This is a genomic window from Rhodanobacter geophilus, from assembly GCF_040812275.1.
Lineage (GTDB): Bacteria > Pseudomonadota > Gammaproteobacteria > Xanthomonadales > Rhodanobacteraceae > Rhodanobacter_A > Rhodanobacter_A geophilus.
In genome coordinates this window covers 1-57,671 of sequence record NZ_JBFOHL010000005.1, presented here as the reverse complement: position 1 = coordinate 57,671, position 57,671 = coordinate 1, and the positions used below count along the sequence as shown (strand labels likewise).

The window sequence follows — 57,671 nt, the reverse complement described above, 5'->3', positions numbered from 1 at the left end:
GGTCTCCTTCAGGCCGAAGTTCAGCGCGCCGGCCTTGAAGCCGGGCCAGGGCTCCAGGTGGAAGAAGCGGAAGCGCTTGCCCAGCTTCTCGCAGTATTCCTGCACCGGCTTCCACACCGCCGTATCCCTGGTGTTGTTGTCGATCACCAGCACTTCGTAGTTCTGGTAGTCGAGCTCGGCCAGCGAGTCCAGCGTGACGATCACCATCTCCGGCGGCTCGTTGTAGCAGGCCAGGTGGATGGAGACGAACGGCTGCCGCTCGGGGATGTCCGGCCGCAGCATGCCGGCGTGGCGCACCCAGCTGCGCCGCCACAGCACCTCGGTGAACTCGAAGCCGTTGATCAGCAGGATGGCGAGGATCGCGAGCTGGGCCGGGAACAGCAGCACCAGCATCGTCCAGTCCACCCAGCTCAGGTAGAACTGGAACGGCAGCGTGGCCGACCACACGATCAGGCCGCAGGCCAGCTGGATCAGCATGCAGAAGAACAGCCGCCCGGTGAGCTTGAAGCGCGCATAGCGGCGCGCGAACCAGACCATCGGCAGCAGCGCCAGCAGGCTCGCCGCCAGCGCCTTCCACGGCCAGATGGTGTCCTCGGTCACCGGGCCGGTGAACGGGAACTTCGGCTGGCGATCCGCGTTGAACATGCCCCAGTACGCCTCGGTGCGGCCCGAGAGCTGCTCCTTCCACGGCTGGTCGAACGCCTCCATCACGTAGTAGTCCAGGTGCAGCTGCTTGGCCACGTTGAACCACTGGCGCAGGAAGATCGCCTCGTCGGACACCGAGGGGTAGGCGTACTCGTGGCGGTCGCCGTTGGACGGCCAGCCGATCTCGCCGATCACGATGTGCTTGTTCGGGAACAGCCGCTGCAGGTTCTCGTAGCTGCCCAGCGCGGCGCCGATCGCGTCCTTGCGCGGGATGCCGTTCCAGTACGGGAACAGGTGCACGGTGATGAAGTCCACGTGCTCGGCGAGCTCGGGGTACTTCTCCCAGATGTAGTCCGGCTCGGCGGTGGACACCGGCTGGTGCAGCGCGGCGCGCACCCGGTCCAGGTAGGCCATCAGCCGCTCGGGCGGGATGTCGTTGCGGAACAGCACCTCGTTGCCCACCAGCACGCGGGTGATCGTGCCGGGGTAGCGCCGCGCCTGCGCGATCAGCGCGGCGATCTCCTTGTCGTTGTTGTCCAGCCGCGTGTCGATCCACGCGCCGGCCAGCACCTTCAGCCCGTCGCGCTCGGCCAGCCGCGGGATCTGCGGGTTCTGCAGCATCGAGTAGGTGCGGATGTTCGGGCTGTAGCCGCGCAGCAGGCGGAGGTCGCCGTCGAGCTGCTCGTCGGTCGGGAAATCGTTCTTCAGCGGGCTCTGGTAGCGCTGGAACGCCGACAGCGCGAAGCCGCCGATCGGGCCATGCCAGTCCTCGGGACCGTGCGGGCGGTTGCTCCACCACCACAGGCCGATGTTCAGCGCGGCCACCACCAGGGCCAGAAAGAGGGCGGCAAGCAGTGAAGGGCGGCGGCGGAGGTTGGAAGGATCGGCGCTCAAGAAGGTTCCCGTGGGCGCCGCTCCGGGCGCGGGCCAAGCCGCGTGAGCTTAACCAATGCGCGGTGGCAGTCTCAATAAAAGCCTGCCGGGGCGGTCAGCACAAGCTCAGGCCGGGCGCCGGACAGCCGGGTTGCGCAGGGAACGCCCCGCCAGGCGTCATGCCCGCACCGCCGAAATCCGCAGCGTCCACGCCGGCGCCCCTGCCAGTTGCCGGCGCACGGCCGGCGGCAGGGCCACATGGACGCCATCGCCTCCCTGCTGCCAGACCAGCTCGCCGCCCGCGCCCAGCACCTGCAGCTTCGCGCCCGGCGCCGGCTTCAACGAGCGCAGCACGATGCTGGCCGGCGGCTCCGGCTCGCCCTCGTCGGCCAGCCAGATCGCGTTGACGCTGCCGTCCTTGCCCTGCGTGAAACGGAACTTGCCCTCGCCATAGGGCGCGATGGCCCGGCTGCCGTGGATCGCCGAACCGTTGACCTGCATCCATGCACCGATGGCGCGCAGGTGCTCCAGCGCCGCCGCCGGCAGCTCGCCGTCGGGCTGCGGGCCGACGCCCAGCAGCAGGTTGCCGCCCTTGGCCACGATGCCGACCAGGGTGTGCACCAGTTCGCGCGGCGACTTGTACGTGTCGTGCGGGTTCCACGACCAGGAGCGGCCCATCGTCATGCAGGTTTCCCACGGGTACGGCAGCGGCCGGTCGGGCACGGTCTGCTCGGGCGTGCGGTAATTCTCGTAGGGGCCGCCGACGTCGCGGTCGACCAGCACGATGCCCGGCTGGTTGCGGCGCGCGAGCGCGGCCAGCCCCGGCATGTCGATGTCCTGCGCCCACGGCACTTCCATGCCGTGGGCCTTGGCGTCGGGATGCGGCCTGTCGTTCACCCAGCCGGCATCCAGCCACATCAGGTCGACGCGGCCGTACTGCGTGGTGAGCTCGTTGATCTGCGCATGGGTGAAATCGACGAAGCGTTTCCACATCTCCGGGTACTTGCCCACGTCGTAGTTGTTGTTGCGGTCCGGCGTGGCCCACAGCGGGGACCAGTAGTCCGGATGGTGCCAGTCGGCCTTGGAGAAATACGCGCCAATGCCGAAGTCGCGCCGGCGGAACGCGTCGAACACTTCCCTGGCGACGTTCGCGCGCGGGTTCGCGTGGTACGGCACGTCGGGCGCGGTGACGCGGTAGCCGGTCTGCGCCGTGTCGAACATGCAGAAGCCGTCGTGGTGCTTGGTGGTGAACACCAGGTAGCGCATGCCGGCGGCGTGCGCGGCCTCCGCCCATCGCGCGGGATCGAACTTCACCGGGTTGAACTGCGTGCGCAGCTGCTCGTAGCGCTGCTTCCACTCGACGTAGCCGACGCCGCCGGGACGCTTGATCCAGTCCTCCGAGCACAGCGTCCACGACTCGACGATGCCGAGCACGCTGTAGATGCCCCAGTGCAGGATGAGGCCGAACTTCCAGTCCGACCACTGCGCCAGCTTCCGCTGCACCAGCGGATCGGTGACCGGGACGTAATCATCGCCCGCGGGCTTGGCGTGTTCCTGCTGCGCGACCTGCGCCGCGCCCTTCTCCTGGTCATGGCCGAAGCCCTTGCCGAGGGGCGACAACAAGGCCAGTGCTCCAGCACCTTGCAGCATGCGGCGGCGGGTGACCATGGCAATTCCTCATACGGGCGGCGGGCAAGGTTTCAAGTCTTGCACAAGCGTTGTCCGGGCGACGTCACTCCGCCACAGGCCATGCTTGACATCGACACATGTGTATTGTTGTGTCGATGCACATGGATGCCTCCCTGCCCACCATCCAGCCGGACACGCCCGAACCGATCTACCGGCAGATCGTGGAACAATTGCGCCGCCTGATCGCCTGCGGCCAGCCCGCCGCAGGCGAACTGCTGCCCTCGGTGTGCGAGGCGGCCGGCTTCCATGGATGACTGGCGCAAGCCCACCTTCGCCGCCGAACGCACCCACCGGCGAAACCGTTTCGCCGCAAACCCCGGGACGCGAGGCTCGCGTCCGCCTTCACAGACGCACAAGGATCCAACGATGAAGAAGCGAGCACTCCGGCTGGTCGCAGCGATCGGCCTGGCCCTGGCGGCGGGCAGCGCGATGGCCGCGACGAACGACGCCGACGTCACCCGCGCCACGCTGGACAACGGCCTGCGCGTGGTGATCGTGCGTGACACGCTGGCGCCGGTCGTCACCACGGAGATGAACTACCTCGCCGGTTCCGACGAGGTGCCGGCGGGCTTTCCCGGCACCGCGCACGCGGTGGAGCACATGATGTTCCGCGGCAGCCCGGGCCTGAGCAAGGACCAGCTCGCGGCGATCGCGGCGAACATGGGCGGCGCGTTCAACGCCGACACCACGCAAGGCGTGACGCAGTACTACTTCGTGGCGCCGGCGCAGGATCTCGACGTGGCGCTGCACGTGCAGGCGCTGCGCATGCGCGGCGTGGACATGGACCCGAAGGAATGGGACAAGGAGCGCGGCGCGATCTCGCAGGAAGTCTCGCGCGACCTCTCCAGCCCCGACTTCAAGTTCTACACGCAGCTGCTGGCGCAGATGTTCTCCGGCACGCCCTACGCGCACACCCCGCTGGGCACGCGGCCCTCGTTCGACAAGACCACGGCGGCGATGCTGAAGAATTTCCACGACACCTGGTACGCGCCGAACAACGCGATCCTGGTGATCGCGGGCGACGTCGATCCCGTCGCCACGCTGGCCAAGGTGAAGGCCGAGTTCGGCAGCATCGCGCGCAGGACGTTGCCGGCGCGGCCCGCGTTCGCGTTCAAGCCGGTGACGGCGAAGACCGTGCAGCTGCCCACCGACAATCCCTACGGCTCGGTCTACCTGGGCTACCGCATGCCGGGTCTCACCTCGAAGGACTACGCCACCGCGCTGGTGCTGGGCCAGGCGCTGGGTTCGCAGCGCGCGGCACTGGCCGGCATGCGCTTCGACGGCACCGCGCTGTTCGGCGGCTTCTTCGACCAGAGCATGCCGCAGGCCGGCGTGGGCATGGCGGTGGGCATCTTCCCCAAGGGCGGCAATCCGCGGCCCATCCTCGCCAGGATGCAGGCCATCCTCGCCGAGGCGGCGGACAAGGGCATCGATCCCGCGCTGGTCGACGCCGCCAAGCGCAACGCCGTCGCCGATCTGGAGTTCAAGAAGAACTCGGTGGACGGCCTCGCCAACGCGTGGTCGCACGCGCTGGCCTTCCAGGGCGCCGAATCGCCCGACGCGATCAAGGCGGCGATCGAGGCGGTGACGCCGGCGGCGGTGGACGCACTGGCGAAGCAGACCTTCAATCCCGCCCACGCGATCACCGCGATCCTCACCCCGGAAAGCTCGGGCAAGGCGGTGGCGGGCAAGGGCTTCGGCGGCGCCGAGAGCTTCGCTTCGACGCCTGACAAGCCGGTGCAGCTGCCGGCCTGGGCCGAGCAGGCGTTCGCCAAGCTCGACGTGCCGAAGTCCTCGTTGAAGCCGGTGAGCTACACCTTGCCGAACGGCCTCAGGCTGATCGTGCAGCCGGAAACGATCAGCGACACGGTGGACCTCTACGGTGCCGTCCAGACCAACCAGGACCTGCAGGCGCCCAAGGGCGAGGAAGGCGTGGCCGACGTGCTGGACGGCCTGTTCCCGTTCGGCACCGAACAGATGGATCGCCTCGCGTTCCAGCAGGCGCTGGATGCGATCAGCGCGCACGAGAGTGCCGGCACCAGCTTCTCGCTGGCGGTGCCGTCCGCGCATTTCGCCGAGGGCGTGAAGCTGCTCGCCGCCAACGAACTGCACCCCGCCCTGCCCGCGCAGGCTTTCGCGGTGGTGCAGCAGCAGGTCGCGGGCGCGGCGGCCGGCGTGCTGCAGTCGCCCGGCTTCCTGTTCGAGCAGGGGTTGGGCAAGGCGCTGCTGCCCGCCAACGATCCCTCGTTGCGCCATCCCACCCCGCAGAACGTGATGGCGCTGACGCTGGACAAGGTGAAGGCGTACTACGCGCAGACCTTCCGCCCCGACCTGGCCATCATCGTGGTGGTCGGCAAGGTCGACCCGGCGCAGGCGAAGAACGTGATCGAGCAGGCCTTCGGCGACTGGAAGGCACAAGGCCCGAAACCGGACACCAACTACGGCGCGGTACCCCCGAATCGGCCCGGCAAGCTGCACGTGCCCGACGCCAGCGCGGTGCAGGACAGCGTGGACATGGCACAGACCATCGCCGTCACCTACGACGACCCGGCCCGTTTCGCGATCAACCTCGGCAACCAGGTGCTGGGCGGCGGCTTCTACGCCTCGCGCCTTACCCGCGACCTGCGCGAGAAGCATGGCCTGGTCTATACCGTGGGCGTGGGCCTGGATGCGCGCAGGCACCGCGGCACCTACACGGTGTCCTTCGGCTGCGATCCCGACAAGGTGGCCGCCGCCAGCGCGCTGGTGGTGCAGGACCTGAAGCAGATGCAGCAGCAGCCGGTCACCGACGCCGAACTCAAGCAGGCCAAGGGCATCCTGCTGCGCCGCATCCCGCTGGGCGAATCCAGCTTCGGCGCGATCGGCGGCCAGTTGCTCACGCTCTCGCAGCAGGGCAAGCCGCTGGATGCGATGACGGTGGCCGGCCAGCACTACCTCGAACTCACCGCACCCGAAGTGCAGCAGGCATTCGCGAAATATGTGCGGCCGGATGGCCTGGTCACCGCGGTGAAGGGGCCGGCGCCGAAGGATTAAAACGACAGGCAAAGCCTGACTTTTCGCCCGTCATCCCAGCGCAAGCTGGGATCCAGCGCCTGCAACGCATTCAGTACGGCGGCACTGGATTCCTGCTTGCGCAGGAATGACGGGAAAAGCCCGAGGCTTTCGCACGCCGAGTGTGCTCATGCATGCCGGGTCGATGCGGCGACGCCGGTTACTTCAGCAGCGAACGCAGCATCCACGCCGTCTTCTCGTGCGCCTTCAGGCGACCGGTGAGCATGTCCGCACTGCCTTCATCGCCAGCCTTGTCGGCCACCTTGATGGCCGCGCGCGCGGTGTTCGCCACGATCTCGTGGCCCTGCACCAGCTGGTCCACCATCTCCTTCCACTCCGGCACGCCGGATTCTTCCCTGATCGAACTGAGCTTGCCGAACTGGCTGTAGGAGCCGGGGGCGAACACGTCCAGCGTGCGGATGCGCTCGGCGATCTCGTCGGCGGCCAGCCACAGCTCGTTGTACTGGACCTCGAACATCGCGTGCAGGCTGTTGAACTGCGGGCCGGTGACGTTCCAGTGGAAGCTGTGGGTCTTGAGGTAGAGCGAATAGGTGTCGGCCAGCAGCCTGGACAACTGCTTGGCGATGGCTTCGCGGTCCTTCTTCGCGATACCGATGTTCGAGGCCATGGTGTTCTCCCGTGCGGTGAGTGATGGAACCACGGTAGCGGCGCGCCGACCGCGGTGGAAATGAATCCTTGCAATGCGGCCGATAGCAGGAGTCTATCGGGCGTCGCGTATGGAGTCCGTCATCCCGGCGAAGGCCGGAATGACGGACAGGTACGAGCCGGTATCATGCTCGGCTGCATGAACGACGCGAACCGCCCACCAACCACCCATCCCACGCTGCGCGACCTGCGCCGCGCGCTCGACGGCGCGTGCAGCCGTGACTTCGGCCGCCTGCTGGGGCGCTGGCGCGGACTGTCCCGGCACGCCGACGAGAAGAAGCTGGCGGCCCTCGCCGCCGACATCGCAACCTCCGTCGGGAAGCGCCGCGCACGCGCCGAGGCCAAGCCCGCGATCCGGCTCGACGAATCGCTGCCGATCGCCGCGCGTGCCGACGAGATCGTCAAGCTGATCCGCGAACACCAGGTGGTGGTGATCGCCGGCGAGACCGGCTCGGGCAAGACCACGCAATTGCCCAAACTCTGCCTTGCCGCCGGCCGCGGCGAGGCGGGGCTGATCGGCTGCACCCAGCCGCGCCGGCTCGCGGCGCGCTCGGTGGCGCGCCGCGTGGCGGAGGAACTGGGCACGCAACTCGGCGACCAGGTGGGCTTCCAGGTGCGCTTCACCGACCAGGTGAGCGAACGCACCCTGGTGAAGTTCATGACCGACGGCATCCTGCTCGCCGAGACGCAGGGCGATCCCTGGCTGTCGGCCTACGACACCCTGATCATCGACGAGGCGCACGAGCGCAGCCTCAACATCGATTTCCTGCTCGGCTACCTCAGGCGGCTCGCCGCGAAACGGCCCGAGCTGAAGATCATCGTCACCTCCGCCACCATCGACACGGCGCGCTTCGCCGAACACTTCGGCGGCGCGCCGGTGGTCTCGGTGGAAGGCCGCGCCTACCCGGTGGAATTGCGCTGGCGGCCGGTGGACGGCACCGCAGGAGCGGCTCCAGCCGCGACCAGCGGAGAATCGCGGCTGAAGCCGCTCCTGCGTTCGAACATCCAACAGGGCAGCGCCGAACACATCGCCGCGGTGATGGACGAGATCATCGCCGACCGCAGCCTGGGCGGCGGCCCGGGCGACGTGCTGGTGTTCCTGCCAGGCGAGCGCGAGATCCGCGACGCCCACCTGCTGCTGTCGCGCCGCCAGTACCGCGAGACCGAGATCCTGCCGCTGTACGCGCGGCTCTCCGCCGCCGACCAGGACCGCGTGTTCAAGCCCGGCCCGAAGCGCCGCGTGGTGCTGGCCACGAACGTGGCCGAAACCTCGCTCACCGTGCCGCGCATCCGCTACGTGGTCGACACCGGCAGCGCGCGCGTGAAGCGCTACAGCCAGCGCAGCCAGCTCGAACGCCTGCACGTGGAACCCGTCTCGCGGGCCGCCGCCGACCAGCGCAAGGGCCGCTGCGGCCGCATCGGGCCGGGCATCTGCTACCGCCTGTACGACGAGGCGGATTTCGCCGCGCGCAGCGCCTTCACCGATCCCGAGCTGCTGCGCTCCTCGCTCGCCAACGTGATCCTGCGCATGCTGGCGCTGCAGCTGGGCGAGGTGGGCGACTTCCCCTTCCTCGACGCGCCCGACCCGCGCGTGGTGGCCGACGGCTACCGCCGGCTCGCCGAGATCGGTGCCATCGACGACGCGCGCACGCTCACCGCCATCGGCCGCACGCTGGCGAAGCTGCCGATCGACGTGCAGCTGGCGCGCATGCTGGTCGAGGGCGGCAGGCTAGGCGCATTGCGCGAACTGCTGACGGTGGTGTCCTTCCTCAGCATCCAGGACCCGCGCGAGCGCCCTGCGGACGCGCGCCAGCAGGCCGATGCCGCGCATGCCGCGTTCGCCGACCCGAAATCCGACTTCCTGGGCGTGCTGAACCTGTGGCGCGAGTACGGCCAGGCACACCAGGAACTCACCCAGTCGAAACTGCGCGACTGGTGCTCGCGGCACTTCCTCAGCTTCATGCGCATGCGCGAGTGGCGCGAGCTGCACCGGCAGTTGCTGCTGGTGGTGCAGGAGCTGGGGTGGAAGCTCGACGCTCAAGCCCCCGCTCTTGGCTCCCTCTCCCCCAAGCAAAGCTTGGGGGAGAGGGTTGGGGTGAGGGGGACAAGCTCGCGAAGCACCGGCAAGAACCAGCGCGCTTCGCATGAACGTTCCCGCGAGCACCCACCCCTCACCTCAATCCTCTCCCCAAAGGGGAGAGGAGGCGAACGCGAGGAGCGCGTCATTGATGAAGAGGCTGCGGCGCCCCATCTCTTCGAGACGGTCCACCGCAGCCTCTTGGCCGGCCTCCCCACCCAAGTCGGCCGCAAGGACGAACGCGGCATCTTCCAGGGCACGCGCGAACGCAAGTTCCAGGTCTTCCCCGGCTCGGCACTGGCAAAGGTTCCGCCGAACTGGGTGTTCGCCGCGCAGATCCTCGACGTGGGCGGCAAGGTGTGGGCGATGATGTGCGCGCGCATCGAGCCGGCATGGGTCGAGCAGCAGGCCGCGCACCTGCTGAAATCCAGTTGCCGCGACGCGCACTGGTCGAAGAAGCGCGGCTGCGTGGTGGCCTGGGAGCAGGTGAGCCTGTTCGGCCTCAACCTGGTCGAGCGCCGCGCGGTGACGTTCGAGAAACAGGATCCCGCGCTGGCCCACGAGATCTTCCTGCGCGAGGCGCTGGCCCGCGGCGATATCGAGGCGCGCGCCGATTTCCTGCGCGCGAACCAGCGCGTGCTGGAGGACGCCCGGGGCATCGAGGCGAAGCAGCGCCGCGAAGGCCTGATCCGCCACGAGGACGAACTGGTCGATTTCTTCCGCGGCAAGCTGCCGGAGGACATCTCGTCCAGCCGCGCGCTGGATGCGTGGTATCGCCATGCGCGTCCTGCCGAACAGGCGGCCTTGCGCTGGTCGCTCGACGACGTGATGGTGGGCGGCGCCGGGCTCGATCCTAAGGCCTTCCCTGCAACATTGGAGATCGCCCCGATGGCCGCCGGCGGGGCGCCGGCGGCGGGCGCCCAGCGCTACCGCCTCGAGTACCGCTTCGTGCCCGGGGACGAGGCCGACGGCGTCACCCTGCACCTGCCGCTGGCGATGCTCAATGCGCTGCCCGCCGCGCGCTGCGAATGGCTGGTGCCCGGCCTGCTCGCCGACAAGGCCGCCGAACTGATCCGCGGCCTGCCCAAGGCGCTGCGCCGCAACTTCGTGCCCGCACCGGATTTCGCGCGCGCCTTCGCCGAGGCCGAGGCGCCGCGCGACGAGCCGTTGGCAAAAGCGTTGGCCGCGTTCCTGAAGCGCGCCACCGGCGTGGCCATCGACGCCGGCGAGTTCGCCGCGGCGGAACTCGCGCCGCACTACCGGATGCGCTACCGCGTGCACGACGACAGCGGCCGCACGCTGGCCGCCGGCCGCGATCTCGCCGCGCTGCGCGCCGAATGGGAAGGCCGCGCGCGCGAGGCGTTCTCGCGCAAGACCGACGTGGAACTCACCCGCGAGGACATCACCGCGTGGGACTTCGAGGAGATCCCCCGCGAGGTGCGCTCCAGGGGCAACCTGCTCGCCTTCCCCGCCCTGGTGGATCTGGGCGATGCGGTGGCGCTGCGCGTGTTCGAGCGCCGCGACGAGGCCGCCGCCGCCCACCTCGACGGCGTGCGTCGCCTGCTGCGCAACGCGCTGGCCAGCGACCTGAAACAGGCGCGCCGCCGCCTGCCGATCGGCAACCCGCTCGCGCTGAAGTACGCCTCGCTGGGTGGCGTGGACGGCTTGCGCGAGGACCTGGTCGAAGGCGGCCTCGCCGATCTCGTGGCGCGGCTCGAACTCGACGTCCGCGGCGCGGGTGCGTTCGCCGCGCTGCACGCGCAGGCCGCACGCGAGCTGTTCGCTGCCGCCGTGGAACGGCTGAAGCTGGCCGAGCCGATCATCGAGGCGCAGGCGGAACTGCGGCCCTGGCTGCAACCGCCGCTGCTGGGCTTCGCCCGCGCCAGCTACGACGATCTGCGCGAACAGCTCGACGCCCTGCTCATGCCCGGCTTCCTGCGCGAACTGCCGCCGGACCGGCTGGCGCACTATCCGCGCTACCTCAGGGCCATGCGGCTGCGTGGCGAACGCCTGCGCCAGGATCCCGCGAAGGACCAGCAGCGCATGCTGCAGGTGCTGCCCTACTGGCGCGAATACCTGAAGCACCGCGCCGCCGGCAGCGAAGGGCTGGACGAACTGCGCTGGCTGATCGAGGAATGGCGCGTCTCGCTGTTCGCGCAGGAACTGAAGACGGCCGAGCCGGTGTCGGCGAAGCGTCTCGCGAAGGCGCTGGAAGCACTCTCAGCGTGACTTGCGGCGGCGCCGTTGCCACAGCGCCGACATCAGCACGACCAGGGTGGACAGCACGCCGAACACCGCGCCAAGCGCCGGATGCTGCCGCGCAAAGTCGGCCGGCGACGGTGCGCCGGCATCGCTCCACAGCATCACCAGCCACGCGCCGAACAGGGTGACGCCGGCGGCCAGCAACACCGCCAACAGGGAACGCAACCAGCGCATGGACGAGTCCTGCCGAAGCCGAAAGATGGATCGGCATGATTCTGTGGCCGATGGCCGGCAAAGCCAAGCGCCGGCAATCCACCTAAAATGGATGCACACGACACGGTCCCGGCCATGACCACGCACCCGCAACCTGCCCGCCTGCAAGCCTGGCGCGACCACGCCGGCACGCGGCCGCCCGTGCTGGCCGCCGCGCTGGAAGCCTGCCTGGCGCGGCCGGTCGACCAGGCCGAATGCGCCGACGTGCTCGACCTGCTGGCGATGCTCGGCTGCGATGCGCCCACCCAGGCCGCGGCGCTGTGGTTTGCCCTGTCGCGCGTGGATGCCGCGTCGTGGCAGGCCGAAGCGCCGCGGCTGCCGGCAGACGTGCGCCGCCTGGTGGAAGGCCAGCAGGCCGCCGAGCAGGTGTGGGCCCTGCACGCGCAGCGTACGCAGGGCGGTGGCTCCGAGGGCTTGCGCCGGCTGCTGCTGGCGATCATCCGCGACCTGCGCGTGGTGTTCGTGCTGCTGGCGCGCCAGCTCGCGCGCCTGCGCGCGGCGGGCGCGTTGCCGGAAGCCGAACGCACGGAACTCGCCCGGCTGACCCGCGACATCCACGCGCCGCTCGCCAACCGCCTCGGCATCTGGCAACTGAAGTGGGAACTGGAAGACCTCGCCTTCCGCCACCTGCAGCCGGACACCTACCGGCGCATCGCCAGGCTGCTCGACGAACGCCGCGCCGACCGCGAGGCCTTCATCCGCGAATCGCTGGACATGCTGGGCCGCGCGCTGGCCGACGCCGGCATCCGCGCCGAACTGGCCGGCCGGCCGAAGCACATCTATTCCATCTGGAAGAAGATGCAGAAAAAGGGCGTGGAGTTCGCCGAGCTGTACGACATCCGCGCCGTGCGCGTGCTGGTCGACACGGTGGCCGACTGCTACGCCGCGCTGGGCGTGGTGCACACGCTGTGGCCGCACCTGCCGCGCGAGTTCGACGACTACCTGGCGCGTCCCAAGGGCAACGGCTACCGCTCGCTGCACACCGCGGTGATCGGCCCGCGCGACAAGACGCTGGAAGTGCAGATCCGCACCCACGAGATGCACCGCGCCAACGAGCTGGGCGTGGCCGCGCACTGGCGCTACAAGGAGGGCGGCGGCGCCGACGCCGAGTTCGAGGCCAAGATCGCCTGGATGCGCAAGCTGCTGGACACGCGCAGCGAGGACGAGGGCGCACTGGCCGCCGACCTGCGCACCGAGCTGATGGAGGACCGCGTCTACCTGCTCACGCCGCGCGGCGAGGTGATGGACCTGCCGCACGGCGGCACCGTGCTGGATTTCGCCTACCACGTGCACACCGAGGTGGGGCATCGCTGCCGCGGTGCCAAGGTCAACGGCCGCATCGTGCCGCTCACCTTCCAGCCGCAGAGCGGCGACCGCGTGGAGATCCTCACCGCGAAGCAGGCCGAGCCCAGCCGCGACTGGCTGTCGCCGCACCACGGCTACTTGAACAGCTCGCGGGCGCGCGACAAGGTGCGCGCGTGGTTCCGCCGGCTGGCGCACGACGCCAACCTCGCGGTGGGCCGCGTGATGTTCGAGCGCGAACTGAAGCGCCTCGCCCTGCCCGAGGTCGACCTGGCGAAGCTGCCCGCGCACTTCCACCTGAAGACGCAGGACGAACTGCTGGTGGCGCTGGCGCTCAACGAGATCAGCACCGGCCAGGTCGCGCGTGCGCTGCAGGAGGCTGCACAGCCGCTGGAGGACGACGACACCGCACCGCTGGCACCCGCGCGGCCGGCACCGGCGCGCGACGCCGGCGCGCTCAGCATCGAGGGCATCGGCAACCTGCTCACCACGCTGGCGCGCTGCTGCCAGCCGCTGCCGGGCGACCCGGTGCGCGGCTTCATCACCCGCGGCCGCGGCGTGTCGGTGCACCGCACCGACTGCGCCAGCCTCGCGCGGCTCGCACGGCGCGATCCGGACCGGGTGATCGAGGTGGACTGGGGCAAGGCCGGCGCCCAGGCCTACGAGGTGGACATCGAGCTGCGCGGCTACGACCGCAAGGGCCTGCAGAAGGATGTCACCGGCGTGATCAGCAACGCCGGCACGCCGATCATCGCCTCCTCCAGCCGCGCCTATGCGAAGAGCGGCGAGGTGGAGATGCGCTTCGCCCTGCGCGTGCGCGACTTCGAGCAGTTGTCCACCCTGCTCGGCCGCCTGCTGGCGCTGCCGAACGTGGTGGAAGCGCGCCGCATCGGCGGCGCGCGCTAGCTGAATGCGCATTCCCCTGCCATGCGGCGGCACAACGGCGCGATGCTAAGCTGCAACGGGATTCTTGCGAGCACCCCTGATCGCGAGAATCAAACGGGCGGCCATCCATCGCCGCACTTTTCAATGACTTGCTTGTCAATGGCTTATTTGAACTGCCATCCATCATGAGCGGACGCCGCGACCAGCACGAATCCGAACCCCGCGGACGCACCGAGCCCAAGCTGGGCAATCTCGACCAGCTCGATGTGCCACCGCGCAGCGCGTCGCCACACGACGACGACCCGCCGTGGCCGGACACCAATCCCGATGCGCGCCGCTGGCGCCGTGCCTCGACGATGCCGGACCACCCTCGCCGTGGCTGGCTGGTCCCCGTATTGGTAGTGGCGCTGATCGGCGTGGTCGGCACGGCATGGATCGAGCAGAACCGCCTGCGCAACCTGCTGCCACGCACCGAACTCAACGACGTGCTGGGCCGCGCGCAGCAGGCGTTGGCGGCTGGCCATCTGGACGGCCATGACGGCACCAGCGCGCGCGAGCTGTTCCAGGCCGCGGTGGCGCTGGAGCCGGACAACGACATGGCGCGCACTGGCCTGCACCAGGTCGGCACGGCCGAACTGTCGCAGGCCGATGCTGCGCTGCAGGCCGGCCAGTTCGACGTGGCCGCGCAAAAGGCCGCGGTGGCGCGCGAGCTGCTCGGCGGTGGCAGCGACGTCGATCGCCTCGACCAGATGATCGCCACCAAGCGCGCATCGCAGGTACAGGCTTCGACTCTGGTGGACCAGGCACAACAAGCCTTCGCCGCCGGCCAGTACGGCGGCGAGCATGGCGCGGGCGCGCTGTACCGGCAGGTGCTGCAGGGCGATCCCGGCAATGCGGTGGCGCGCCACGGCCTGGACCAGGTCGGTGACGCGCTGGCCACCCAGGCACAGAAGGCGCTGGACGCGAATGACGGCACCGGCGCCGACGCCACCATCGAGCAGCTCGCCGCGCTGCAACCGAACAACGCCGCCCTGCCGGGCCTGCGCGCCGCCCGCGCGCAGGCGCACCAGCAGGACAGCGCCGCGCTGGACGCCGCCCTGCAGCAGGGCGACGCGGCGCTGCGCGCCGGCCGCATCGACGGTCCCGGCGACGACACCGCGCTGGCGCACTACAAGGCCGCGCTCGCGCTGAGCCCGGACAACCCGCAGGCCGAGGCCGGGCTGGGCAAGGTGGCGCAGGCGCTCACCGTGCAGGCCGATGCCGCGCTGGATGCGGGCGACACCGCGCAGGCCGGCAAGCTGCTCGACCATGCCGCGGCGCTGGCGCCGAAATCCGCCGACCTCGCCGCCGCCCGCGCGCGCCTGCAAGGCATGCAGGCGCACAAGGCCGCCCCTGTCCACGCCGCGCCCTCGAACGACGACCAGCAGCCAGCCGCCGCTGCGCCGCCCGCGCTGACGCCGCAGCAGAGCGAGCAGGTCGCCAGACTGCTGCAACAGGCCCAGGCCGCCACGCAACGCGGCGACATCATGCTGCCGCCCGGCAACAGCGCCTACGACCTCTACCGCAACGCGCTGGCGATCGACGGCGACAGCGCCGTCGCGCAGCATGGCCTGCAGGCCCTGCCGGGCGTGGTGCAGCAGTTGTTCAACCGCGCTCTGGCCGCCGGCGATCTCGCCCGTGCCGGCCAGATGCTGGACAACTTCGCCGATCTCTCCCCCGGCGACACCTCGCAGAACATCCTCAGCCAGCGCCTCGCCGGCGCGTGGCTGGACCAGGCCGACCGCCAGCTCTCCCAGGGCAACCGCGCCGGCGCTGCGCAGTCGCTGGAACAGGCGCGCAAGCTGGCACCGAACCATCCGCGCGTGCTCGACCTCAGTGCGCGCCTGCAATCCGGATCGTGATGACGGTATTGGTGTTCGGTGGCAGCAGCCAGATCGGCCATTTCCTCCTGCCGCGCCTGCTCGCCCGCGGTGCCCCGGTAACGGCGCTGAGCCGGCACGCACGTGCCTCGCAACCCGGCCTGCGCTGGCTGCAGGGCAGCCTGCCCGACGCCGTGCCCGGCGAATTGCCCCACCCTTCGGCCATCGTCAGCTTCGGTCCGATCGGCCCGTTCGCCGCGTGGTTGGCGCGTGCGGATTTCGGCAGCGAACCGCCGCGGGTGATCGCCACCAGCTCGATGAGCGCGGAGACCAAGCGCGCCTCCGCCATGCCCGCCGAACGTGCCATCGCGCAGCAGCTGCGCGACGGCGAACAGGCGCTGGCCGCCGCCTGCGCCCGCCACGGCGCGCCCTGGACGGTGCTGCGCCCCACCCTGATCTATGGCGCGGGACTCGACAAGAGTCTCAGCTCGATTGCCCGCCGCGCCTGGCGCACGCGCGTGTTCCCGCTGCCCGCCGCCCGCGGCCTGCGCCAGCCGGTGCACGCCGACGACATCGCGCTCGCCGTGCTCGCCGCGCTGGACTGCCCCGCCAGCGCGGGCCGCATCCTGCCCATCGGCGGCGGCGAACGCCTCGGCGCCCACGAGATGTTCGCCCGCGTGCGAAACACCCTGCCCCACGCCAACCTGCCGCTGCCGCTTCCCGCGTGGCTGCTGCATGCAGGCCAGCGCTTCGCGCCCGCGAAGCTGCGCGGGCCGCTGGCGCGGCTCGACGCGGATCTGGTGGCCGACAACGGCGAGCTGGAGCGACTGCTCGGCGTCACGCCGCGGCCGTTCCGGCCGCAGGCGGAGATGTGGTTCCCGGTGAAGGGGTGACGCCTGCGGCGCGGTGGCCACGGCGTGATGCCGCCAAAGCGGGCGTTCATGGCAAGCCTGGTTGCTTGCGCAAGAAGCAAGCCGTTTCGCTCGCCTGCCGCATCCGAACCGCCTCATTGCCGCCCGCGCCATGGCGAAGCGGCAGCGAGCGGCTGTTTCAGATCGCCGCGGTAACCACGATCTCCACCTTCCACTCCGGCATGGCCAGTTTCGCCTGCACCGTGGCTCGCGCGGGCCCTTGGCCAGCCACCACCCATTCGTCCCACACGCGATTCATGCCGGCGAAATCGGCCATGTCGGCAAGGAAAATTTCCGCGCGGAGGATGCGCGTCTTGTCGCTGCCCGCCTGCGCCAGCAACACGTCGATGGCGGCCAGCACCTGACGCGTCTGCCCTTCGATGTCCGCCCCGCCGTCATCGGCGACCTGGCCGGCCAGGTAAGCGATGCCGTTGTGGATGACGGCCTCGGACATGCGCGGGCCGGCGTCGATGCGATCGATCATGGGGAAAGCTCCTGGAAGCGAGAAGCGGAACGGAGGTCGCGGCTGAATGCTGGACAGTACACCGGCCGGGAGTTCGTCAGGCATGGTCCCTGACACCTTTTCCGCATGCCCATACCATAAAGGGGACGGAGGCAATTAACCTTCGCGTCTCCGCGGCCGCGCAGCGGCTGCGTCCGAGTGCGCGCCGGGAGCGCGCTGCGTTACCCGGGGCCCCTATGGCGCGGCGGGTGGGTGGAGGAAAGTCCGCAGGATGGCCGGCGGGAAGCCGGCCAGTTTTTCGCCGGTACATGGACGTGCCGTCGAAAAACCCCGTAACCCGCCCGCGCACCCGCAGCCCATGGATGGGCGGAGGGCGCGCCATCGGGGTGGCCTCTCTTTTGGTCATTTTTCTCTGGCCACACAGGGAAAATGACTCGGGCCGCGGCAGCGGCTCGAACCGCTTTGTTGCTTGCGGCAGCGCCGAAGCAAAAGCCCCTCTCCCCCGCCCCTCTCCCGCAAGCGGGCGAGGGGAGAAACGTGTGCGCTCATGCGCCCATCGCGAGCCATCACCACGTCACGGATTCATCCGCAACCCATCCTCGCTTCGGTAAGCTGTCCCCAGCCCCGCCAACGCCCCCACGAGGATGGATCCCTTGCGCATGCGCCGCCTCCGCCGACGCCTGGCACCGCTTTTCCTGCTGCCGCTGCTGCTGTTCGCGTCGCTGGCGCAGGCCGGCGTGCAGCTGGTGGTGCGCGGGGTGGACGAGCCGCTGCAGCAGGCGATCGCCGCATCGGTGGGCCTGTCGCAATACGCGCACCGCGACGTCAGCGAGGCGCAGATCCGCCGCCTGTACGCGCAGGCGCCGGCGCAGGCGAAGGCGGCGCTGGAGCCCTACGGCTATTACGAGGCCGACATCGCCGCGCAGCTGCAGCCGATTGGCAAGGACTGGAAGGTGACGCTGGACGTGCGCACCGGCGAGCCGGTGAAGATCACCTCGGTGGACGTGCAGCTCGATGCGGCCGCGCTCGCGCTGCCATCGATCCGCCGCGCGCGCAGCGTGCTGACGCGCATGCGCGGCAAGCAACTGGACGATGCCGCCTACGACGCCGCGCGCGACGCGCTGTCGGCTGCGCTCACCGCGAACGGCTTCCTCGACGCGAAACTGGTCACGCATCGCGTGGAAGTGAACACGGCGCAGCGCAGCGCGGCGATCCGGCTGGCCTGGCAGGTGGGCCAGCGCTACCGCTACGGCGCGGTGCATTTCGAGGGCTCGCAGTTCAACGACGGTTTCCTCGACCGCTACCTGCCGTTCAAGCCCGGCGACTGGTTCGACCAGGACCAGCTGCTGCAGCTGCAGCAGGCGTTGAACGGCGCGGACTACTTCGCCGTGGTCAACGTGCTGCCGCAGGTCGACGAGAAGGCCCACGGCCGCGTCGACATCAAGGTCGAGCTGGCGCCGGCGAAGCGGACGATCTACACCGGCGGGCCGTTCATCGGCACCGACACCGGGTTCGGCGTGCGCGGCGGCGTGGAGCGGCGCTGGGTGAACCGGCGCGGCCACAAGTGGAAGAACGAGCTGGTGCTGGCGCAACGGCTGAAGACGCTGTCCACGCTGTACTCGATCCCGATGCCCGGCGACGACCAGCGCAGCTTCAACTACGGCGCGAACTTCCGCGACGCGAACACCAGCACCTCGCAGTCGCGCACGCTGGAGCTGGTGGCCAACGAAACGAAGCTCTGGCACGGCTGGACGCGCACGGTGGGCCTGCACGCGCTGTCCGGCACCTTCACCGTGGGCAAGCGCAGCGACGAGCCGGACAGCACGCCCGGCATCGAGCACGGCAGCAGCACGCTGCTGTTCGCCGAGGCCTCGCTGTCGCGCAAGGATGCGGACAACTACGACTTCGTGCACGACGGCTGGTCGCTGGGCTTCGCGGCGCGCAGCACGGCGGCTGGCCTGCTCTCCTCAGCCAGCTTCAGCCAGCTCACCGCCGACGCGAAATGGATCCACGCGTTCGGCACGCGCAAGCGCAACCGGCTGATCCTGCGCGGCAGCGCCGGCAAGACCTGGACCGACGACTTCGCCGCGTTGCCGCCGCAGCTGCGCTTCTTCGCCGGCGGCGACCGCTCGGTGCGCGGCTACGGCTACCAGTCGATCGGCCCCGAGAACAGCTATGGCCGCGTGCTCGGCGGCACCAGCCTGCTGGTGGCCAGCGCCGAGGTGGAACACTACTTCACCCGCAACTGGGGCATCGCCACCTTCCTCGACGCGGGCAACGCCTTCGACGGCACCGACTACCGGCCGAAGCTCGGTACCGGCATCGGCGTGCGCTGGCGCTCGCCGGTGGGCATGATCCGGGTGGACCTGGGCACGCCGATCCGCGACTCGCAGCGGCATGGCGTGGTGCTGCACCTGGTGATAGGACCCGACCTGTGAGCGGGTGCCCGCGCAAGCCCGCAAGCCCGCGGTCCATGGATGGATCGCCCGCGCCACGACCATGCAGTGGCCGTGGTGGCGGAGCCGGAACCGCGTTGCGCTTCCGGCGGGTGGGGCAACGGGCAGGAGCCCGTTTCCCGGCCAGAGAGCAAGGCCTTGCCCTGATATCGAGTGCCCGGCGCACGCACAAGCAACGGAGAATCCTCACTTCATGAAGTGGCTCAAGCGCCTCGCCATCGCCTTCGCCACCCTGCTGCTGGTCGTGGCGGCCACGCTGTGGTGGCTGCTGGCCACCGGCGCGGGCCTGCGCTTCGCGCTGGCGCGCGTGCAGTCGGCCACGCACGGCGCGTTGCAGTGGAAGCAGGCGCAGGGTTCGCTGATCGGGCCGCTGCAGCTGGCCGGGCTGCGCTACGACGACGGCCAGGGCACCGTGGTCGAGGTGGCCCGCGTGCGCCTGGCCCTGCGCTTCTGGCCGCTGCTGGCCCGCCGCGTGCACGTGCGCGACCTCGACGTCGAAGGCGTGGCGGTGGCGCTGCCGAAGAGCACGGAGAGCAGCCCCCGCTCCGGCGGTTTCTCGCTGCAGCCACCGCTGGACCTGCTGCTGGATCGCGCCCACGTGGGCACCGTGCAGGTGAGCCAGGCCGGCCAGCCGCTGTTCGCCTCCGACAGCCTCGACCTCGCCGGGCGCTGGACGCACGCGGGCATCGCCATCGACACGCTGAATCTGCGCGCACCGGAGGGCCATGTCGACCTCGACGGACGGCTTGCCTTCGCGCGCCGCCAGCGCGGCAATGGCAAGGCCGACTTTGCGTGGCAGCTGGGCGACGCCCATTGCGCGGGCCGGCTCGTCGCCAGCAGCAACGGCACTCAGGCGCAGCTGGACCTGAGCCTGCAGCAGCCGGCGACGGCGCGCCTGCACCTCGAACTGGACCTGGACAACTACGACTGGAAAGCCACGCTGGGCGCGCCGCGCTTCGACCCCAAGCCATGGCTGGGCGATACCTCGCTGCAATCGCTGGCGCTGGACGTGCAGGGCCACGGCGACCGCCACGGCGGCGAGCTCGACGGCACGCTGGACCTCAACCAGTACCGCGTGCTGCTGCAGCCGCTGCGCGCGCGCCTGAGCGACGACGGCAAGACGCTGACGCTGCAGCAACTCGCCGTGAGCTCGCCGCAGGTCAAGGGCCGGCTCGCTGCCAGCGGCACGCTGCAGCTGGACGCGAAGCCGCTGGGCGGCCAGTTGGCGATCCAGTGGAACGGCGTGCAGCTGCCCGCCGACCTGGTCGGCCAGCCGCTGGCCAGCGCGGGCAAGCTGGAAGCGCGGGGCAATGCCGACCGCTTCCACGCCGCCGGCGACATCACCCTCGGGCCGCCCGGCAAGCCGGCGCACCTGGTGCTGAACCTCGACGGCACGCCGCAGGCGATCGCCCTGCAGCCACTCACCCTGCAGCAGCCGCAGGGCCAGCTGCAGGCGCAGGGCACGCTGCAGCTGCAGCCGACGCCGGGCTGGCAGCTCGACGTCAAGGCCAGCCGTTTCGATCCGGGCCAGTTGTTCGCGGGATGGAACGGCGCGCTGGACTTCACGCTCGCCAGCCAGGGCAAGCTGACGCCGGCCGGTCCCGACGCCACGCTGGATCTCGCGCAACTCGCCGGCCGGCTGCGCGAACGCAAGATCGGCGGCGAGGCGAAGCTGCACCTGTCGCCCGACAAACTGATCGACGGCCGGCTGCGGCTGGGCTCCGGCGGCAGCACGGTGCAGCTCGACGCCAGGCCGGGCCGCGCCAACGACGCGAACCTGCAGCTCGCCATCGCCTCGCTGGGCGACTGGCTGCCCGGTGCCGGCGGCCGTCTGGACGGCCAATTCAACGTACGCGGCCTGCTGCCCAGGCTGGCCGTCAACGGCCACCTGCAGGGCGGCGCGCTGTCGTGGCAGCAGCAGCGCGTGGACACGCTGCTGCTGGTCGCCGGCGTCCCCGACATCAGCCATCCCGCGGGCAAGCTGGAACTCACCGCCAACGGCGCGCACCTGGGCGGCCTGGTGTTCCAGCGCATCCACCTGCTCGCCGAGGGCAGCCAGGGCGACCACCGGCTGCAACTGGACACGCGCGGCAGCCAGCTCTCCGGCACGCTGGCCCTGCACGGCGCGCTGAAGAACGGTGCATGGAACGGCACGCTGTCCACGCTGGACCTCGAACCGCAGGGCCTGCCGGGCTGGCGCCTGCAGCACCCCGGCCAGCTGGCCTGGCGCGACGGCGCCTTCAGCCTGGGCGAACTTTGCCTGACCGCCGGCGACCCGCTGCTGTGCGCGAGCGCGAAGCGGGACAAGGCCGGCAACCTCGACGCCAGCTACCGGCTGCGCGCGCTGCCGCTGGCGCTGCTGCTCAACGCCGCCGGCGAATCCGGCCTGCCGCTGCGCGTGGACGGCAGCCTGCAGGGCGACGGCCGGCTGCGCCGCAGCGCCGCCGGCGTGCTCAACGGCACGGCCAGCATCGGCTCCAGCCACGGCAGCATCACCTACACCGAGCATGCCGACGCGCCGCTGCTGAGCTACGACGACTTCGCGCTGAACGCCGAGCTTGGCGCGAACAGCCAGCGCCTCGACCTGCGCGCCAGGCTGGACCACGACGGCCACCTGGGCGGCCAGGTGAGCCTGAGCGGCAAGCAGCAGGCGCTGGCCGGCCAGCTCGACCTGCGCCTGAACAACCTCGCCTTCCTCGAACTGCCCGGCAACGCGCTGGCCAACGTGCACGGCCACGCCAGCGGCAGCTTCCGCCTCGGCGGCACGCTGGCGCAGCCGGCCGTCAGCGGCAGCGCCACGCTCGGCGATTTCGCCGCCGAGGTGCCCGCCGCCGGACTCAAGCTCGGCAAGGGGCGACTGGTCGTGAGTGCGCTCGACACCCGCAGCCTGCGTGTCGACGGCAGCGTGCAGTCCGGCGCGGGCACGCTGGCGGTGGCCGGCGTCGCCGGCCTGGGCGGCGGTGTCGCCACCGACATCACGATCAAGGGCAGCCGGTTCACCGCCGCCGACATCCCCGCCGCCAAGGTCGCGATCAGCCCCGACCTGCGCCTGCAGCGCGACGCGCAAGGACTGGACCTCGGCGGCTCGGTGCTGCTGGACAGCGCCGACGTGAACCTCGACAAGCTGCCCGGCGCCGGCGCCAGCCAGGCCTCGTCCGACGTCGTGGTGGTCGACCGCCAGCAGCCCGAGCCCGGCAGCTCGCTGCCGTTCACCGCCACGGTGAAGGTGGATCTGGGCCACAGGACGCACCTCGCCGGCATGGGCCTGGATGGCCGCCTCGCTGGCGTGCTCACGGTGAACGAGCGCCCGGGGCGCGCCACCACCGGCCAGGGCCAGATCACGGTGAGCGGCACCTACAAGGCCTACGGCCAGAACCTGGCGATCCAGCGCGGCAAGCTGCTGTTCGCCAGCACGCCGATCGACAACCCCGGCCTGGACATCCGCGCGATCCGCAAGCTCAACCCCAACGCCACCATCGCCGATGGCCAGGAAGTGGGCCTGCAGGTCTCCGGCACCGCGCAACGCCCGGTGCTCACGGTGTTCTCCAATCCGCTGATGGAGCAGTCCGACGCGCTGTCCTACCTGATCACCGGCAAGCCGCTGTCGCAGGTGAAGGGCGGCGAGGGCGACATGCTCGGCGCCGCCGCGCAGGCGCTGGGTTCGGCGGCGGGCAACCTGCTGGCCAAGAGCATCGGCTCGAAGATCGGCGTGGACGACATCGGCGTCTCCAGCAACGAGGCGCTGGGCGGCAATTCCGCGTTCACCGTGGGCAAGTACCTCTCGCCGCGGCTCTATCTCAGCTACGGCGTAGGTCTTTTCGAACCCGGCGAGGTGATCACCCTGCGCTACCGGCTGAGCCATCGCTGGAACTTCGAGGCGCAGAGCGCCACCGAATTCAACCGCGCCAGCTTCAACTACCGCTACGAGCGCTGAACACGCGCGGCGGGGACGGCGCCGACGGGCACGCCGCCCGCAAGAACGGGCCACCTGCAATATCGCCCGCCAGGCGCTATCGTGCACGCCTCCCAGACGACGAGGTGGCACCCATGCAACGCACTCGATGGATCCTGGCCGCGGCGATTGCCGCCGGACTCTGCGGCTCTCCCGCCTGGGCGGCCAAGCCCGCCGCCACGCACGGCCCCGACATCGGCCTCGACCTCGCCGGCATCGACCATGCGGTGCAGCCGGGCGACAACTTCTTCGACTACGCCAACGGCGGCTGGCTGAAGACCGCGCAGATCCCCTCCGACCGTTCCAGCACCGGCACCTTCCTGAAGATCTTCGAGCTCACCGAAAAGCACACCGCGGACCTGATCCAGAACGCCGGCAAGAGCCATCCCGCCACTGGCAGCAACGCGCGCAAGATCGCCGACTACTACGCCGCCTTCATGGACGAGGCCGCGATCGCGAAGAACGGCCTGGCGCCGCTGAAGCCCGAGCTCTCCGCGATCGATGCGATCGCCTCGAAGGACGACCTCGCCCGCGTGCTGGGCAGCCGCCTGCGCGCCGACGTGGACCCGATCAACGCCACCAACTTCCACACCAAGAACCTGTTCGGCCTGTTCGTGACACAGGGGCTGGAAGATCCATCGCACACCATCGCCTACCTGCTGCAGGGCGGCCTGGCCATGCCCAGCCGCGACTACTACCTGTCCACCGATCCGCACATGGCGGCGTTCCGCGACAAGTACCACGCCTACGTGGTGGCCCTGCTGAAGCAGGCCGGCATCGCCGACGCCGAGGCAAAGGCGGACACCGTGATCGCGCTGGAGACCAGGATCGCCAAGGCGCAGGAAAGCCTGGTCGACAGCCAGGACGTGCACAAGGCGAACAACCTGTGGACGATGGCCGACTTCGCGCGGAAGGCGCCGGGCCTGGCCTGGTCCGCCTACTTCAAGGCCGCCGGCCTGGACGGCCAGAAGGCGATCGATGTGTGGCAGCCGGCCGCCACCAGCGGCCTCGCCGCGCTGGTCGCCAGCGAACCGCTGGCCGCATGGAAGGACCTGCTCACCTTCCACACGCTCGACGCCGCCGCGCCGCTGCTGCCCAAGGCCTACGCCGACCTCAGCTTCGACTTCTACGGCCACACCCTGCAGGGCACGCCCCAGCAGCAGCCGCGCTGGAAGCGCGCGGTGGGCGCCACCAACACCGACCTCGGCGACGCGGTGGGCCAGCTCTACGTCAAGAAGTACTTCCCCGCCTCGTCCAAGGCCGAGGTGCAGCAGCTGGTGAAGAACCTGATCGCCGCCTTCGACGCGCGCATCGACACCTTGAGCTGGATGACCCCGGCCACCCGCGCCAAGGCCAAGCAGAAGCTGGTCACGCTGAAGGTCGGCGTGGGTTATCCCGAGAAGTGGCGCGACTATTCGACGCTCAGGATCAGCGCCGACGATCCGCTGGGCAACCACCTGCGTGCGGTGAAGCACGAGTACGAGCACCAGCTCGCCAAGCTCGGCCAGCCGGTGGACCGCGGCGAGTGGTGGATGACCCCGCAGCTGGTGAACGCGGTGAACCTGCCGCTGCAGAACGCGCTGAACTTCCCCGCCGCGATCCTGCAGGCGCCGTTCTTCGACCCGAAGGCCGACGCCGCCGCGAACTACGGCGCGATCGGCGCCATCATCGGCCACGAGATCAGCCACAGCTTCGACAACACCGGCGCCGACTTCGACGCGCAGGGCAAGATGGAGAACTGGTGGACGCCGGCCGACGAGGCGCACTTCAAGAGCGCCACCGCGCAGCTCGCGAAGCAGTTCAGCCAGTACGAGGCGCTGCCCGGCCTGCACGTCAACGGCGAGCAGACCCTGGGCGAGGACATCGCCGACGTCTCCGGCCTCACCATCGCCTACCTCGCCTACCACAAGTCGCTGGGCGGCAAGCCCGCGCCGGTGATCGACGGCCTCAGCGGCGACCAGCGCTTCTTCCTCGCCTTCGGCCAGGCCTGGCGCTCGAAGATGCGTGACGCCGCGCTGCGCCAGCGCATCGCCACCGACGTGCACGCGCCCGCGCAGTTCCGTGCGCTCACCGTGCGCAACCTCGACGCGTGGTATCCGGCGTTCAACGTGCAGCCCGGCCAGAAGCTGTACCTCGCGCCGGACCAGCGGGTGAAGATCTGGTAAGCCGCCACGGCTGAAGCGCGAAATGCCGCGCCCGCAAGGGCGCGGCATTTCTCATAATGGGCGCCATGGACAACACAAGCCAGACTTCACCCGCACTGCACCAACTGCTGGACGGCGCCCGGCAGGCCCGCGCCCGCGGCGACCACGCGCAAGCCGGCCAGCTCGCCGTGCGCGCCACGCAGGTGGATGCCAGCTGTGCCGAAGCGCACTACCTCGCCGGACTGGCCTGCCTCGACACCAGGCAGCTGGGCCGCGCACTGGAACACCTGAACCGCGCGGTGACCATCGAAACCGAGAACGCCGAATACGTCACGCACTTCGCGCGCGCGCTGGCGATGTCGGGCCGCTACGGCCATGCCCTGCAGGTCGCCAACATCGCCTACGCGCTGACGCCGGCCGATCCGCTGACGCTGGACGCGCTGGGCGGCGTCTACATGCAATGCAACGCCCACGAACGCGCCAACGCGATGTTCCGCCGCGCAGTGGCCGCCCTGCCGGATCGCGGCCTGTGCAGTTTCAACGCCGCGGTGACCTCCACCTTCACCGGCAACCTCGCCGCCGCCGCGGCGCACTTCGACGCCTGCATCGAACGCATGCCGACGTGCTGGCCGGCCTACGGGCTGCGTTCCCGCCTGCGCCGGCAGACGGCGGACGACAACCACGTCGAAGCCCTGCGCGCGCTGCTGGCCGCACACGCCAGCGATGTCGATGCGCAGGTCCACCTGCACAGCGCGCTCGCCAAGGAATGCGAGGATCTCGGCGACTACGCCGCGGCGTTCGAGCACATGCGCCTCGGCAAGGCCGCCGCGCGCACGCGCGTGGACTACCGGCCCGAGCAGGACCGCGCGATGGTCGACGCGCTGATCGCGGCGTTCCCGGCCGCCGTGGCCACCGACACCGGCTACGGCAGCGACGAGCCGATCTTCGTCGTGGGCATGCCGCGCTCCGGCACCACGCTGGTGGAGCGCATCCTGTCCAGCCACCCGGACGTGCATTCCGCCGGCGAGCTGATGGAATTCGGCACGCAGCTTTGCCGCCTTGCGCCCGCCGGCGCGCCGGCAACGCTGTGCCCGGAACTGATCGCGCAATCGCACCGCTACGACTGGCACCAGCTCGGCCTGCGCTACGTGGACGGCACGCGTCCGCAAACCGCGCTCAAGCCCCGCTTCATCGACAAGCTGCCGCGCAACTTCCTCTACCTCGGGCTGATCGCCAAGGCGCTGCCGAACGCGAAGATCGTCTGCCTGCGCCGCCATCCGCTCGACACCTGCCTCAGCAATTTCCGCGAAGCCTTCGCGGAAGACTCCGCCTTCCACGGCTACAGCTTCGACCTGCTCGACATCGGCCGCTTCTACATCCAGTTCGAGCGCATGATGGCGCACTGGAACGCCGTGCTGCCCGGCCGCATCCTGCAGGTGGACTACGAAACCCTGGTGGCCGAACAGGAAGCCACCACCCGCCAGCTGCTCGCCCACTGCGAGCTGGAATGGCACGACGCCTGCCTGGCCTTCCAGGACAACCGCTCCGCCGTGGCCACCGCCAGCACGGCGCAGGTACGCGAGGGGATCCACCGTCGCGCCGTGGGACGCTGGGAGAAATTCCGTCCCTGGCTGGGGCCGCTGGAAGAGCTGCTGCGCGACGCGGGCATCGACCTGTCCGTTGCGGCGCGGGGCTGAGGGCACGCATCGAAGGCGGGCCGGCGGGGCGAGGCTCCGGCAAGGATCGCCGGCCATCGCGCCCCTGGCGCGCAAGAGGCGGCACGCAAGCCGGTCCCGGCATGTCGAACCCGTCTTCTCCCGTTCGTCGCATCACGACACAAGCGCAAGGGAGAGGACCATGCAGTTCATGATGTTCGTGGTGTCGGACCCCGCCGCGGAGCCCTATATCCCCGAGCAGGACAACATCGCCGAGTGGGTGGCCGGCACGACGGCCAGCGGCACGCGGATCACCGGCGACCGGCTGCGGCCGCCGGCCCATGCGACGACCGTGCGCGTGCGGCACGGCAAGGTGCTGACCCGCGACGGCCCGTTCGCCGAATCGAAGGAATGGATCGCCGGTTTCGACCTGCTGGACTGCGCGAGCCTGGAGCAGGCGATAGCCATCGCCTCCCGCCACCCGATGGCCCGGTTCGGCAGCATCGAGCTGCGCCCGTTCTGGCCGCTGGACGTGGAGGAGGATCCGCGCCAGCGCGAAGCCCGCGAAGCAGGCGAATGAGCTCCCGCTGCGCATGACGTCGCCGGCTGCGGGGCAGCCCGCTCCGTCACGCGATGCCCAGACCCTCGATGCCCGCGATGGACGCAGCGTCGAAACCCGCCAGCTCGGCGAAGCGGCGACCGCGCTCGGCGTAATCCTTGAACTGGTCGAAGCTGGGCGCGCCGGGCGAGAGCAGCACCACGCCGCCCGCCGGCGTCACCGTGCGCGCCATCGCCACCGCGTCGGCGAAGTCCTCGGCCTCGCCCAGCGGCAGTTCGGTCTTCGCCTGCCGCAGGGCCCGTGCGATGCGCGGGCCGTTGGCGCCCTGCGCCACGATGCGCAGCCTGGCGCGATCCTTCGTGGCTCGCACGAAGTCCGACCAGTCCAGCCCGCGGTCGTGGCCGCCCACGATCACCGTGACCTCGCGCCCGGCGAGGCTGTCCAGCGCCGCCAGCGTGGCCTGCGGCGTGGTGCTGATCGAGTCGTTGATCCAGTCCACGCCCTCGTGCGTGCCCAGTGGCTGCAGGCGGTGCGGCAGCGGCTTGAACGTGGCCAGCGCGGGGGCGGCGGCGAGCGCGTCCATGCCCAGGTCGGCGAGCGCGGCGAGCGCGGCGCAGGCGTTGAGCGCGTTGTGCTCGCCCGGCGCCGCCATCCGCGCGAGCGGGAACACCGTCTGCGCGCCGCGGCGGATGTGGCCGTCGGCCACGTGCCAGCCCGCGTCGTGGCCGAAGCGCAACAGGCGCGGATGCCGCTGCACCCGTTCCAGCAGCGCCGGTTGCGTGGCGTTGACCAGCAGCGAGCGCGCCACGTCGGCCAGCTTCAGCTTGTCGGCCACGTAGCGCTCGCGCGAGCCGTGCCAGTCGAGGTGCTCCTCGTACAGGCTGGTGACCACGCCCAGTTCCAGCGCTCCTGCTTCGCCGGTCTGGAAGCTGGAGAGTTCCACCGCCCACAGGTCGGCGGCCTGGCCTCGCAGTTCCAGCAACGGCAGGCCGATGTTGCCGGCCAGTGCGGTGCGCACACCCAAGGCGCGCGCGAGGTGCGCGACGAAGGCCGTGGTGGTGCTCTTGCCCTTGGTGCCGGTGACGGCGACCACGCGCGCGTCGGGGTTTTCCGCGAACCACAGCGCGGTGCCGGAGGTGAACACCGTGCCCTGGGACTGCGCCGTGGTGACGGCAGGCTTGTAGATAGAGATGCCCGGCGACTTCACCACCACGTCGTAGGCGCACAGCGCCACCGAGCCCGGCTCCTGGCCGTAGACGGTCAGCGCGGCGTCGAACGCGCGCGCCGCGTCGATCTCGCTTTCGCTGCAATACAGCGCCAGCGGCAGTTGCGGCAGCTGCGCACGGATCGCGCGGATCGCGGCGCGGCCTTCGCGGCCGAAGCCCCACACCGCGACGCGCTTGCCCGCCAGCTCAGCGATGCGCATGAGGTGTGCCGTGCAGGAACGGCTTCAGCCGCGACAGACGCGTGTTGGCCGGGACGGCAATCGCCGAGGAATCGCGGCCAAAGCCGCTCCTGCGTGCATGGCCACGACGCGGGAGACCAGCTGTCATGCGCCGATGGCCTGCAGCGCAGGTTGCAGGCGCGCCGGCACCCGGTGCTCCGCGGATGGCTCCAGCCACGGCTCCAGCGCCAGCTGCGCGGCATCGAGCTGCGGCAGGATCTCGTCGCGGAAGCGCGCGACCAGCGCGTCCTCCTGCCATTCGGGGCGCTGGCTCAGCGCGTACATCGCCGCGCGCGCCTCGGCGCCCTCGCCCACGCATTCGAACGGCTTGTGGTCCTGGTATTCCAGCAGCGCGTCGAAGCCGGCGGCCTGCGTCTCGTCGTCGAGCAGGTTGCGGCCGAAGATCGCCAGCAGCCGCGGCTTGGGCAGGAACGGCGCCAGCGCGAGGAACACGAAGTGGCACTTCGGGCACTGCCCGCACCAGCGGTCGGCGGGCTTGGGGCCGAGCAGCCTGAAGTTGCGGTTGCAGCTGGAGAACGCGTCGAAGTACGGCGCGAGCTTCGCGAACGCGCGGGTGATCGCCAGCTCCGAGAACGGCCGCAGCAGCGAGCAGTAGTCGAGGTCGGCCGCCGCGTGCGTGTGCAGCCACTCGCCCAGCAATTGCTCGAACGCGTAGCCCTTGCTCCACTGGTGGTTCACCTGCTGGCCGTCGTATTCCAGCGTGGCGGCCGAGGCGGAGCGTTCGTTGGCGAACGCGATGGAGTCGTGGCCGTACAGGATCGCAGCCACGGCGAGGATCGCCGAGTTCACCGCGGTCACCGGGATGTGGCCGTTCCACGCGCCGCGCTGGTTGAGCTCGAACAGTTCCGGCGCCAGCTCGCGCTGGATGTTCAGCGTGGGCAGGCCGGTGCGCTCGGCGCAGGCCGCGATCAGCGCGGAGTTGCCCACCCACGCGGCGGTGGCGTCGCCACCGATGGACTTGATCGCTTCCACGGCGACGAGGGAATCCTTGCCGCCGCCGATGGGGACCAGGGTGCGCTTGGGGAGGCCGAGTGATGGGGCTTGCAGCGGATGCCTGCCCTCTCCCCCGCCCCCTCTCCCGCCAGCGGGAGAGGGGAGAGAAGCGGCCCGCGGGAAGGCAATGCGGCCGCGCAGGTCGAGGCCGTTGCGGTAGGCGAACTCGGCCAGGCCGTGCAGGTAGAGCGCGTCGAGCAGGTCGGCGGTGGCGTCGTCCAGCGGGCCATCGGCGACCTCGATCTTCGGCGGCACACCGGCCTTGTAGTAGCTCACGCCGGCGACCAGGTGCAGCAGCTTCAGCGCCGCATCGAAGGCCGCCTCCCGTTCGCGTGGCAGGGCCGGCGCATGCGGAAAGCGGATGCGCTCCACCATGGTCTCGCCATCGTCGAAGGCATACGCCAGCTCGGCCACGCCGTCGGCGTAGCGCGCGTGGAGGAAGCGGAACACCTGGGTCAGGCGCGGTTGGATGGTCGTCGTCACTCTCTCAAATCTCCCGCGAGCCCTGCCCCCCTCTCCCCTCCGGGGAGAGGGCTGGGGTGAGGGGTCGAGCTTGCCAAGGCCTCCAGAATCACCTCAAGCACGCCCTCGATATTCGTCAGTACGTCATTGTCCCAGAAACGCAGCACGCGGTAGCCCATGGTTTCCAACTTGCACGTGCGTGCTTCGTCGTATGCCTGCTGTTCGCCATGCTGGCTGCCGTCCAGTTCCACGATCAGCACCGCATCAGGACAGGCGAAATCGGCGATGTAGCGATCGATTTCATGCTGGCGGCGGAATTTCCAGCCTTGCAGATGACGGTTGCGCAAGCGGTACCAGAGTTTTTGTTCGGCGTCGGTCCGGCCATTCCGCAGGCTACGTGCCCGATCCACATTGAGGCGTTTCATCCCTGAAACCTCCGATCCATTAGCAATTACTTCGCGAGCACCCACCCCTCACCCCAGCCCTCTCCCCGGAGGGGAGAGGGAGCGAAAGCGCGCCTGCCACCACCTTCTCGAAAAGTGGCTCAATCGTCCAACACTACCTCTTCGGTCTCGCCGCGCAGGTTGTACGGCGAGGACATGACCTTGCCGTAGGCGCCGGCCTGGGCGATCAGGATCACGTCGCCTTCCTGCGGTTCCGGCAGGCGGCGGTCGCTGCCCAGCACGTCGCCGCTCTCGCAGATCGGGCCGACCACCTGGAACAGGCCGGTGGCCGGCTCGTCCAGGCGCGTGAGGTTGGCGATCTCGTGCCAGGCGTCGTACAGCGCGGGGCGGATCAGGCTGTTCATGCCGGTGTCCACGCCGAGGTAGCGCCAGCTGCCCTTGCCCTTGGTCTGGGTGACGCGCGCCAGCAGTACGCCGGCGTCGGCGACGAGGTAGCGGCCCGGCTCCATCCACAGCTGGTAGTGCGGGTAGGCCGCCTTGACCTGGCGCAGCACCGCGTCCAGCGCGGCGATGTCCAGCTTCGCCTCGCCCGGGTGCGAGGGCACGCCCAGGCCGCCGCCGATGTTGAGGAAGGCGATGCTGCCGATGCGCTCGGCGAGGCTGGCGAGCTGGCCGTACACCTCGCCCCAGTGCTTCGCGTCGAGCACGCCCGAGCCCAGGTGCGCATGCAGGCCGCGCACCACCACGCCATGCGCGTCGGCATGGCGCAGGAAGGCATCGAGCTGCTCCACCGGCAGGCCGAACTTGCTGCCGCTGCCGCCGGTGCGCACCTTCTCGTGGTGGCCGAGGCCGCGGCCCAGGTCCACGCGCAACGCGATCTCGCGGCCGCGGAACAGTTCGCCCCAGTGCTCGATCGGATGCAGCGCGTCCAGCGTGATGGTGGCGCGGGTGGCCAAACCACGTTCGAAGTCCCCGCGCGAGGCGAAGTTCGGCGTGAACAGCAGCGGCGCGCTTTCCGGCACCGCCGCCGCCACCGCCTCCAGCTCACCCGGCGACACGCATTCGAACGCGAAGCCCTCGTCCGCGAGCGCGGCGAGGATCGCCGGATGCGTGTTCGCCTTCACCGCGTAGTGCAGCCGGTCCACCGCCGCCAGCGACTTCAGCTCGCGCGCCTGGGCGCGCACGGTGGGCAGGTGGTAGACGTAGCGCGGCGTGGCCCCGGCGGCGATGGCCAGCAGCCGTTGCCGCTCGCCGTCGCGCCACCACGACGGCTGCGCCAGCGCCTCGCCGCTGCCGTACAGCGCCTGCCAGCTGGGACCGAACAGCACGCTGTCGTCGGTGCGCAGCGCGCCCGCTGCGATCAGCAGTTCGTGCAGGTGCGGCAGCAGGTCGTCCACCACGTCCTCGTCCACCACGAAGGTGAGGTTGAGGTTGTTGGACGACTGCGAGATCAGGTGCACGCGCAACTGGTCGAACTCGGCCAGCACGCTGGACAGCGTGTGCAGCATCGAGCGCATGCCGCGCCCGACCAGGGTGATCGCGGCGCAGGGCGCGATCACCTTGACCCGGCACACCTTGGCGAGGTCGCCGGCCAGCGCGGCGATCGCGTCGGAGTCCAGCAGGTTCTCGGTGGGGTCCAGCGACACGGTGACGTTGGTCTCGGCCGAGCCGATCAGGTCCACCGACAGGCCGTGCTGCTTGAACTGCGCGAACACGTCGGCGAGGAAGCCGACCTGCTGCCACATGCCCACCGACTCCATCGAGACCAGGGTGATGCCCTTGCGCGCGCTGATCGCCTTCACCGACGGCGCGTGGTCACGCACCTCGGGGCCGATCGCCGTGCCGTCCAGCTCGGGGCGGTTGGTGTCCTTCACCAGCAGCGGCACGCGCGGCTCGCGCAGCGGCGACAGGCAGCGCGGGTGCAGCACCTTGGCGCCGGTGGAGGCGATTTCCTGCGCCTCCTCGTAGTCCAGCTTCTGCAGCAGGCGCGCGCCCGGCACCTGGCGCGGGTTGGCGGTGAACATGCCGGCCACGTCGGTCCAGATCTCCACCCGCGCCGCCTTCAGCAACGCGCCGAAGTAGGACGCCGAGGTGTCCGAGCCGCCGCGGCCCAGCAGCACGGTGCGGCCTTCGCTTTCGCGGGCGATGAAGCCCTGGGTGATGAACACCTCGCCCTGCGCGGCGAGGCGCGCGTTCAACGCCGGATCGGGCCGTGCCTCGACCATCGCCGACAACAGCCGGGTGCGCTCGTTCTGGTTCGGCAGCGCAGCGGCGGCGAGGCAGTCGCGCGCGTCCACCCATTGCGTGGGCAGGCCGCTCTCGCTGAGGAAGGCCGCGCCCAGCGCGCTGGACATCAGCTCGCCGTGCGCCTGCACCAGCGCCGACCAGGCCAGCTCGCCCAGCCGCGCCGGGCCTTCCACGGCCAGCGCGGCCAGTTCGTCCAGGCGCGCGCCCAGCGTGGCCGGCAGCGGCAGCTGCATGTGCGCGAGCAGGTCGTAGTGGCGTTGCGCGATCGCGCCGGCCGCCGCCTTGCGTTTGCCCTGGTCGCCCTCGCCGCACAGCTGTTTCAGCGCGTCGGTGATGCCGGTGAGCGCGGAGACGACCACCAGCACGCGCGCGCCTTCGGCGCGGCGGCTGGCGACCAGCTCACGGATGTTCTGCCAGCGCGGCAGGGTGGCGACACTGGTGCCGCCGAACTTCATCACGATCCAGGGGGCGTCCGCGGGCAGCGGCGCAGGGGCGTTCGAGGTCACGGTCAATCGGGCCATGGTTGCGGGAAAGCATTCCAGCCAGTGTTGCGCTGCGGCAAAGCAAATGCAAATAATTTTTCGCCAACGTTTGGACGTCCATATTGCGCAGGGAGGCAGATCGGGACGCGTCCGGCTGCCTCGACTCGGACTCTCACAGCACCCGCCCACCGAGGGATCGAGCAAGGTCGAAAACGCCGACATTGGAAGCGCCAGCACAACTTCCCAAGGGAGCACCACGCAGCCAAGCCTGTTCGCGGTCGAACCGGTACCCACGCAATACCTGAGGTGGCATGTGCAGCGGTGCGCTCAGCAATCCCAGTGTTCGTTGCGCACCGGCAACCTATTCAGCATGTCACGGCAGTCGCGCCAGTGCGGCATGTAACGATCCATCAGTGCCACGAAATTCGCGTTGTGGGTCGGCTCGCGCAAGTGAACCAGTTCGTGCACCACGATGTATTCGAGGCACTCCGGCGGCTTCTTCGCCAGCTCGGTATTGAGCCGGATATGCCTCGCCACGGTGTTGCAACTGCCCCATTTGGTTTTCATGTGCTGCACGTACAGGCGTTCGACGCACACGCCGATGACCGGCTCCCATTTGGCGAGCAGCGCCGGCACAGCCTGTTTCAGTTGGGCGCGATACCAGTCGGCCAGAAGAGCCTCGCGCTTCGCCGCATCGCTACCGGGGCGGACCTGCAGGTTGAGGTGTCGATGCGTCAGCTCGATCGAAGGCGCAGCGTCGCGCTCGACAATGCGCAGCAGATAGCGCCGGCCCCATACGTAATGGCTTTCACGTTCCAGGTATTCGCGTGGCGTTTCACGCATCTGCGCACGCAGCTTCTTTTGCTGCTGCCTGATCCAGGCCAGCTTGTTGATGGCGAACAGGCGGATCGCGTCCAGCTCCATCCACGCCGGCGCGGCAATGCGCACCTTGCCGGCGGGCGGATAGATACCGAGATGGATGTTCTTGATGCCCTTGCGCACCACGTCAACGCTGATGCTGCCCAGGTCGAGCCGCGTGACCATCAGTATTCCGGCTGCTGCTTGAGGATCTCGAAGATGCGCTCCACCTCGGCCACGTCCTTGAGCAAGGGCATCAGCGCCTCGCGCTTGATGTGGTTCTCGCGGGCGGCATTGCCACGCCAGCTGGCATGCCGCTCGCGCCTGACCGCTTCATCGATATCCACCGCCAGCTTCAACTTCGGATCGGGTAGCGGCAACGGGCCAGCTTCGTCCTGCAGGTTCATGGTGGCCGGCGGCGGCGCCATCACCAGGTTGTCGTAGATCGCCCGCAGGCCGGCGCTGCGCTTCAACGGCTCGGGCGTGTCGTCGACATGGCCGGCCTGCACCTTGCCCACCAGATCGGCAATTTTCTTCAAGTACTCCTCGTACCTGTCCGCCTGCTCCTTGCGGAACCGGATCACCTCGTCCAGCAGCGCTGACATCCGGTCGTAGTACGCCGGGTTGTTCAGGTGCTCCTGGATGATCTTGCTGCGCACGTTGTTCTCGATCGTCTCGGCGATCGCGTCCTTGCTGCCCTTGATCCCCTCGGGCAGCTGGCTGATCGCATCGGCCATGCCGCTGCGGGCGATCAGTTCCAGCAGGCCGATATCGTCGAACGGGGAGATCTTCCGCGGCGCCTTCGCCTCGATGTAGGTATCGATGAGGTGGCGCATGTCCGCCTCGTACGGCTTCAGGTCCAGCGTCTCGCCGCTGGCCCGGCGTATCACTTCGCGCAGGTCGGTGTAACGCCTGACCTCGCTCTTGATGCGTGCGATGTCGCCAACGCCGTAGCCGGCGCCCGCCAGGTCGTCGGCGAGGTTGCCGTACGCACGCAGCAGCGCCACGGCCGCCTTGTACAGCGCCACGCGGCGCGGCTCGCGCTGCTTCAGGTCGCTGGCAATCTCGGTATTGCCGCAGAAATAGCGGATATGGTCGCGGTCGGCCTTGGGCGGCTCGACCGGCTCGCACAGCAGGCTCAACGCCTCCAGCGCGTCGTCCAGCCGCTCGCGACCCTTCGCCAGCCGATCCTGCATCATCACCGCGGGATCGGCGCCACCATCGCTGTGGTCCAGCTCGGAGGAATACACCTGCAGCGCACCGGTACCCTGCTCGTTCACCAGTTTCTTGAACAGGTCCTTGTAGTCGACGATGTAACCGAAATCCTTGTCGTCGCCGTCCAGCCGGTTGGTGCGGCAGATCGCCTGGAACAGGCCGTGATCCTGCATCGACTTGTCGATGTAGAGATAGGTGCACGGCGGCGCGTCGAAACCGGTCAGCAGCTTGTCCACCACGATCAGCAAGCGCATGTTCGCCGGCTGTTCGACGAACAGCTGCTTGGCCTGATCCTCGTAGACCTCGGTCTTGTTCCGGCCGTGCGACGGCTGCACGTCCTGCAACAGGTCGGTATAGGTGTTGTAGATGAACTGCTTGTCGGTTTCGTTGTTCGCGCCGGTTTCCTCCAGCGTCACGTCGCGTACCTGCGGGTTGTACGAGGTCACCACCGCACAGCGGCCCTTCAGCGGCGTCTTCTGGAACAAGCTGAAGTATTTGCAGGCATCGAGGATGCTGCGCGCCACCAGGATCGCGTTGCCGCGCTCGCTGGACAGCCGCGGCTTCACGCTGAAGTCGAACACCACGTCCTCGACCACCCGCTCCATGCGCGAACGCGAACTGAGCACGCGCTGCAGCGTGCCCCAGGTCTTCTTCAGTTCGTCCTTCTGCCAGTCGTTGAGGCCTTTCGTCTTGGCCTCGAACCACTGGTCGATCCGCTCGGACGAACCGAGCTGCTGGTCGATGTCGCGCGCCTCGTAGACCAGGTCCAGCACCACTTCATCTTCCACTGCCTCGCCGAACTTGTAGGTGTGGATGTAGCCGCCGAACACTTCCAGGCTGGTGGCCTTGTCGCCTTTCAGCAGCGGCGTGCCGGTGAAGCCGATGAACACCGCATTGGGCATCAGCGCCTTCATCACCTTGTGCAGCCGGCCGCTCTGGGTGCGGTGGCACTCGTCGACAAACACGAACACCTCGCCCACCGTCGGGCTGGGCTGCGACTGCAGTTCGTCGAGGAAGGCCTCGAACTCCTTGTCCTGCTTGCCGCGCGCCTCCAGCCCGAACTTGTGCACCAGCGAACACAGCAGCCGCGGCGAGGCCTGGCCCAGCTGGCGCATCAGGTCGCGGCCACTGCGGGTGCGATGGATCTTCTCGCCGGCATCGTCGAACACCCGCTCGATCTGCTTGTCCAGCTCGTCGCGGTCGGTGATCACCACCACCCGGGCGTGCGGGTTGTCCTGCAGCAGCCAGCGGGCCAGCAGCACCATCACGATGCTCTTGCCGCTGCCCTGGGTGTGCCAGATGATGCCGCCCCTGCGTTCGCGGGCGTGTTGTTGCGCCGCCTTGATGCCAAAGTACTGGTGCACCCGCGGCACCTTCTTGATGCCGCCGTCGAACAGCACGAAGTCGCGCATCAGCTCGACCAAGCGATCCTTGCGACACATCTTGAGCAGGTACTTGTCCAGCTTGTAGCGGCTGTCGTCGACCTCGTCCTCCTTCCACTTCAGGAAGAACTTGGCCGGTGTGCCGATCGTCCCGTACTGCAGGCCTTCCGAATCGCTGCCGGCAAACACCAGCTGCACCGTGCTGAAGAACCACGCATTGAAAGCCGGCTCCTGGTTGGACAGCAATTGACGAATGCCATCGCCGATGCTGACCCGGCTGCTCTTCAGCTCGATCACCGCCACGGCGATGCCGTTGACGTACAGCACCAGGTCAGGGCGACGCTCGAAACCGCCGCGCAGCGTGACCTCCTCGGCGATGGCAAAATCGTTGTCCTTCGTGCTGCCCCAGTCGATGAACTGGACGGTCTCGTGCGGACGCCCGGCGTCCGTCTGCACCGGCACGCCGTACCGCAGCAGCTGGTACACGGCGTGGTTGTTCTCGTACAGGGTGCGCGTGGGGTTGTCGGCCTCGGTGTGCAGCTTGTGCAGGGCGATGACGATCTGCGCGTGGCTATGCCCCCGACGGGTCAGCCAGTCCGTCAGCAAACCGTCCTCGACCTGGCGGTTGTTCTCGCGATCGCTCCAGTCGCCAAGGTAGTCGTAACCCAGCTCGTCGCGGAACAGCGCGATCACGCGGCGCTGCGTCTCCCGCTCCGGCTTGCTGATGTCATCCATGCCTTCCCCCTGTCAAACGTCTTTCGCAGGCACCGGTGGCGCGCTGACGCTGGCCGGAATGAAGCCCGATTCGGTCAGCGCCTGGATCACCCCGCGCAGCAGATAGTTGTTGGTGAAGCCCAGCACGTACTGCCGCGCTCCGGGCTGCACCGGCTGCAGCATGCCACCCTGGACCATCTTGCGGATCTGGTAGGTACGCTGGGCGGCATTGAGCTTTGGCATGGCGTCGGAAAGATCGGCTGCCTTGACCACGCCCTTGCGGGCCGTCATGGCCAGCATCGCGTCTTCCTGCGCCGTGATCCATTGCCGCTCACGCGCAAGGTTCAATGCAGGCAACAGGATCTCGCGGGTCAGGTAGCCGTAATCGGCAAGGCTGTCCACCTTGCGCAACTCCTCCAGCACGCCGGCCAACACATAGGTGCACCAGTCTTCCAGCCCCTCGTCCGTGCCTTCGTCGGCACGCGCCAGCATGGCGTAGTAGCGCTCGCGATCGGTGCAGAACACCGCCGCGGGGTTCAGCACGCGGCCACCGGCCTGCACCCGAAAGCCATACTTGATCAACAGCGCGTAGGTGAGCAGCCGCACCACGCGGCCGTTGCCGTTGCTGAAAGGGTGTACCCAGGTAAAGCGGTGATGGGCCAGTGCCACCTTCATCAAGCCGTACTTCGGCGGATCGTCGCGGTTGATGAAAGCCACCAACTCCTGCATGTAGGCAGGTACGTCGAGCGCCTCGGGTGGCCGATGCTCGGCCTGGGCGATCTTCACCCCGCCCGTACGCCAGGCGCCCGGCGTGCGGTCGCCTTCACGCTGCAGCCCGTCCACCGTCATGGTGTGCAGCTGGCGGATGAAGTGCTCGCTGATGGTGGCGCCCGGCGCGATGGCCTGCTCCACCTCGCGCATCGCTTCCTCGATGTTGCCGATTTCGTGGGCCTCGTCGTCGCCGTCCCCGGCGCCACTCACCTTGCGCTCGACATAATCGGCCAGCGTGGTGTGGTTGCCCTCGATCCGCGCCGACGCCAGGCTCTCCAGCAGATGGAACACCGCCTTGAGCTGCATGAACACCGGCGCCGGCGTGGTGCCCCGCAGTTCCAGCCGGCGCAGATGCTCCAGCTCCGTCAGCACGTCCAGCAAGGGCGAGCTGAACGAGGGATTCAGCAAACGCAGATCGTGGTGAACAAAGCGAGCCATGCGTGGAATTATCCGTAACGATGCCCGGAAGGATCTTTAATCTATCGCACCATGGCCTTCAAAAACAGCTATTTATGCGACAATTTGCGAGACACTATCTTTACAGAGGCATCGTGTCGAGTAGAATTTCCCGCTGCGCCAAGTGCAAAGGACGATCCGGCCGGCAGCCGTTCCTGGGCCGATCACCCCGCGAAGGAAGGCCGCCAGCTCCGCTAGACCGGGTGCCATGAAGCCGGCCAAGCCGGCCAGCGTCCCCAAGCCCCGCCGCGTCGCCAAAGCGCCGAGCCCGCAAGCCATCATCCGCGCCGTGGCCAGTTCCACCGCCATCGAGACGGGCAAGAGCGTGCGCGAGATCGAAGGCTTGCTGCTCGGCAAGCATCCCAGGCTTCGCAAAGTCATGCTCGCAAGCTGACTCTCGCTCGACGGTCAATCAGCAGCGGCATGGACGCTCTTGCGCCCCAGCATCACGCGGTACCGGCTCTTCATACCAGGCGAATCCTGCCGGTCAGCAGTTCCTGCATCATGCCCTGCTTGAGCTGACAGGTCTTGGCGAGGCGGGTTTCCAGTGCGTCGAGCTCGCTGTCCATGTCGGTGAGGATGGTGGCGATGGCGGTTTGTTCAGCCTTTGTCGGCGGCATGAGCACCTCGAACGAAGCGAGCTGTGTCTTGCCAATCTCCAGAAATGTGCTGCCCCCACATAGACGTATAAAGTCCTCTGTCTGCATCAGCAGCAGGTAGTACAAAAACTCTACGTCGACGTCATCCAATGGAACGAAGTTTTTGAAACCTTGATTGGTCGCGATGGGAGTTTCGTTGATCGCACATTCACCGATTGTCGCGCGCGAGGTCATGACGACTGACTTCGCCGGTATCAGCTCGGCCGAACTGGACTGCAGTCCCTGTTCCGTGATCTTTCGGCTCGTGTCGCTGAGGTACTTTTTACCCTTTAGACCGGTGATATCCGTTGGTGTGCACCACAGAATATCGCCATCCCAAAATTGTGATTGAGTGGTGCTCGGCGTGCCGCCGCTACGAATGCTTGCAAGATCACTCAGCGGTGCCACCACCCAATCTCCCGCAAAGCCCGGCAGGCGCTGCTTGCCGGTGAGCAACGCCTGCATGGTGCCTTGCTTGATCTGGCGCTTCTTGGCGATGAGCTGTTGCAGCGATTCGATCAGCGCATCCGCGTCGCTTAAGGCCTCGGTGATAGCACATTGTTCAGGAAAAGATGGAAGTGGCAATTTGAAATTCGCCACCATCTTTTGGGATAGCGTAGGTAATGCGCCTCCTACGACTGCTGCTGCAATCTGGTTTTGAATGGTGGGGAAACCAATCATGTAGCCGAAAAAACCTTGTGACCCACTAATCTTCTTAAAGACAACTACTTGTGGATTAAGCGTTGCCTTTTCAGGAAGATTTTTGACCATGGCCGTCTTACCGAAGGTAGAGCCGGTTTTGACAAGTACAATGTCGCCTTCATCAATCTTGATTTCAGGCGACTCCTCGTATTTTTGCCAAGTAATGTAGGTGCATTTTTCGAAGACTGTTCTGCCATTCCGGATGTTGGATGGATTGATCGCAATCGCACCGTCTCCTTCATCAACGATGTCATTAACTGTGTAACCCCGAAAGCCAATGCGCCCAAAGATCTGAGACACCTCGCCAAGAGTCCCTACACGCCAGTCCTCCGGAAGGAAACCTATCTCAGTCTTTCTGTATCCCGATGGGACGATCTCGATTGTCTTTGGAGACAATTCAGGAGAAGCAGTCGCGACATCCTTCACTTCCATGCGAAGCCCATCCGCTCCAGATGACCGTCCACCCTGAACTGGAGCTCGGCCACCCGCTCCGCCAACTGCGGCAAAGCCGACTCGTAGCGCTCGGCCAGTTCCCGCACTCGCCGCGTCAGCCCCTGGCTGATCCGCTCCATCTCGCCGTGGACCGCCGCGTCCAATGCGCCCAACCATTTGTCGTCCACCACCAACGCTTTGATTTCGGCCACTGACAGCTGCGGGTACTTCGCATACGCCGCGTCATCCAGCGCCGCCTCCGCCTCCTTGAGCCGCTTCTTCAGCGTCGACTTCTCGCGATCCAGCTTCTGCCAGCGCTTGAGCACGGCGATTTCGTCCTTCGCCTCGCGGTCGTCGCCGATCTCGTCCAGGCGATCCTTGACCGCCTTCGCATTGATCTTGTCGAAGCCGGCGAACGCGGCATCTTCACCGCCGTGCTCCTCTTCCAGCTCGGTCAGCTGCGCCTCGGTGGATTCGAGTTCGCTTGCCAGCCGATCGAGGGCGGCCTGTTCGCCGGCGAAGTAGCGCGCCACGACCAGGGCTTTCGGCAGCAGGTCGCAGGCCCAGCCCTTGTCCACTTCCTTGGTGACCTTGCCGTCCTTGTTCTTCTTCTGCTCGATCACGCGGTAGGTGCTGGCCTTCCAGCCGTCGGCGGCGACCAGGTACAGGTCGTCCTGCATGGTCTGCGCCCAGTAGTCCATCAGGTGCTGGTAGACGTCGTAGGCGTCGATCAGCGGCTGGCCGGTGTAGTGCGCGAGCAGGCCTTCCGAAAGGTCGGCGATCACGTCCTTGGGATGGCAGCCGGCGGCGAGCGCCTTGAGCGTGGCAGCGCTGCGCTGGCGCCAGGCATCGAAGTGGGCGTTCATGCCCTGGACGAAGGCGGCGAACTGCGGGTGCTGGTAGATGGCGGCCTTGATCGTGACCTTGTCCACCGCGAGGTCGACGTAGCCGGGGCGGTTGGGCGCGAACAGCGCCTGGCGCAGATCCGGGCAGACCTGCCAGTAACGCTGCAGCGCATCGACGTCGGCAAGCGGGATGCCGCCCTTGAGGTGGCCTTCGATGTCCTGCCGGTCCTCGGCCTGCTGGCTGTCGATGTAGCGCGGCAGGTTGAGGTTGCAGTCGTTCTTCTCGATCTCGTCGAACGGCACCATGCGCGAGTATTTGGGAATCTCCAGCCGGCGGTTGAACGCGTCGACGATCTGGTGCACGTCGCGCGAGCGCAGGCGGTTCTTCGGGCCGTCCTTCATGAAACCGGCGCTGGCGTCGATCATGAAGATGCCCTTGCGGGCGTGCGCGTCGTGCTTGTCGATCAGCACGATGCAGGCGGGGATGCCGGTGCCGTAGAACAGGTTCGCCGGCAGGCCGATGATGCCCTTGATGTAGCCCTTGCGCACCAGGTTGCGGCGGATCGCCGCCTCGGCGTTGCCGCGGAACAGCACGCCGTGCGGCAGGATGCACGCACCCTGGCCGGTACTCTTGAGCGAACGCACGATATGCAGCAGGTAGGCGTAGTCGCCCTGCTTGGCCGGCGGCACGCCGAAGCTGGCGAAGCGCTCGTGCGGGTCATGCTCCGGGTCGAGGCCGGTACTCCAGCGCTTGTCGGAGAACGGCGGGTTGGCCACCACGTAGTCGAACGTGCGCAGCACGCCCTTGTCCATGAACTTCGGGTCGGTGAGCGTGTTGCCCTGCACGACCTGCGCCTCGGCGTTGTCGTGCAGGATCATGTTCATGCGCGCCAGGCCGGCGGTGGTGGCGTCCTTTTCCTGACCGTAGATGGTCAGTTTGGTGCGCGCCTCGTCGGCCACTTTCAGAAGCAGCGATCCGGAACCACAAGTAGGGTCATACACGGTGGTGGCGTTGCTGGTTTTCGCCGCGCGGATACCCAGCACCTGCGCCATGATGCGGCTGACTTCCGCCGGCGTGTAGAACTGGCCCTTGCTCTTGCCGCTCTCGGTGGCGAAGTGGCGCATCAGATATTCGTAGGCGTCGCCGAGGATGTCGTCGCCCTCGGCGCGGTTCTTCGAGAAATCCAGCGCCTTGTTCTCGAAGATGCCGATCAGGTCGGTGAGCTTGTCGACCATCTCCTTGCCGCTGCCGAGCTTGCCGGCGTCGTTGAAGTCCGGCATGTCGGACAGCCGGTTGGCTTCCTTCAGCGGTGCAATGATCTTCTTGTTGATCTGGTCGCCGATGTCGCTCTTGCCCTTGAGCGCCACCATGTCGTCGAAGCTGGCACCCGGCGGCACGGTGATCGGCGCAAACGGCACGCCGGCGTACTTGTCGCTGATGTACTTGATGAACAGCAGCACCAGCACGTAGTCCTTGTACTGGCTGGCGTCCATGCCACCGCGCAAGGCGTCGCAGCTGGCCCAGAGGGAGGAATACAGCTCGGATTTCTTGATCGCCATCTTGGTCCAGTGAAAGCAAGGTCACGCCACATCGGGGCTGCCGCCCGCCATCGGCGCACGCATGACTTCGTAGTCTGTACCGTGCCCATGGCCTGCGGCAAGCAAGCAGCCCCTGCCACCTTCGCTTGCGTTGCGCCTGCGTCGGCGTCGGTCGAACAGGGCGCCATGCCGGGGAATCTGCGGCGCGCAATGGGCGCGACGCGGCAAGCGTTGCGGAAGCCACTCCCTCTCCCCGCCGGGGAGAGGAGGCGAAGGCGTGTGCTGACCGACTCGTTCGGCAGTACCGCGCAAGTCCGGACCCTCTCCTCAATCCTCTCCCGGAGGGAGAGGAGGCGAACGCGGTGCGCTGCGCGCACGGGTTTATTGAACAAAGACGGGGATCTTGCCGATGCGCGCCTGCCATTCCTTCGGACCGGTCTGGTGCACCGAGGTGCCGGCGCTGTCCACCGCCACGGTCACCGGCATGTCCTTCACCTCGAACTCGTAGATCGCCTCCATGCCCAGGTCCTCGAAGGCCAGCACCTTCGAGGCCTTGATCGCCTTGGAGACCAGGTAGGCCGCGCCGCCCACCGCCATCAGGTACACCGACCGGTGCTGCCTGATCGCCTCGATGGCGGCCGGGCCACGCTCGGCCTTGCCGACCATGCCGAGCAGGCCGGTCTGCGCCAGCACCTGCCCGGTGAACTTGTCCATGCGCGTGGCGGTGGTGGGACCCGCGGGGCCGACCACTTCCTCGCGCACCGGATCGACCGGGCCCACGTAGTAGATGAAGCGGCCCTTGAAGTCGACCGGCAGCTTCTCGCCCTTGTCGAGCATCTCCACCATGCGCTTGTGCGCGGCGTCGCGGCCGGTGAGCAGCTTGCCGTTGAGCAGCAGCACCTCGCCCGGCTTGAAGCTGGCGACTTCTTCCTGCGTGATGGTGTCGAGGTCCACCCGGCGCGCGTTCTGCGGGTTGTAGGTGAGCCTGGGCCAGTCCTCCAGCGAGGGCGGAGCCAGCGCCACGGGACCGGAACCGTCCAGGGTGAAATGCGCATGGCGGGTGGCGGCGCAGTTCGGGATCATCGCCACCGGCAGGTTGGCCGCGTGGGTGGGGTAGTCCTTGATCTTCACGTCGAGCACGGTGGTGAGGCCACCCAGGCCCTGCGCACCGATGCCCAGCGCATTGACCTTCTCGTACAGCTCGATGCGCAGTTCCTCGACGCGGTTGCGCGGGCCGCGGGCGATCAGCTCCTGGATGTCGATGTGCTCCATCAGTGATTCCTTCGCCAGCAGCATCGCCTTCTCCGCGGTGCCGCCGATGCCGATGCCCAGCATGCCCGGCGGGCACCAGCCGGCGCCCATGGTCGGCACGGTCTTCAGCACCCAGTCCACGATGGAGTCGGAGGGGTTCAGCATCACGAACTTCGACTTCGCTTCCGAGCCGCCACCCTTGGCGGCGACGATCACCTCCACGGTGTCGCCCGGCACCACCGACACGTTCACCACCGCCGGCGTGTTGTCCTTCGTGTTGGTGCGCCTGCCCGCCGGGTCGGCCAGCACGCTGGCGCGCAGCTTGTTGTCCGGGTGGTTGTAGGCGCGGCGCACGCCCTCGTTGACCATGTCCTCCACGCCCATGGTGGCGTCGTCCCAGCGCACGCCCATGCCGATCTTCAGGAACACGGTGACGATGCCGGTGTCCTGGCACAGCGGCCGGTGGCCCTCGGCGGCCATGCGCGAGTTGATCAGGATCTGCGCCATCGCGTCCTTCGCGGCCGGCGATTCCTCGCGCCCGTACGCGGCGGCCAGCGCCTTGATGTAGTCGACGGGGTGGTAGTAGCTGATGTACTGCAGCGCGTCCGCGACGGACTGGATCAGGTCGGCTTGCTTGATGGCGGTCATGGCGATGGCTTTGGCGGGAATGAGGGGCGCCGCGACCGTGAATCCGCGACGCCAACTCCCTATTGTGCCGCAGCGCGCACGCGCACCCAACTTGCGATTCCGCACCGCAATTTCCTGCGGTACTACCGACACCCGGGGCGCCGGAGTAGGCTCGCCGGGCGGCGCAACGCCAGTCGTCAGGGGAGACCGACGACGTCGCGGGGAAACCCGGTTTTCATCAGCTCGTCTCGACGAAACGCTCTTGCGGATCGACCGCAAGGCGTCGCGGCGACGCGTCGTCGCCCGCGCACGCCCGAATCTTTGCCATCAGGAGGAAGCGCAATGTTCGCGAAACTGCATCGCAAATCTCTGGCCGGCTGCCTCGCCCTGCTGCTTGCAGGCGTGGGTACCGCCGCATGGGCCGCCGACGTGCGGCCGAGCGTCGACATGGGCCTGGCCGTTTCCAGCCAGCCCGTGCACGTCACCCTGATCCTGAAATTGCGCCACGAGGCGGCGCTGCAGGATTACATCCAGCAGACCATCACGCCCGGTTCGCCGCACTACCGCCAGTTCCTCAGCACCGCCGAGTTCGCCAGCCAGTACGGCGCCAGCGATGCGGACATTGCCCGCGTGCAGGCCTTCCTGCGCCAGCAAGGACTCTCCAGCCAGGTGCTGGCCAGCCACCTGGCGATCGAGACCAGCGCCACGCCGGCCCAGCTCGGCGCAATCTTCCAGGCGCCGATCCACGAGTACGTCTCCGCGCGCGGCGGCCGGCACTTCCATCGCCCCGCCACCACGCCACGGCTGCCCGCCGCGCTGGCCGGCAGCGTGATCTTCGTCAGCGGCCTCAGCAACGAGCGACAGTTCCTGTCGCACCGGATCAACCTGCCCCGGTTGCCGGCGACGGCGCAGCGGACCTTCACGCTCAAGGCGCTCGCCAAGACGCCCGGCAGCAACCCCACCGCCACCGGCATACCGGGCGACTACACCGTGGGCGACGTGGCGAACTTCTACAACATCAACCCGCTGTACCAGCACGGCATCAACGGCAAGGGTTCGACGGTGGCGATCGTGACCCTGTCCAACTTCTATCCGTCCGATGCGCAGACCTACTGGAGCGACATCGGCCTGGCCACCAAGCCGAACCGCATCACCCAGGTGCACGTGGACGGCGGCGGCGTCTTCGACGGCGGCAGCGGCGAGACGGCGCTGGACGTGGAGCAGTCCGGCGGCCTCGCGCCATGGGCGAACATCATCGTCTACGACGCACCGAACGCCGGCAACGGCTTCACCGACGCTTTCGCGCAAGCCGTCTCCGACAACAAGGCCGACAGCATCTCCACCAGCTGGGGCTTGCCGGAGATCTTCAACTTCGCCGCGCTCAACGTGGACGGTGCCAGCGACACCGACACCACCGACGTGGGCAATCTGCGCGCCTTCCACCAGATCTTCCTGGAAGCGGCCGCGCAGGGGCAGTCGGTGTTCGCCGCCTCCGGCGACTCGGGCGCCTACGACACCGTGCGCGGACTGGGCACCGGCACCGGCCCGGGCGAGTTCAGTGCGCCGCTGACCGTGGATTCGCCGGCCTCCGATCCGTTCATCACGGCCGCCGGCGGCACCACCGTGCCGTTCACCTTCGGCATCCAGGGCGCCCCCACCACCTCCATCACGCAGGAGAGCGTGTGGGGCTGGGATTACCTGCAGACCTACCTCGACACCTATGCCCCGACGCCGGGCGGCTGGCACGACGTGCTGTTCTCGTCCGGCGGCGGCGGCGGCGTCAGCGTGTACTGGCAGGAGCCGCTCTACCAGTGGCTCACCCGCGGCATCCGCCGCAGCGAGCGCAAGCAGGCGCTGGTGTTCAACGATCCCAGTGCCGGCCCCACCACCCTGCTCGCCCTGCCCGCGAACTTCCGCGGCCGCAACGTGCCGGACATCGCGCTGAATGCCGACCCGGAAACCGGCTACGTGCTGTATTCCACCACCGACGGCGGCCTGGGTTCCGCGGGTGGCACCAGCTTCGTGGCGCCCCAGCTCAACGGCATCAGCGCCCTGCTGACGCAGAGCATCGGCCACCGCGTGGGCTTCTGGAATCCGCAGGTGTACCTGCTGCAGAACATCTTCGGCTACGGTCCGTGGTCGGCCTTCAACAGCGTGAAGGCGGGCGACAACTGGTTCTACCACGGTGCGCCGAACTACACGCCGGGTGCCGGCATCGGCACGCTCAACGTGGCCAACCTCAATCTGTTCCTGGGCGGTCGCTGAGGCTCGCGCACGACTGCCATCGCCGGGACAACGGCCGCGCAAGCGGCCGTCGTCTTTTCCACCGGCGGCAACTCAGAAACGGAATTCGGCGAAGGCCGGGAACATGTCGATGTTCTCGCCGGCCTTCTCGCCGTGGAGCGTCGGCCGCCCGTGACAGCGATCGTAGCTCGCGCCGATGCCGAAGTTGCGGCTGAAGTCGCAGCCGATGCCGAGGCCGGCATGGCCGCCTTCGGCGCCGAGGCCGATGGCGCCGGCGTTCCAGTCATGGCCCAGCCGCACCGCGCCGGCGGCATCGGTCCTGCCGCTGAATCCGCTGTCGTGACAACGCGACTGGCCCGGATTGCCGTTGATGAAGAACGTGCCGTCATCGGCGGGCATCCACGCCAGGCGCCGCCACCGTTCAGCGCCACGCATTCCTATGCCGCCCGCGGCAATGCCACAATGCGCGGACACGATTGAGGAGATCCCGCATGGCGCCAGCCCAAGCCCACGGTGTGCCGGTCGTTCCGGACAGCAGCATCGTGCCCGAGGCGGTGCGCAACGGCATCGACGTCGAGATCAACGGCGAACACTTCGTCCACACCGGCGATCCGCAGATGCCGCTGCTGTGGTACCTGCGCGACCTGCTGCAGCTCACCGGCACCAAGTACGGCGGCGCACGCGGCGAGAACGGCGCCGACCTGGTGCTGGTGGACGGCAAGCCGGTCCCCGCGATCACCCTGCCGATGGCGAAACTCGACGGCAAGACCGTCACCACGGTGGAAGGACTGGCCGCCCACGACGGCACCCTGCACCCGCTGCAGCAGGCCTTCATCGACGAGGACGCGATCGGCTGCGGCTACTGCACGCCGGGCTGGCTGATCGCCGGCGTCGACCTGCTGAAGCGCAAGCCGCAGCCCAGCGACGCCGACATCGACCAGTTGCCCAACACCTGCCGCTGCGGCTGCCAGACCCGGGTGCGCGCCGCGATCAAGCGCGCCGCCGCCGGCAAGGCGGGCCAGGCATGAGCGCGAACACCCCGAACGGCATCCGGCTGTCGCGCCGGCGCTTCCTGCAGATCCTCGCCGGCACCGCCGGCGCGCTGGTGGTGGGCGTGCGCGTGGCCGAAGCCGGCGAGCCGCCGCTGCCGCCGGAATGGCTGGGCAACCACTTCCAGCAACTCGGTGCCTACGTGCGCATCGACGCCGAAGGCAACGTGCTGATCGGCGCGCGCGATCCCGACACCGGCACCGGCGTCGCCACCGCGCTGCCGATGATCATCGCCGACGAGCTGGACGCCGACTGGAACCGGGTCAGCGTGGTGCAGCTGGGCCTCGGCGTCGACGCCGGCAACAACGGCCAGCCGCAGTGGAGCTATGGCCGCCAGCGCGGCGGCACCGGCGACTCCATCCCCGCCGCCTGGGCCGACCTGCGCCAGGCCGGCGCGCTGGCGCGCTGGCTGCTCACCCAGGCCGCCGCGCGCCGGCTCGGCATCGCCGCCGATCGCCTGCGCTGCGAGGCCAGCACGGTGATCGCGCCGGACGGCCGCCGCGTCACCTACGGCAGCCTGGTCGACGACGCCAGCAAGCTCGACCTGCCCAGGCAGGCACCGGCACCGAAGCCGCCCGAGCGCTACACCCTGATCGGCAAGCCGGTGGGCGATGTCGACGCGCACGCCATCGTCACCGGGCAGGCGAAGTACGCGATCGACCACCACGAGGCCGAGGCGCTGGTCGCCGTGCTGCTGCACTGCCCGTGGCCGGACGGCTCGCTGGCGCGCATCGACACCGCACCCGCGCTGGCGGTGAAGGGCGTGGTCAAGGTGATGCACCTCAAGCCCGAACCCGGCCAGCCGCCGGGCCATACCGTGATCGCTCCCGCGGTGGCGGTGCTGGCCGAGAACACCTGGGCCGCGCTCCAGGGCCGCGACCAGCTCAAGCTGGAATGGAAGCCCGGCGCCGCGACCAGCAGCGGCGCGCTGGAGCAGCAGGCCTCCGCCCTGCTCGACGGCGATGCCGCGCCCACCACGCGCGTGCGCGACGACGGCGACGTGGACAAGGCCGGCAAGCATGCCGCGCGCCGCCTCGAGGCCAGCTACTACCAGCCCTGGCTGGCGCACGCCTGCGCCGAGCCGATGAACTGCCTCGCCCGCATCGACAAGGACAGCGCCAGGCTGGTGGTGCCCAGCCAGGCGCCGCAGCAGGCCTGGGCGGTGGTGCAGCGCCTCACCGGACTCGCGCCCGAACGGATCGAGATCCGCGTGCCGCGCGTGGGCGGCGGCTACGGCCGCCGGCTCGACCACGACTACGTGGCCGAGGCGGTGATGCTGGCCAAGGCGGTGCAGAAGCCGGTGCGCCTGCTGTGGACGCGCGAGCAGGACTTCGCCAACGATTTCTACCGCTCCGCCAGCGTGCACAAGATCAGCGCGATCATCGACGGCAAGCGCAACCTGCTCGCCTGGAACCAGCGCCTCGCCAGTGCCTCCGCCCTCAGCGGCCGCGGCGCGCCCGCCAACCGGCTGTGGAGCTCGGAAGTGCTGCCCGACCAGCTGCCCGCCGGCCTGGTGCCGAACTACCGCAGCGACTGGTACGCGCTGGAATCCGCCCTGCCGCGCGGCCCGCACCGCGCGACGCCGCACCTCTCCAACGCGTTCGCAGTGGAGAGCTTCGTCGACGAGATCGCGCACCTGATGCGCGAGGACCCGCTGAAGACCCGCCTGCGCCTGCTCGGCGAACCGCGCGCGATCGCGCTGAAGAACGGCGGCGTGCTCGACACCGGCCGCCTGCGCAACGTGCTGCAGCTGGTCGCCGACCGCATCGAGTGGAAGAACTGGCTGCGCAGCGTCAATGGCTTGGGGCTCGCCTGCTGGTACATGGACGGCGCCTACGTGGCGCACGCCATCGAGACCTCGCTGCAGGGCGACAAGCTCGGCATCGAGCGCGTCGTCTGCGCGGTGGACGTGGGCCGCGTGATCAACCCGCTCGGCCTCGAGGGCCAGGTCGCCGGCGCCACGCTGGACGCGCTCTCCACCGCGCTCAACCTCGCCATCACCTACAAGGACGGCCAGGTCCAGCAGCGCGACTGGAAGGACTACCCGCTGGCCAGCATGGCCGCGCTGCCCAACAGCGTGGAGGTGATCGTCGTTCCCGACGACGCCCACCCGCCCACCGGCGCCAGCTTCCTCGCCATGCCCACCGCCGCCCCCGCGCTCGCCAACGCGGTGTTCCGCGTCAGCGCGGTGCGCGTGCGGCGACTGCCGCTGATGAAGGAGTTCCAGCGGTTGTCGTGACCGCTGGGATCGCCGGCTGCGCTTTCGCCCTCTCCCCTTCGGGGAGAGGGCTGGGGTGAGGGGCGGGTGCTCGCGATGTCCTTCGCTTCTGGATCCTGGATCGCCTGCGGCGGGCGATTCATCTTGCGCCCAGCCATGAAACGATGGCACCGGTTCGGGCCTGCCGCCAGGCAGCAACACCCGCTCCGCCGCGATCATCGCGTCGAGCACGAACGCATTGACGGTTTCGTGCCGGCACCAGCGGCAGTGCACGCACGGCGGCGTGTCGGTCATGCGATGGCACGCCACGCGGCAATCGCAGCCGCCGTCGAAGGCATGCGCGGGGATCTCGCTCAGCGCCACTCCCTTCCTCTGCATCAATGGAACTGGTCGCTGGCCGGCACCCAGGAACTGGACGAGGTGGCGGGAACGTAGCGCTTCACCACCGGCTCGGTCGGCGGACATCCCGGCGGCAGCGGCCCCCCGGCGACGCGGGCTTCGGCACATTGCACGCTGTTGTCCAGCGCCACGTGCGCCGGCGCCGCCGCGCTGGCCGCCGGCGCGGGCGGCGGCACACTGGGCACGCTGCCGCCGGGCACGGCCGGCTGGTTGAGCTGGTCGTAGACCTTCTGCGCCACCGGTGCGGGCGGCGGATCGGCACCGCCGCAGCCCAGCAGCGCCACCGGCACCAGCGGCATCACCTTGCACTTGATGCGGATGCCGCGCGGCAGGTGGAAGGTGTGCTGCAGCGTGGTCTTTTCCGCCGCGTGGCGCAGCGCGGTATCCACCGAGCTTTCGCCCTCGGGCGTCCAGTACGGGTCGAAGCGCGTGGCCTTGTAGTTGACGCCCCGGATGTCGTGGCGCATCACCGCGGTGTCGCCGGTGGGCTTGAGCTGGACGTATTCCGGCACGCTGCCCGGCGCGTGGCCGGATGGCTGCGCGCCTGCCGTGGCACCGCCCGCCGCCGCGCCTTGCTGCGCCCCCGGCTGCCCGCCCTCGCCCTTGCCGGCCACGCCCGTGGTGGCGTGGCCCAGGCCGTGCGACGCCGGCGGGCCGTTGCCGTGCACGGTGGCCGTCTCGATGGCGCTGTCCACGCCCTGCGGCTCGCCGGGCCGTGCGTTGTCGCTGCCCTGCGGACTCGCGTTCGGTGCGGTGCTGACGTCGGATGCGGCGGTTTCGGCCGCCTTGCCGGCGGCTTCGGTCGCGGCGCCGGCGGCCGCCGGTGCGCTGGCCGATGCCGCCGTCGGCGTGCCTTCCGCTGGCGACAGCGTGATCGGCACGGGCTGGCTGATACGGGGGAGTGCCTGGTCGCTGGCGATCTCGATGGTGGCCTTGGGCGCCGGCGTGACGCTGGGTGCGGCAGGCGCCGCCTGCGGGATCGCGGCGAGCGGCGGCTCTTCCGGCGCCTCGACCGGTGCCGGCGCCTGCAGCTTCGGCAGATGCCGCGGCGCGTCCGGCGCGGGCGGGCTGAGCGAGGCCTGCAGGCTTACCTGCGGCGCGACCTGCGCCGGCAGCGGCACGGCCTGCAGTTCGGGCGCGGGCGGCGCCGCGGGCAGGTCCACGTGCATCGGCTGCACGATGGCCGGCGCCGGCGTGTTGGGCGCCACGCGATCCAGCGCCACGCTGGGCGGCGCGATCGCGGGCGGCGCCTGCGGCGGCAGCTTCGGCAGCGCCAGCGAGGGCGGCGGCAGCATCGGCTGGTTGCCTTCGGCCTGCGGTGGACGCACGGGCTGCGGCTGGAACTTCGGCGGCACCGGCGGCTGCAGCACGGGGTTGGGCAGGTTCACCGGCGGCGGCTGGTTCGCCAGCGGCACCGGCTGCAACCGCGGCGTGGGCGCGGGCTGCGGCAGGCTGGGCGGCGGCGGCGGAGCGGCGGCCGCCTTCGCCGGCGGCACCGCCTGCGCAGCGACGGCGGGTGGTCGCGGCAGGTGGCGCACGGCGGCGGCCGCATGGCGCGGCGCTCCCGGATTCGCCGTCGCGTGGCCCTGGTGCACCGGCCCCGTCTGGCGTGGCGGCTCGCCCTTCGGCGGCGGTGGCGGCGCGAGGTCGGGCAACTCGATGAAACGCGCCTGCAGTTGCGCCGGCGCCACCGCGACGGGCGGCGGCGGCTCCCACGCCGGCCCCAGGATGAAGGCGAACAGGAAGAACAGGTGCACCAGCAGGCTGCCGGCGACGGCCAGCACGCGCCGCCAGAGCACGCGCGGCTGCTCGTCGCGCCGCGCACGCTGGATGCGCAGGCGCGAGGCGGCAGCGAGCGGCGAATTCAGCAGTACCTGCGACGGCCGCCGGGTGGGCGGGAGCGGCGCATTCGGGTCCGTGGGCAGCGGCATGCGGCGAGTGTAACGGGCGCTGTCGCGCGGCTGCGCGTCAATGCAACGGCGGCTGTTTCGCGTGCTGCCCGCGCATCTCCTCGTCCACCGCGCGGGCCGGCGTGTCGCTGGGGCAGCCGTCCACAAGCGGCTTGCCGGCGCGGTACAGCGCGATGCATCTGGACAGCGGCGGCGGCTTCGGCGCGTTCGGATCGGGCGCCAGCGGCGCCGGCGCCATGTTCAGGCGCACGTCGCCGTCCTTCGACGACGGCGGTGGCGGCGGATCGCCGCCGCAGCCGCCGGCCAGCGCCGCCAGCGAAACCGCGCAGTGGATATGGATGCCGCCCGGCAGGTGGAAGGTGTGCTTCACCGTGGTCTTGTCCACGACCTTCTGCAGCGCGTCGTCGATGGCATTCGTGCTGCCGTTGCCCCAGTCCTTGTCGAAGCGGGTGGCCTGGTACTTCACCGGGCTGTCGTGCCGCATGATCCGCGTGTCGCCCTGCGGCATGCCCTGCACGTAGGCGGGCACGGGCGCGGTGCTGGCGGCGGCCGGCAGGATGACCTGGCCGTTGCGGTCGAACAGCCGCGGCGCGGCCACGCTGGCCGCGGGCGCAGGAGCAGGCAGTCGCACGCTCAATGCCTGCTTCGCCGCCGGCCCGCTGGCGTGCCGCGACGGCGCGCTTGGTGGTGGCGGCACGGGCGCTGGCGCCGGCGCGGCCGGTGCGGTGGCGGCGGCAATGAAGCGCACCTCGAGCACGTCGGCGACCGGCGCCGCGGGCCCGCGGCGCGACGGCGGCGGCCGCATCGCCCACCACACCATCGTCGCGAACAGCAGGTGCAGCAGCACGGTGAACAGCAGCACCAGCCACGCCAGCCGGTGCCCGCGCGAAGGCTCGCGCCAGCGCAGGCGGCGCAACCGCGCGGTGGTCGCGATGTCGAGCGCAAGCGTGCCGTCCCGGTCGGGGCCGGGCGGCGGCGTGGCGCGGGTTTCGGCCTGCGTGCGGTGGACGATGGGAGGACTCCGAATGGACGACGACGCTTATGAATCCCTGCCCTGCCTGTAGCCTGGTTGGCGTCGCATCGGGGTAAAAGCCTCGTTCGCGCCGAGCGTAGCTGGCGCAAGCCAGCGAAGTCGAAGCGCCGCTGCGGCATCCCTTCGAGTTCGGCCCTTCGGGCCTGCGCTCAGGGCGAACGACGGGGTTGCCGAGAACGGGCGCCAGTCGGATGCAAGCATGGGAAGCGGGAAGCGCGGCTCTCAGACCGCGATGCCTTGCGGCGGTTCCCGCCGGCGTTGACGCGAGGCTAACCCCGCCGCGACGTACCATCGCCGCACTCACCCGCCATGACCGCCCCCGCGTCCGCGCCTGGACGACCATGACGGCCCGCCAGTCGCCAGGCGCGACTCCCGTGCGGCGCCGCTCATGCCGATGCGAGCCCGCACTTCCGCAAGAGGAGGGTCGCATCGTGTCCTACCACACGGAAAGCATCCGCAACATCGCGCTCGCCGGCCACGCCGGCAGCGGCAAGACCTCGCTGTTCGAGGCCTTGCTGCATGCCGGCGGCGTGATCCAGGCGCAAGGCTCGGTGGAGCGCGGCACCACGCAGTCGGACACCGACGCGCAGGAGAAGGCGCGCGGCCATTCCATCGACAGCTGCATCGCCGGCATCGACCGCGGCGACTGCCGCATCAACCTGATCGACACCGCCGGCTACGACGACTTCCGCGGCGGCACGCTGTCCGCGTTCGCCGCGGTGGAAACCGTGATGGTGGTGGTGAACGCCGTCAACGGCATCGAGCACGGCACGCGCCGCATGATGGAGCACGCGCACGCGCGCGGCCTCGCCCGCGTGCTGGTGGTCAACAAGATCGACTTCGAGGGCGCCCACCTGGCCGCGCTGGTGGAAGCGCTGCGCGAGGAATTCGGCCCCGAATGCCTGCCGGTGAACCTGCCCGCGCAGGGCGGCAAGCAGGTGCTGGACTGCTTCTTCCACACCGCGGGCGCCACCGATTTCTCCTCGCTGGCCGCGGCGCACCAGCGCATCGTCGACCAGGTGGTGGAGATCAACGAGGCCACCATGGGCGCCTACCTCGACCAGGGCGAGGCCGCGCTGAGCCGCGAGCAGCTGCACGACGCGTTCGAGCAGTGCCTGCGCGAGGGGCACCTGGTGCCGGTCTGTTTCGTCAGCGCGCGCAACGGCGCGGGCGTGGCCGAGCTGCTGGATCTCGCGGAACGCCTGCTGCCGAATCCCGCGGAAGGCAACCCGCCGCCCTTCCTCAACGGCGAGGACGAGGCGATCACCGTCAACGCCGATCCGGCGCAGCACGTGATCGCCGACGTGTTCAAGATCGTCAACGATCCCTTCGTGGGCAAGCTCGGCGTGTTCCGCGTGTGGCAGGGCACCGTGCGCCGCGACTCGCAGCTGCTCGTCGACGACGGCCGCAAGCCGTTCAAGGTGGGCCACCTGTTCCGGCTCAACGCGAAGAACCACGTGGAGATCGAGCAGGCGGTGCCGGGCGACATCGCCGCGGTGGCCAAGGTGGAGGAGATCCACCACGACGCCGTGCTGCACGACGCGCACGAGGAAGACCGCATCCACCTCGCGCCGATGCGCTTCCCGCAGCCGATGTTCGGACTCGCGCTGGAGCCGAAGCACAAGGGCCAGGAACAGAAGCTGGCGAACGCGCTGGGGCGGCTGGCCGAGGAAGACCCCTGCCTGCGCATGGAGCACCACAAGGAACTCAACGAGACCGTGCTGCGCGGCCTCTCCGAGCTGCACCTCAAGGTGACGCTGGAACGCATGCGCGAACGCTACGGCGTGGAGGTGCTCACCCACCCGCCGCGCATCGCCTACCGCGAAACCATCGCCGCGAGGGCGGAGGGCCACCACCGCCACAAGAAGCAGACCGGCGGCGCCGGCCAGTTCGGCGAAGTGTTCCTGCGCGTGGAACCGCTGGAGCGCGGCGCCGGCTTCGAGTTCGTCGACGCGGTGAAGGGCGGCGTGATCCCCGGCACCTTCCTGCCCGCGATCGAGAAGGGCGTGCGCCAGGCGATGGAGCGCGGCGCCGTGGCCGGCTACCCGCTGCAGGACCTGCGCGTCACCGTGTACGACGGCAAGTACCACCCGGTCGACTCCAAGGAAGTGGCCTTCGTCAGCGCGGGCAAGAAGGCCTTCCTCGACGCCGTGGGCAAGGCGCGGCCCATCGTGCTGGAACCCATCGTGGACGTGGAGGTGGCGATCCCCGAGAGCGACGTCGGCGACGTCACCGGCGGCCTCGCCGGCAAGCGCGCGCGCATCCTCGGCACCGACAGCCGGCGCGGCGGCGAGCTGATGATCCGCGCCCAGGCCCCGCTCGCCGAACTCACCGACTACCCCACCGAACTCAAGGCCATGACCGGCGGCCGCGGCCGCTACAGCCTGGACCTCAGCCACTACGAGCCGGTGCCCGCGCCGGTGCAGAAGCAGCTCAGCGAGGCGTGGCGGCCGAAGCTCGAAGAGGATTAGCGGCCATGGATGGCCGCTCGCGGCTCAAGCGCCCTGGCGCTTGAGCCGGCGGAGCCGGGCCTTGACCCGGCGAGTCGAAAGCGGGCAGGACAGCCCGCTTTCGACATCAGGCACACGCTCTTGCTTGAGCTCGACTCTGATCGGCAAGCCTGCGCCTAGTAATCCCTCGCCCCCAGCAACCCCACCGAATACCCCGCCTTGCGCAGCCGCGACGTGGCCTTGGAACTCAGCACGAGCAGCTCGATCAGTCCCACCAGCGGAACGAGCATCAGCACCAGCAGCACGATCCGCCACCACATTGGATACTCCAGGCCGCGGGCGATCTTGTAGATGCCCACCCACGACATGACAAGGCAGGCCAGGAAGGCAAGCGCGGCGATGGGGCCGACCACTGTGCGCAGCACAGCGGCGAGGAAGTACAGCAGGATCGCGTAGATCACCAGCTTCTGGCCGGAGGCCACGTCGCCCAGCGACGAGCTCGGCTTTTCCCGGTCCTCCACCACGGCACCCGGACTCTGATACGGATTTTCCATGACTCCCCCCTGATCGGCTTTGAGTGAATGCAGGCAGTCTGCAACGCGCTATCGCATCGGCGCAGTACCTATGGATGCACTGCCCGACTTACCCTCGGTGTACTTGATAACCCCCGCCTCTTTGCCCGACTCACTGCCCCGCCGGCGGTTCCCACAGCTCCGCCTTGTTGCCCTCCGGGTCGATGACCCAGCCGAACTTGCCGAATTCCGACTCGTCAACCTTGTCGACGACGTTGCAGCCTTCGCTGCGCAGGGCGGCGAGCAGGGCGTGCAGGTCGGCCACCCGGTAATTGACCATGAAGGGCGACTGGCCCGGCCCGAAGTAGTCCGTGTCGGCCGCGAACGGATTCCACGCGGTCGTTCCGGCGCCGGACGGATTGTCGGGCGACGCCCAGCGGAACGCCGCACCGCCCCACGCCTCGACTGGAACGCCCAGGTGCACCCGGTACCACTCGGTCAGGGCCTTCGGGTCCTTGGCCTTGAAGAAGATGCCGCCAATGCCGGTAACTCGTTTCATGCAGAGTCTCCACTCACTGCGCGCTTAAGGATGCTCTGATCTATAGAACATGAAACGGACGTCCATACGTCCGTGCTCGAATCATGACTGGTAGACGGAAAAAGAGTTGGCTCACTCGTAAAACCCTACTGTTGAACGATGAATGCGCGCT

General features: G+C 69.0%; 35 protein-coding genes and 1 pseudogene (1 of these 36 running past the window's edge). 16 read left to right on the top strand and 20 right to left on the bottom strand.

Translation table 11 applies throughout. The annotated features are described in order from the left end of the window. Together ABQJ56_RS06880 and ABQJ56_RS06875 are read right to left on the bottom strand one after the other, a co-directional pair. Positions 1-1,539, bottom strand: the 5' portion of a protein-coding gene (locus tag ABQJ56_RS06880; RefSeq protein WP_367844259.1) for a glycosyltransferase family 2 protein. Its footprint begins 1,059 nt before the window's first position; only the first 1,539 of its 2,598 coding nucleotides appear in the window; it begins with the start codon at positions 1,537-1,539; the stop codon falls past the left edge of the window. A 156-nt stretch (positions 1,540-1,695) separates the two neighbouring features. Then, entirely contained in the window at positions 1,696-3,186 is a 1,491-nt protein-coding gene (locus ABQJ56_RS06875; RefSeq protein WP_367844258.1) for an alpha-L-fucosidase, read from the bottom strand. Between the two features lie 122 nt (positions 3,187-3,308). On the opposite strand from ABQJ56_RS06875, the pseudogene ABQJ56_RS06870 reads away from it, so the two are divergent. Together ABQJ56_RS06870 and ABQJ56_RS06865 are read left to right on the top strand one after the other, a co-directional pair. Then, a pseudogene (locus tag ABQJ56_RS06870) lies at positions 3,309-3,455 on the top strand (GntR family transcriptional regulator); the annotation flags it as partial. A 118-nt stretch (positions 3,456-3,573) separates the two neighbouring features. Next, entirely contained in the window at positions 3,574-6,240 is a 2,667-nt protein-coding gene (locus tag ABQJ56_RS06865) for a M16 family metallopeptidase (protein ID WP_367844257.1), read from the top strand. Between the two features lie 178 nt (positions 6,241-6,418). Here the strand turns inward: ABQJ56_RS06865 and ABQJ56_RS06860 are convergent, their stop codons facing one another. Next, entirely contained in the window at positions 6,419-6,886 is a 468-nt protein-coding gene (locus tag ABQJ56_RS06860) for a Dps family protein (RefSeq protein ID WP_367844256.1), read from the bottom strand. A 177-nt stretch (positions 6,887-7,063) separates the two neighbouring features. Between ABQJ56_RS06860 and hrpA the strand changes: the two genes are divergently transcribed. Continuing rightward, entirely contained in the window at positions 7,064-11,230 is a 4,167-nt protein-coding gene (gene hrpA, locus ABQJ56_RS06855) for an ATP-dependent RNA helicase HrpA (protein WP_367844255.1), read from the top strand. Here hrpA and ABQJ56_RS06850 read toward each other — a convergent pair. Further along, positions 11,222-11,437 (bottom strand): hypothetical protein, encoded by a 216-nt coding sequence (locus ABQJ56_RS06850; protein ID WP_367844254.1) that lies wholly within the window; start codon positions 11,435-11,437, stop codon positions 11,222-11,224. The two genes, hrpA and ABQJ56_RS06850, sit on opposite strands and share 9 nt — an antisense overlap. Before the next feature lie 114 nt (positions 11,438-11,551). Here ABQJ56_RS06850 and ABQJ56_RS06845 point away from each other — a divergent pair, with 114 nt between their 5' ends. From ABQJ56_RS06845 to ABQJ56_RS06835, 3 genes are all read left to right on the top strand, one after another. Next, positions 11,552-13,684 (top strand): RelA/SpoT family protein, encoded by a 2,133-nt coding sequence (locus ABQJ56_RS06845; protein ID WP_367844253.1) that lies wholly within the window; start codon positions 11,552-11,554, stop codon positions 13,682-13,684. A 164-nt stretch (positions 13,685-13,848) separates the two neighbouring features. Continuing rightward, complete coding sequence (locus tag ABQJ56_RS06840; protein ID WP_367844252.1) at positions 13,849-15,564, top strand: tetratricopeptide repeat protein; 1,716 nt, start codon at positions 13,849-13,851, stop codon at positions 15,562-15,564. Further along, positions 15,564-16,415 (top strand): SDR family oxidoreductase, encoded by an 852-nt coding sequence (locus tag ABQJ56_RS06835; protein ID WP_367844251.1) that lies wholly within the window; start codon positions 15,564-15,566, stop codon positions 16,413-16,415. The genes ABQJ56_RS06840 and ABQJ56_RS06835 overlap by 1 nt, the downstream gene beginning before the upstream one ends. Positions 16,416-16,572: 157 nt before the next feature. Here the strand turns inward: ABQJ56_RS06835 and ABQJ56_RS06830 are convergent, their stop codons facing one another. After that, positions 16,573-16,917 carry a RidA family protein gene (locus ABQJ56_RS06830; RefSeq protein WP_367844250.1) on the bottom strand — a complete coding sequence of 115 codons (345 nt, stop codon included), beginning with the start codon at positions 16,915-16,917 and terminating at the stop codon, positions 16,573-16,575. Between the two features lie 638 nt (positions 16,918-17,555). On the opposite strand from ABQJ56_RS06830, the gene ABQJ56_RS06825 reads away from it, so the two are divergent. From ABQJ56_RS06825 to ABQJ56_RS06805, 5 genes are all read left to right on the top strand, one after another. Next, positions 17,556-19,334, top strand: coding sequence for an autotransporter assembly complex protein TamA (locus tag ABQJ56_RS06825; RefSeq protein ID WP_367844249.1), 1,779 nt, complete (start codon positions 17,556-17,558; stop codon positions 19,332-19,334). A 211-nt stretch (positions 19,335-19,545) separates the two neighbouring features. After that, positions 19,546-23,286, top strand: coding sequence for a translocation/assembly module TamB domain-containing protein (locus ABQJ56_RS06820; RefSeq protein WP_367844248.1), 3,741 nt, complete (start codon positions 19,546-19,548; stop codon positions 23,284-23,286). Between the two features lie 113 nt (positions 23,287-23,399). Then, positions 23,400-25,469 (top strand): M13 family metallopeptidase, encoded by a 2,070-nt coding sequence (locus ABQJ56_RS06815; protein WP_367844247.1) that lies wholly within the window; start codon positions 23,400-23,402, stop codon positions 25,467-25,469. Between the two features lie 65 nt (positions 25,470-25,534). Next, entirely contained in the window at positions 25,535-27,145 is a 1,611-nt protein-coding gene (locus tag ABQJ56_RS06810) for a tetratricopeptide repeat-containing sulfotransferase family protein (protein WP_367844246.1), read from the top strand. Between the two features lie 160 nt (positions 27,146-27,305). Next, positions 27,306-27,683: a YciI family protein gene (locus ABQJ56_RS06805; protein ID WP_367844245.1), complete on the top strand. Its 378-nt coding sequence runs from the start codon at positions 27,306-27,308 to the stop codon at positions 27,681-27,683. 46 nt (positions 27,684-27,729) lie between these two features. Here ABQJ56_RS06805 and murD read toward each other — a convergent pair whose 3' ends face one another. From murD to ABQJ56_RS06770, 7 genes are all read right to left on the bottom strand, one after another. After that, a complete protein-coding gene (murD, locus tag ABQJ56_RS06800; protein WP_367844244.1) occupies positions 27,730-29,088 on the bottom strand; it encodes a UDP-N-acetylmuramoyl-L-alanine--D-glutamate ligase in 1,359 nt (452 codons plus the stop codon). Between the two features lie 123 nt (positions 29,089-29,211). After that, positions 29,212-30,603 carry a UDP-N-acetyl-alpha-D-muramoyl-L-alanyl-L-glutamate epimerase gene (gene murL, locus ABQJ56_RS06795; RefSeq protein WP_367844243.1) on the bottom strand — a complete coding sequence of 464 codons (1,392 nt, stop codon included), beginning with the start codon at positions 30,601-30,603 and terminating at the stop codon, positions 29,212-29,214. Continuing rightward, positions 30,600-31,007 (bottom strand): endonuclease domain-containing protein, encoded by a 408-nt coding sequence (locus ABQJ56_RS06790; RefSeq protein WP_367844242.1) that lies wholly within the window; start codon positions 31,005-31,007, stop codon positions 30,600-30,602. The genes murL and ABQJ56_RS06790 overlap by 4 nt, the downstream gene beginning before the upstream one ends. A 119-nt stretch (positions 31,008-31,126) precedes the next feature. Continuing rightward, complete coding sequence (locus tag ABQJ56_RS06785; RefSeq protein ID WP_367844241.1) at positions 31,127-33,739, bottom strand: bifunctional aspartate kinase/diaminopimelate decarboxylase; 2,613 nt, start codon at positions 33,737-33,739, stop codon at positions 31,127-31,129. A gap of 303 nt (positions 33,740-34,042) precedes the next feature. Beyond that, positions 34,043-34,759 carry a M48 family metallopeptidase gene (locus ABQJ56_RS06780; RefSeq protein WP_367844240.1) on the bottom strand — a complete coding sequence of 239 codons (717 nt, stop codon included), beginning with the start codon at positions 34,757-34,759 and terminating at the stop codon, positions 34,043-34,045. Beyond that, complete coding sequence (locus tag ABQJ56_RS06775) at positions 34,759-37,905, bottom strand: type I restriction endonuclease subunit R (protein WP_367844239.1); 3,147 nt, start codon at positions 37,903-37,905, stop codon at positions 34,759-34,761. The genes ABQJ56_RS06780 and ABQJ56_RS06775 overlap by 1 nt, the downstream gene beginning before the upstream one ends. 12 nt (positions 37,906-37,917) lie before the next feature. Continuing rightward, the gene (locus ABQJ56_RS06770; RefSeq protein WP_367844238.1) at positions 37,918-39,093 is read right to left on the bottom strand and encodes a Fic family protein; all 1,176 of its coding nucleotides are present in this window, start codon (positions 39,091-39,093) and stop codon (positions 37,918-37,920) included. Between the two features lie 226 nt (positions 39,094-39,319). On the opposite strand from ABQJ56_RS06770, the gene ABQJ56_RS06765 reads away from it, so the two are divergent. Continuing rightward, positions 39,320-39,505, top strand: a complete 186-nt coding sequence (locus ABQJ56_RS06765; protein ID WP_367844237.1) for a hypothetical protein — start codon at positions 39,320-39,322, stop codon at positions 39,503-39,505. A 70-nt stretch (positions 39,506-39,575) separates the two neighbouring features. Here the strand turns inward: ABQJ56_RS06765 and ABQJ56_RS06760 are convergent, their stop codons facing one another. From ABQJ56_RS06760 to ABQJ56_RS06750, 3 genes are all read right to left on the bottom strand, one after another. Next, positions 39,576-40,883 carry a restriction endonuclease subunit S gene (locus ABQJ56_RS06760; RefSeq protein ID WP_367844236.1) on the bottom strand — a complete coding sequence of 436 codons (1,308 nt, stop codon included), beginning with the start codon at positions 40,881-40,883 and terminating at the stop codon, positions 39,576-39,578. Then, a complete protein-coding gene (locus ABQJ56_RS06755) occupies positions 40,874-43,288 on the bottom strand; it encodes a type I restriction-modification system subunit M (protein ID WP_367844235.1) in 2,415 nt (804 codons plus the stop codon). Before ABQJ56_RS06755 ends, ABQJ56_RS06760 begins: the two co-directional genes overlap by 10 nt. A 360-nt stretch (positions 43,289-43,648) precedes the next feature. After that, on the bottom strand, positions 43,649-45,166 hold the full coding sequence (locus tag ABQJ56_RS06750) for a fumarate hydratase (protein WP_367844234.1): 1,518 nt from the start codon (positions 45,164-45,166) through the stop codon (positions 43,649-43,651). Positions 45,167-45,487: 321 nt separating this feature from the next. Here ABQJ56_RS06750 and ABQJ56_RS06745 point away from each other — a divergent pair, with 321 nt between their 5' ends. Next, complete coding sequence (locus tag ABQJ56_RS06745) at positions 45,488-47,410, top strand: S53 family peptidase (protein WP_367844233.1); 1,923 nt, start codon at positions 45,488-45,490, stop codon at positions 47,408-47,410. Positions 47,411-47,482: 72 nt separating this feature from the next. Here the strand turns inward: ABQJ56_RS06745 and ABQJ56_RS06740 are convergent, their stop codons facing one another. Next, on the bottom strand, positions 47,483-47,788 hold the full coding sequence (locus ABQJ56_RS06740) for a hypothetical protein (RefSeq protein WP_367844232.1): 306 nt from the start codon (positions 47,786-47,788) through the stop codon (positions 47,483-47,485). Between the two features lie 92 nt (positions 47,789-47,880). Between ABQJ56_RS06740 and ABQJ56_RS06735 the strand changes: the two genes are divergently transcribed. Beyond that, positions 47,881-48,417: a (2Fe-2S)-binding protein gene (locus ABQJ56_RS06735; RefSeq protein ID WP_367844231.1), complete on the top strand. Its 537-nt coding sequence runs from the start codon at positions 47,881-47,883 to the stop codon at positions 48,415-48,417. Then, the gene (locus ABQJ56_RS06730) at positions 48,414-50,678 is read left to right on the top strand and encodes a xanthine dehydrogenase family protein molybdopterin-binding subunit (RefSeq protein ID WP_367844230.1); all 2,265 of its coding nucleotides are present in this window, start codon (positions 48,414-48,416) and stop codon (positions 50,676-50,678) included. The genes ABQJ56_RS06735 and ABQJ56_RS06730 overlap by 4 nt, the downstream gene beginning before the upstream one ends. A 356-nt stretch (positions 50,679-51,034) precedes the next feature. Here ABQJ56_RS06730 and ABQJ56_RS06725 read toward each other — a convergent pair whose 3' ends face one another. Both ABQJ56_RS06725 and ABQJ56_RS06720 read right to left on the bottom strand, forming a co-directional pair. Next, positions 51,035-52,987, bottom strand: coding sequence for a hypothetical protein (locus ABQJ56_RS06725; RefSeq protein WP_367844229.1), 1,953 nt, complete (start codon positions 52,985-52,987; stop codon positions 51,035-51,037). Between the two features lie 37 nt (positions 52,988-53,024). Next, complete coding sequence (locus ABQJ56_RS06720; protein WP_367844228.1) at positions 53,025-53,882, bottom strand: hypothetical protein; 858 nt, start codon at positions 53,880-53,882, stop codon at positions 53,025-53,027. A gap of 548 nt (positions 53,883-54,430) precedes the next feature. Here ABQJ56_RS06720 and fusA point away from each other — a divergent pair. Then, the gene (gene fusA, locus ABQJ56_RS06715; protein ID WP_367844227.1) at positions 54,431-56,470 is read left to right on the top strand and encodes an elongation factor G; all 2,040 of its coding nucleotides are present in this window, start codon (positions 54,431-54,433) and stop codon (positions 56,468-56,470) included. A gap of 155 nt (positions 56,471-56,625) precedes the next feature. Here the strand turns inward: fusA and ABQJ56_RS06710 are convergent, their stop codons facing one another. Beyond that, the gene (locus ABQJ56_RS06710) at positions 56,626-57,003 is read right to left on the bottom strand and encodes a hypothetical protein (protein ID WP_367844226.1); all 378 of its coding nucleotides are present in this window, start codon (positions 57,001-57,003) and stop codon (positions 56,626-56,628) included. A 130-nt stretch (positions 57,004-57,133) separates the two neighbouring features. Beyond that, positions 57,134-57,520, bottom strand: coding sequence for a VOC family protein (locus ABQJ56_RS06705; protein ID WP_367844225.1), 387 nt, complete (start codon positions 57,518-57,520; stop codon positions 57,134-57,136). Positions 57,521-57,671 lie beyond the last annotated feature (151 nt).

Bases quoted from the DNA above. Each gene is read 5' to 3' on its own strand.
- ABQJ56_RS06740 (WP_367844232.1), bottom strand. From the start codon at position 47,788: ATGCCCGCCGATGACGGCACGTTCTTCATCAACGGCAATCCGGGCCAG.
- ABQJ56_RS06745 (WP_367844233.1), top strand. From the start codon at position 45,488: ATGTTCGCGAAACTGCATCGCAAATCTCTGGCCGGCTGCCTCGCCCTG.
- ABQJ56_RS06820 (WP_367844248.1), top strand. From the start codon at position 19,546: ATGAAGTGGCTCAAGCGCCTCGCCATCGCCTTCGCCACCCTGCTGCTG.
- ABQJ56_RS06860 (WP_367844256.1), bottom strand. From the start codon at position 6,886: ATGGCCTCGAACATCGGTATCGCGAAGAAGGACCGCGAAGCCATCGCC.
- ABQJ56_RS06750 (WP_367844234.1), bottom strand. From the start codon at position 45,166: ATGACCGCCATCAAGCAAGCCGACCTGATCCAGTCCGTCGCGGACGCG.
- ABQJ56_RS06790 (WP_367844242.1), bottom strand. From the start codon at position 31,007: ATGAAACGCCTCAATGTGGATCGGGCACGTAGCCTGCGGAATGGCCGG.
- ABQJ56_RS06845 (WP_367844253.1), top strand. From the start codon at position 11,552: ATGACCACGCACCCGCAACCTGCCCGCCTGCAAGCCTGGCGCGACCAC.
- ABQJ56_RS06875 (WP_367844258.1), bottom strand. From the start codon at position 3,186: ATGGTCACCCGCCGCCGCATGCTGCAAGGTGCTGGAGCACTGGCCTTG.
- ABQJ56_RS06760 (WP_367844236.1), bottom strand. From the start codon at position 40,883: ATGGAAGTGAAGGATGTCGCGACTGCTTCTCCTGAATTGTCTCCAAAG.
- ABQJ56_RS06755 (WP_367844235.1), bottom strand. From the start codon at position 43,288: ATGGCGATCAAGAAATCCGAGCTGTATTCCTCCCTCTGGGCCAGCTGC.
- ABQJ56_RS06705 (WP_367844225.1), bottom strand. From the start codon at position 57,520: ATGAAACGAGTTACCGGCATTGGCGGCATCTTCTTCAAGGCCAAGGAC.
- ABQJ56_RS06810 (WP_367844246.1), top strand. From the start codon at position 25,535: ATGGACAACACAAGCCAGACTTCACCCGCACTGCACCAACTGCTGGAC.
- ABQJ56_RS06775 (WP_367844239.1), bottom strand. From the start codon at position 37,905: ATGGATGACATCAGCAAGCCGGAGCGGGAGACGCAGCGCCGCGTGATC.
- ABQJ56_RS06725 (WP_367844229.1), bottom strand. From the start codon at position 52,987: ATGCCGCTGCCCACGGACCCGAATGCGCCGCTCCCGCCCACCCGGCGG.
- hrpA (WP_367844255.1), top strand. From the start codon at position 7,064: ATGAACGACGCGAACCGCCCACCAACCACCCATCCCACGCTGCGCGAC.
- ABQJ56_RS06835 (WP_367844251.1), top strand. From the start codon at position 15,564: ATGACGGTATTGGTGTTCGGTGGCAGCAGCCAGATCGGCCATTTCCTC.
- ABQJ56_RS06850 (WP_367844254.1), bottom strand. From the start codon at position 11,437: ATGCGCTGGTTGCGTTCCCTGTTGGCGGTGTTGCTGGCCGCCGGCGTC.
- murD (WP_367844244.1), bottom strand. From the start codon at position 29,088: ATGCGCATCGCTGAGCTGGCGGGCAAGCGCGTCGCGGTGTGGGGCTTC.
- ABQJ56_RS06825 (WP_367844249.1), top strand. From the start codon at position 17,556: ATGCGCCGCCTCCGCCGACGCCTGGCACCGCTTTTCCTGCTGCCGCTG.
- ABQJ56_RS06765 (WP_367844237.1), top strand. From the start codon at position 39,320: ATGAAGCCGGCCAAGCCGGCCAGCGTCCCCAAGCCCCGCCGCGTCGCC.
- ABQJ56_RS06865 (WP_367844257.1), top strand. From the start codon at position 3,574: ATGAAGAAGCGAGCACTCCGGCTGGTCGCAGCGATCGGCCTGGCCCTG.
- ABQJ56_RS06830 (WP_367844250.1), bottom strand. From the start codon at position 16,917: ATGATCGATCGCATCGACGCCGGCCCGCGCATGTCCGAGGCCGTCATC.
- ABQJ56_RS06770 (WP_367844238.1), bottom strand. From the start codon at position 39,093: ATGGCTCGCTTTGTTCACCACGATCTGCGTTTGCTGAATCCCTCGTTC.
- ABQJ56_RS06780 (WP_367844240.1), bottom strand. From the start codon at position 34,759: ATGGTCACGCGGCTCGACCTGGGCAGCATCAGCGTTGACGTGGTGCGC.
- ABQJ56_RS06735 (WP_367844231.1), top strand. From the start codon at position 47,881: ATGGCGCCAGCCCAAGCCCACGGTGTGCCGGTCGTTCCGGACAGCAGC.
- ABQJ56_RS06730 (WP_367844230.1), top strand. From the start codon at position 48,414: ATGAGCGCGAACACCCCGAACGGCATCCGGCTGTCGCGCCGGCGCTTC.
- ABQJ56_RS06840 (WP_367844252.1), top strand. From the start codon at position 13,849: ATGAGCGGACGCCGCGACCAGCACGAATCCGAACCCCGCGGACGCACC.
- ABQJ56_RS06815 (WP_367844247.1), top strand. From the start codon at position 23,400: ATGCAACGCACTCGATGGATCCTGGCCGCGGCGATTGCCGCCGGACTC.
- ABQJ56_RS06710 (WP_367844226.1), bottom strand. From the start codon at position 57,003: ATGGAAAATCCGTATCAGAGTCCGGGTGCCGTGGTGGAGGACCGGGAA.
- ABQJ56_RS06805 (WP_367844245.1), top strand. From the start codon at position 27,306: ATGCAGTTCATGATGTTCGTGGTGTCGGACCCCGCCGCGGAGCCCTAT.